The 57,239-nt window shown below is 67.6% G+C and carries 58 protein-coding genes and 2 tRNA genes; 20 read left to right on the top strand and 40 right to left on the bottom strand.

Annotated elements, in window-relative coordinates; all coding sequences use genetic code 11:
- The first annotated feature begins 12 nt into the window (after positions 1–12).
- The 10 genes from B2747_RS16360 to B2747_RS16405 all read left to right on the top strand — a co-directional run bounded on the left by B2747_RS16360 (position 13) and on the right by B2747_RS16405 (position 9,399).
- Positions 13–4,866, top strand: coding sequence for a hypothetical protein (locus B2747_RS16360; protein ID WP_291163352.1), 4,854 nt, complete (start codon positions 13–15; stop codon positions 4,864–4,866).
- Between the two features lie 75 nt (positions 4,867–4,941).
- Complete coding sequence (locus tag B2747_RS16365) at positions 4,942–5,529, top strand: hypothetical protein (RefSeq protein ID WP_291163354.1); 588 nt, start codon at positions 4,942–4,944, stop codon at positions 5,527–5,529.
- Complete coding sequence (locus B2747_RS16370; RefSeq protein WP_291163357.1) at positions 5,526–5,774, top strand: hypothetical protein; 249 nt, start codon at positions 5,526–5,528, stop codon at positions 5,772–5,774. The genes B2747_RS16365 and B2747_RS16370 overlap by 4 nt, the downstream gene beginning before the upstream one ends.
- 222 nt (positions 5,775–5,996) lie before the next feature.
- The gene (locus tag B2747_RS16375) at positions 5,997–6,578 is read left to right on the top strand and encodes a helix-turn-helix domain-containing protein (RefSeq protein WP_291163360.1); all 582 of its coding nucleotides are present in this window, start codon (positions 5,997–5,999) and stop codon (positions 6,576–6,578) included.
- Entirely contained in the window at positions 6,575–7,174 is a 600-nt protein-coding gene (locus B2747_RS16380) for a hypothetical protein (protein ID WP_291163363.1), read from the top strand. The genes B2747_RS16375 and B2747_RS16380 overlap by 4 nt, the downstream gene beginning before the upstream one ends.
- Positions 7,167–7,604 carry a hypothetical protein gene (locus B2747_RS16385; RefSeq protein WP_291163365.1) on the top strand — a complete coding sequence of 146 codons (438 nt, stop codon included), beginning with the start codon at positions 7,167–7,169 and terminating at the stop codon, positions 7,602–7,604. The genes B2747_RS16380 and B2747_RS16385 overlap by 8 nt, the downstream gene beginning before the upstream one ends.
- On the top strand, positions 7,601–7,846 hold the full coding sequence (locus B2747_RS16390) for a hypothetical protein (protein ID WP_291163367.1): 246 nt from the start codon (positions 7,601–7,603) through the stop codon (positions 7,844–7,846). Before B2747_RS16385 ends, B2747_RS16390 begins: the two co-directional genes overlap by 4 nt.
- A complete protein-coding gene (locus tag B2747_RS16395; protein WP_291163369.1) occupies positions 7,843–8,016 on the top strand; it encodes a hypothetical protein in 174 nt (57 codons plus the stop codon). The genes B2747_RS16390 and B2747_RS16395 overlap by 4 nt, the downstream gene beginning before the upstream one ends.
- The gene (locus B2747_RS16400; protein ID WP_291163372.1) at positions 7,989–8,789 is read left to right on the top strand and encodes a zinc-finger-containing protein; all 801 of its coding nucleotides are present in this window, start codon (positions 7,989–7,991) and stop codon (positions 8,787–8,789) included. The genes B2747_RS16395 and B2747_RS16400 overlap by 28 nt, the downstream gene beginning before the upstream one ends.
- 139 nt (positions 8,790–8,928) lie before the next feature.
- Positions 8,929–9,399: a single-stranded DNA-binding protein gene (locus B2747_RS16405; RefSeq protein WP_291163375.1), complete on the top strand. Its 471-nt coding sequence runs from the start codon at positions 8,929–8,931 to the stop codon at positions 9,397–9,399.
- 5 nt (positions 9,400–9,404) lie between these two features.
- On the opposite strand, the gene B2747_RS16410 is transcribed toward B2747_RS16405, so the two are convergent.
- Genes B2747_RS16410 through B2747_RS16420 form a run of 3 tightly spaced genes read right to left on the bottom strand, consistent with a single transcriptional unit; the run spans position 9,405 to position 10,548 of the window.
- On the bottom strand, positions 9,405–9,737 hold the full coding sequence (locus tag B2747_RS16410; RefSeq protein WP_291163378.1) for a hypothetical protein: 333 nt from the start codon (positions 9,735–9,737) through the stop codon (positions 9,405–9,407).
- Positions 9,709–9,936, bottom strand: coding sequence for a hypothetical protein (locus tag B2747_RS16415; protein WP_291163381.1), 228 nt, complete (start codon positions 9,934–9,936; stop codon positions 9,709–9,711). The genes B2747_RS16410 and B2747_RS16415 overlap by 29 nt, the downstream gene beginning before the upstream one ends.
- 24 nt (positions 9,937–9,960) lie before the next feature.
- Positions 9,961–10,548: a helix-turn-helix domain-containing protein gene (locus B2747_RS16420; protein WP_291163384.1), complete on the bottom strand. Its 588-nt coding sequence runs from the start codon at positions 10,546–10,548 to the stop codon at positions 9,961–9,963.
- Between the two features lie 42 nt (positions 10,549–10,590).
- On the opposite strand from B2747_RS16420, the gene B2747_RS16425 reads away from it, so the two are divergent.
- The 8 genes from B2747_RS16425 to B2747_RS16460 all read left to right on the top strand — a co-directional run bounded on the left by B2747_RS16425 (position 10,591) and on the right by B2747_RS16460 (position 16,397).
- Positions 10,591–10,836, top strand: a complete 246-nt coding sequence (locus B2747_RS16425; RefSeq protein ID WP_291163388.1) for a helix-turn-helix domain-containing protein — start codon at positions 10,591–10,593, stop codon at positions 10,834–10,836.
- 133 nt (positions 10,837–10,969) lie between these two features.
- Positions 10,970–11,269 (top strand): hypothetical protein, encoded by a 300-nt coding sequence (locus tag B2747_RS16430; protein ID WP_291163391.1) that lies wholly within the window; start codon positions 10,970–10,972, stop codon positions 11,267–11,269.
- A 186-nt stretch (positions 11,270–11,455) separates the two neighbouring features.
- Complete coding sequence (locus B2747_RS16435) at positions 11,456–12,550, top strand: YqaJ viral recombinase family protein (protein ID WP_291163394.1); 1,095 nt, start codon at positions 11,456–11,458, stop codon at positions 12,548–12,550.
- Positions 12,550–13,821 carry an AAA family ATPase gene (locus B2747_RS16440; RefSeq protein WP_291163397.1) on the top strand — a complete coding sequence of 424 codons (1,272 nt, stop codon included), beginning with the start codon at positions 12,550–12,552 and terminating at the stop codon, positions 13,819–13,821. The genes B2747_RS16435 and B2747_RS16440 overlap by 1 nt, the downstream gene beginning before the upstream one ends.
- Positions 13,818–14,162: a hypothetical protein gene (locus B2747_RS16445; protein ID WP_291163400.1), complete on the top strand. Its 345-nt coding sequence runs from the start codon at positions 13,818–13,820 to the stop codon at positions 14,160–14,162. The genes B2747_RS16440 and B2747_RS16445 overlap by 4 nt, the downstream gene beginning before the upstream one ends.
- Positions 14,159–14,995, top strand: a complete 837-nt coding sequence (locus B2747_RS16450; protein WP_291163402.1) for a recombinase RecT — start codon at positions 14,159–14,161, stop codon at positions 14,993–14,995. The genes B2747_RS16445 and B2747_RS16450 overlap by 4 nt, the downstream gene beginning before the upstream one ends.
- A gap of 35 nt (positions 14,996–15,030) precedes the next feature.
- Positions 15,031–15,207 (top strand): hypothetical protein, encoded by a 177-nt coding sequence (locus B2747_RS16455; protein WP_291163405.1) that lies wholly within the window; start codon positions 15,031–15,033, stop codon positions 15,205–15,207.
- Positions 15,207–16,397 carry a tyrosine-type recombinase/integrase gene (locus B2747_RS16460; protein ID WP_291163663.1) on the top strand — a complete coding sequence of 397 codons (1,191 nt, stop codon included), beginning with the start codon at positions 15,207–15,209 and terminating at the stop codon, positions 16,395–16,397. Before B2747_RS16455 ends, B2747_RS16460 begins: the two co-directional genes overlap by 1 nt.
- 5 nt (positions 16,398–16,402) lie before the next feature.
- On the opposite strand, the gene B2747_RS16465 is transcribed toward B2747_RS16460, so the two are convergent.
- From B2747_RS16465 to B2747_RS16485, 5 genes are all read right to left on the bottom strand, one after another.
- Positions 16,403–16,487, bottom strand: a tRNA-Leu gene (locus B2747_RS16465).
- A gap of 51 nt (positions 16,488–16,538) precedes the next feature.
- Positions 16,539–17,543 (bottom strand): HD-GYP domain-containing protein, encoded by a 1,005-nt coding sequence (locus B2747_RS16470; protein ID WP_343125916.1) that lies wholly within the window; start codon positions 17,541–17,543, stop codon positions 16,539–16,541.
- Positions 17,544–17,578: 35 nt separating this feature from the next.
- Positions 17,579–20,617 carry an MHYT domain-containing protein gene (locus B2747_RS16475; RefSeq protein ID WP_291163411.1) on the bottom strand — a complete coding sequence of 1,013 codons (3,039 nt, stop codon included), beginning with the start codon at positions 20,615–20,617 and terminating at the stop codon, positions 17,579–17,581.
- Between the two features lie 157 nt (positions 20,618–20,774).
- Positions 20,775–20,847 (bottom strand) — tRNA-Gly (locus B2747_RS16480).
- A 93-nt stretch (positions 20,848–20,940) separates the two neighbouring features.
- On the bottom strand, positions 20,941–22,755 hold the full coding sequence (locus B2747_RS16485; RefSeq protein WP_291163414.1) for a hypothetical protein: 1,815 nt from the start codon (positions 22,753–22,755) through the stop codon (positions 20,941–20,943).
- Between the two features lie 285 nt (positions 22,756–23,040).
- Here B2747_RS16485 and B2747_RS16490 point away from each other — a divergent pair, with 285 nt between their 5' ends.
- Complete coding sequence (locus B2747_RS16490; RefSeq protein ID WP_291163418.1) at positions 23,041–24,666, top strand: hypothetical protein; 1,626 nt, start codon at positions 23,041–23,043, stop codon at positions 24,664–24,666.
- Here the strand turns inward: B2747_RS16490 and recN are convergent.
- From recN to B2747_RS16575, 17 genes are all read right to left on the bottom strand, one after another.
- Positions 24,642–26,405 carry a DNA repair protein RecN gene (gene recN, locus B2747_RS16495; RefSeq protein ID WP_291163421.1) on the bottom strand — a complete coding sequence of 588 codons (1,764 nt, stop codon included), beginning with the start codon at positions 26,403–26,405 and terminating at the stop codon, positions 24,642–24,644. The two genes, B2747_RS16490 and recN, sit on opposite strands and share 25 nt — an antisense overlap.
- A 44-nt stretch (positions 26,406–26,449) precedes the next feature.
- Entirely contained in the window at positions 26,450–27,319 is an 870-nt protein-coding gene (locus tag B2747_RS16500; RefSeq protein WP_291163423.1) for an NAD(+)/NADH kinase, read from the bottom strand.
- Positions 27,319–29,211 carry a 1-deoxy-D-xylulose-5-phosphate synthase gene (gene dxs, locus B2747_RS16505; protein ID WP_291163426.1) on the bottom strand — a complete coding sequence of 631 codons (1,893 nt, stop codon included), beginning with the start codon at positions 29,209–29,211 and terminating at the stop codon, positions 27,319–27,321. The genes B2747_RS16500 and dxs overlap by 1 nt, the downstream gene beginning before the upstream one ends.
- 19 nt (positions 29,212–29,230) lie before the next feature.
- Positions 29,231–30,160: a polyprenyl synthetase family protein gene (locus B2747_RS16510; RefSeq protein ID WP_291163429.1), complete on the bottom strand. Its 930-nt coding sequence runs from the start codon at positions 30,158–30,160 to the stop codon at positions 29,231–29,233.
- 5 nt (positions 30,161–30,165) lie between these two features.
- Positions 30,166–30,387, bottom strand: a complete 222-nt coding sequence (gene xseB, locus B2747_RS16515; RefSeq protein ID WP_291163432.1) for an exodeoxyribonuclease VII small subunit — start codon at positions 30,385–30,387, stop codon at positions 30,166–30,168.
- Entirely contained in the window at positions 30,384–31,634 is a 1,251-nt protein-coding gene (xseA, locus tag B2747_RS16520; RefSeq protein WP_291163435.1) for an exodeoxyribonuclease VII large subunit, read from the bottom strand. Before xseA ends, xseB begins: the two co-directional genes overlap by 4 nt.
- A gap of 2 nt (positions 31,635–31,636) precedes the next feature.
- The gene (locus B2747_RS16525) at positions 31,637–32,548 is read right to left on the bottom strand and encodes a bifunctional 5,10-methylenetetrahydrofolate dehydrogenase/5,10-methenyltetrahydrofolate cyclohydrolase (protein WP_291163438.1); all 912 of its coding nucleotides are present in this window, start codon (positions 32,546–32,548) and stop codon (positions 31,637–31,639) included.
- Complete coding sequence (gene rny / locus B2747_RS16530; RefSeq protein WP_291163441.1) at positions 32,538–34,124, bottom strand: ribonuclease Y; 1,587 nt, start codon at positions 34,122–34,124, stop codon at positions 32,538–32,540. The genes B2747_RS16525 and rny overlap by 11 nt, the downstream gene beginning before the upstream one ends.
- Positions 34,125–34,349: 225 nt before the next feature.
- On the bottom strand, positions 34,350–34,658 hold the full coding sequence (locus tag B2747_RS16535) for a cell division protein ZapA (RefSeq protein ID WP_291163444.1): 309 nt from the start codon (positions 34,656–34,658) through the stop codon (positions 34,350–34,352).
- A complete protein-coding gene (locus tag B2747_RS16540; RefSeq protein WP_291163447.1) occupies positions 34,655–35,095 on the bottom strand; it encodes a hypothetical protein in 441 nt (146 codons plus the stop codon). The genes B2747_RS16535 and B2747_RS16540 overlap by 4 nt, the downstream gene beginning before the upstream one ends.
- A complete protein-coding gene (gene pheT / locus B2747_RS16545) occupies positions 35,085–37,529 on the bottom strand; it encodes a phenylalanine--tRNA ligase subunit beta (protein WP_291163449.1) in 2,445 nt (814 codons plus the stop codon). Before pheT ends, B2747_RS16540 begins: the two co-directional genes overlap by 11 nt.
- Positions 37,526–38,536: a phenylalanine--tRNA ligase subunit alpha gene (gene pheS / locus B2747_RS16550; protein ID WP_291163452.1), complete on the bottom strand. Its 1,011-nt coding sequence runs from the start codon at positions 38,534–38,536 to the stop codon at positions 37,526–37,528. The genes pheT and pheS overlap by 4 nt, the downstream gene beginning before the upstream one ends.
- Before the next feature lie 130 nt (positions 38,537–38,666).
- The gene (rplT, locus tag B2747_RS16555) at positions 38,667–39,038 is read right to left on the bottom strand and encodes a 50S ribosomal protein L20 (RefSeq protein ID WP_291163454.1); all 372 of its coding nucleotides are present in this window, start codon (positions 39,036–39,038) and stop codon (positions 38,667–38,669) included.
- Positions 39,039–39,050: 12 nt separating this feature from the next.
- A complete protein-coding gene (rpmI, locus tag B2747_RS16560) occupies positions 39,051–39,248 on the bottom strand; it encodes a 50S ribosomal protein L35 (RefSeq protein WP_012683366.1) in 198 nt (65 codons plus the stop codon).
- 78 nt (positions 39,249–39,326) lie between these two features.
- Positions 39,327–39,917 (bottom strand): translation initiation factor IF-3, encoded by a 591-nt coding sequence (gene infC, locus B2747_RS16565; RefSeq protein WP_343125917.1) that lies wholly within the window; start codon positions 39,915–39,917, stop codon positions 39,327–39,329.
- A gap of 227 nt (positions 39,918–40,144) precedes the next feature.
- Positions 40,145–41,020 carry an MBL fold metallo-hydrolase gene (locus B2747_RS16570; protein WP_291163457.1) on the bottom strand — a complete coding sequence of 292 codons (876 nt, stop codon included), beginning with the start codon at positions 41,018–41,020 and terminating at the stop codon, positions 40,145–40,147.
- Positions 41,017–42,027 carry a 3'-5' exonuclease gene (locus B2747_RS16575; protein WP_291163460.1) on the bottom strand — a complete coding sequence of 337 codons (1,011 nt, stop codon included), beginning with the start codon at positions 42,025–42,027 and terminating at the stop codon, positions 41,017–41,019. The genes B2747_RS16570 and B2747_RS16575 overlap by 4 nt, the downstream gene beginning before the upstream one ends.
- Before the next feature lie 93 nt (positions 42,028–42,120).
- On the opposite strand from B2747_RS16575, the gene B2747_RS16580 reads away from it, so the two are divergent.
- Positions 42,121–42,765 carry a redox-sensing transcriptional repressor Rex gene (locus B2747_RS16580; protein ID WP_291163462.1) on the top strand — a complete coding sequence of 215 codons (645 nt, stop codon included), beginning with the start codon at positions 42,121–42,123 and terminating at the stop codon, positions 42,763–42,765.
- Here B2747_RS16580 and rsmA read toward each other — a convergent pair.
- The 15 genes from rsmA to B2747_RS16655 all read right to left on the bottom strand — a co-directional run bounded on the left by rsmA (position 42,746) and on the right by B2747_RS16655 (position 57,152).
- Positions 42,746–43,561: a 16S rRNA (adenine(1518)-N(6)/adenine(1519)-N(6))-dimethyltransferase RsmA gene (gene rsmA, locus B2747_RS16585; protein WP_291163465.1), complete on the bottom strand. Its 816-nt coding sequence runs from the start codon at positions 43,559–43,561 to the stop codon at positions 42,746–42,748. The two genes, B2747_RS16580 and rsmA, sit on opposite strands and share 20 nt — an antisense overlap.
- A complete protein-coding gene (locus tag B2747_RS16590) occupies positions 43,558–45,192 on the bottom strand; it encodes a PP2C family protein-serine/threonine phosphatase (protein ID WP_291163468.1) in 1,635 nt (544 codons plus the stop codon). Before B2747_RS16590 ends, rsmA begins: the two co-directional genes overlap by 4 nt.
- Positions 45,189–45,680, bottom strand: a complete 492-nt coding sequence (locus B2747_RS16595) for an ATP-binding protein (protein ID WP_291163470.1) — start codon at positions 45,678–45,680, stop codon at positions 45,189–45,191. The genes B2747_RS16590 and B2747_RS16595 overlap by 4 nt, the downstream gene beginning before the upstream one ends.
- A gap of 17 nt (positions 45,681–45,697) precedes the next feature.
- Positions 45,698–46,030, bottom strand: coding sequence for an STAS domain-containing protein (locus B2747_RS16600; protein WP_291163473.1), 333 nt, complete (start codon positions 46,028–46,030; stop codon positions 45,698–45,700).
- Positions 46,031–46,042: 12 nt separating this feature from the next.
- Entirely contained in the window at positions 46,043–47,056 is a 1,014-nt protein-coding gene (gene pta / locus B2747_RS16605; RefSeq protein WP_291163476.1) for a phosphate acetyltransferase, read from the bottom strand.
- A complete protein-coding gene (gene coaD, locus B2747_RS16610; RefSeq protein WP_291163670.1) occupies positions 47,053–47,634 on the bottom strand; it encodes a pantetheine-phosphate adenylyltransferase in 582 nt (193 codons plus the stop codon). The genes pta and coaD overlap by 4 nt, the downstream gene beginning before the upstream one ends.
- Positions 47,634–48,155 (bottom strand): 16S rRNA (guanine(966)-N(2))-methyltransferase RsmD, encoded by a 522-nt coding sequence (gene rsmD / locus B2747_RS16615; RefSeq protein WP_291163478.1) that lies wholly within the window; start codon positions 48,153–48,155, stop codon positions 47,634–47,636. Before rsmD ends, coaD begins: the two co-directional genes overlap by 1 nt.
- Before the next feature lie 2 nt (positions 48,156–48,157).
- Positions 48,158–49,924 (bottom strand): single-stranded-DNA-specific exonuclease RecJ, encoded by a 1,767-nt coding sequence (gene recJ / locus B2747_RS16620; RefSeq protein WP_291163481.1) that lies wholly within the window; start codon positions 49,922–49,924, stop codon positions 48,158–48,160.
- Between the two features lie 48 nt (positions 49,925–49,972).
- Positions 49,973–51,949: a DNA primase gene (gene dnaG, locus B2747_RS16625; RefSeq protein WP_291163484.1), complete on the bottom strand. Its 1,977-nt coding sequence runs from the start codon at positions 51,947–51,949 to the stop codon at positions 49,973–49,975.
- A gap of 13 nt (positions 51,950–51,962) precedes the next feature.
- On the bottom strand, positions 51,963–54,416 hold the full coding sequence (locus B2747_RS16630) for an endonuclease MutS2 (protein ID WP_291163487.1): 2,454 nt from the start codon (positions 54,414–54,416) through the stop codon (positions 51,963–51,965).
- Between the two features lie 77 nt (positions 54,417–54,493).
- Complete coding sequence (locus B2747_RS16635) at positions 54,494–54,973, bottom strand: GatB/YqeY domain-containing protein (protein WP_291163490.1); 480 nt, start codon at positions 54,971–54,973, stop codon at positions 54,494–54,496.
- A complete protein-coding gene (rpsU, locus tag B2747_RS16640) occupies positions 54,970–55,158 on the bottom strand; it encodes a 30S ribosomal protein S21 (protein WP_291163493.1) in 189 nt (62 codons plus the stop codon). Before rpsU ends, B2747_RS16635 begins: the two co-directional genes overlap by 4 nt.
- Positions 55,159–55,297: 139 nt before the next feature.
- Positions 55,298–55,639: a histidine triad nucleotide-binding protein gene (locus tag B2747_RS16645; protein ID WP_291163496.1), complete on the bottom strand. Its 342-nt coding sequence runs from the start codon at positions 55,637–55,639 to the stop codon at positions 55,298–55,300.
- Positions 55,636–56,409, bottom strand: a complete 774-nt coding sequence (locus B2747_RS16650) for an RsmE family RNA methyltransferase (protein ID WP_291163499.1) — start codon at positions 56,407–56,409, stop codon at positions 55,636–55,638. Before B2747_RS16650 ends, B2747_RS16645 begins: the two co-directional genes overlap by 4 nt.
- On the bottom strand, positions 56,382–57,152 hold the full coding sequence (locus B2747_RS16655) for a 50S ribosomal protein L11 methyltransferase (RefSeq protein ID WP_291163502.1): 771 nt from the start codon (positions 57,150–57,152) through the stop codon (positions 56,382–56,384). The genes B2747_RS16650 and B2747_RS16655 overlap by 28 nt, the downstream gene beginning before the upstream one ends.
- Positions 57,153–57,239: the final 87 nt, after the last annotated feature.

A 57,239-nucleotide genomic window follows, 5' to 3' on the forward strand; every position in this document is an offset into this window, starting at 1 on the left:
ATGGCGCCCCCGGTGGCCGCTGAGTCGGCGCCCGCGCCGATGCCGACGCCTGAGCCGGTTCCCGTCCCCACGGCCGCCCCAGCAGTCGAGCCGGCCGTCACCCCAGCGGTCACACCGGCTGCCGCGCCGGATCCGCGCGCGGCGCTGCTTGACGAGCTGGCCACGGAACCTGAGCCGGAGGCGCTGCCCGAGGCGCTGCCGGCTGCGCTCGAGCCGGTGCCCGAGCCGGCCCCGCAGGCGGTGCCTCCGGCGGTACCACAGGCCGCGCCGGCACCCAGCCCGGCGCCCGTGGCCCGCCCCAGCGAGACACCGGGGCGCCCCATGCGCATGTCGGCCCGGACCGATAGCGGGCGCCTCGTGAACAACCTGGCCACCGTGTCCGATGCTGGGCTCATCGAGGAGCTCGAAACGCTGACGACGCGACTGTCCCGCGACCAGGGGCAGTCGGTGTACGACTACGTCGAGAATCAGTTCAGCGTCGACGCCGGCGCCAAGCTGGCCGTGGCCACGCGCGACGGCAAAGGCCCGTCGATGCAGGCCAAGGCGCAGCGCCGCGTGCAGCTCACACAGGGGGTGGTGGATCGCGTGGTGGCTGAGCTCGAGCGCCGCGGCATCGACCCGGCGGCCGAGCTGGTGCGCCGCGCCGAGGCCAGCAACACCCCGCTGGCCGAGGGTGCCACCGACTTTGACCCGGCGGCCTTCGAGGACGAGGCGTTTCCGACCTCCCTGCCGGCCTCCGTGCAGCCAGCGCGGACGGCGCAGATGGAGCGCGGGGTCGCGCCGCCCCTGGCGCCGGTCCCGTCCGCCACCGCGCGCCCCGCCAGTCGCCCCTCCGTCGAGGAGGTGGCCGCGCGCAACTTCCGGCGCCCGCTCGCCGACTTCGCCCCGACCGCCTACCGCGAGATGTCGCCCTATGCGGCCCTCGGCATGCTGGAAGGTCAGCACGTCGGGCCGCAGGGGGACACCACCTTCCTGGCCACGTCGCCCGAGATGGCGCTGGGCCAAGGGGCCAATCGCGGCGTGCTGGTCGAGCTGGACACGCAGGCGCTGCAGGGCCAGGTCAACACCAGCAAGCCGATGTGGGCGCCGAGCTACGAGTCCGGCGCCTTCGAGCTGGTTGCCCGCGACAACACCGACGCGCAGTACCAGCAGGCGATCCGCGCGGTCACGGTGCGCCCGGGCACGCCCATGCAGACCTGGGAGCGCCGCCGCCTGGACGGCCTCACCCGGGACGGCTGGTCCAAGACCGCCAACGCCGACGGGTCGGTCACGTACCGGCCGCCGGCCGCCACCACGGCGCCCAGGTCTCCCTCGGGCGACCCGGCGGCCGATCCGGTGGCCGCCGCACTGTCGACGCTCAACGACACCCTGACCGCCCTGCGGCAGGATCTGACCCAGGCGCGGGACGGGGCCGCGCCGGGCCCTGCCGCCCCGTCAGCGCCCGAACGACCGGCCGCCGAGGGTTCGGGCACCCCCACGGCCGCCACGGCCGCCAGCGCGGCGCCAGCGGCTGAGGCCGTGGATGATGGCGCCGACCTGGACGACGACGGCGCGTACTTGCCTGACGCCGAGCTGCTGGAGGTGGACGACGAGGCCGGCGCCGAGCCGCGCTATGCCTACACCGACCCCATGGCCGCCGCCATCGGCGAGGCCGCCCGGCGGATCAAGGAGACCATCAGCCGGCGCACGGCCGACACCGCCCCGCTCTTCGCGTCGCAGTTCCCCGAGGTCGAGGCGCGCCTGCGGAAGGGCGAGCAGGGCCTGCCCACGCTCTCGCTGCGCCAGCGGGTGCAGAAGGCGCTGGCCGGGATCACGGCCGGGCTGCGCCACTTCCCCGAACTCGACGCCACGCGCGACGCAGAGCACGCCCTGATCAATGAGGCGCTGCTGAGCGCCGAGCGCTCGGGGTCGGTCAGCCAGGCCAAGGCCGCCGACAGCTTGCTGCAGATCGTGCAGGGCCTGTCGGCATCTGAGGTGCAGCTCATGAGCCGCAAGCTCGCGCTCGATGACATCCTCAAGGACATCGATGCCGGGCTCTATGATCGCGGCAACCCGGTGCCGTTCTACGGCCGCGATGCCAACGACCGCGTGGTGCCGGTGGGCGAGGCCCGTGGCCGCGTGCTGCAGGACCAGGCGAAGGTCGAGCGGGTGGTGCGGGACAACGCCAAGGTGGCGGCCGCCATTGAGCGGCGCGCGACGTTCGCCAAGGCCCTCACCACGCAGCTCGTGGAGATTGGCAACCTCGATGCGTCGGTGTTGGACGATCCGCGCTACTACCACCGGCAGGTGCTCGCGGCGGCCGAGAAGCGGCTGCTCGTGCAGCAGGGCCAGTGGACAGGGGTCGGCGCGCCGCGTGATGCGCGCGTCAAGTCGCGCGGCTTCATGAAGCAGCGCACGGGTGGGGGTGACTTCAACCTCGCGTACATCGAGGCCGAATACGAATGGGTGGCGCAGGGCTACCAAAACCTGCTGCTGCACGAGGTGCTGCAGACGGTGAAGGCGTTCGACCGGACGCCCGAACTCAAGGCCGACGCGCACCGCTGGAATGTCGACCGCTTCTACGAGCAGGTGGACGCCGCCGGCGGTGAGGACCCGCTCGCGATCTATGCGCAGCGCATCGCGGCCGGCCGGCAGCGCATCGTGCGCGAGCTGCTGCACGACCGCGTGACGGTGCCGCCGGCCTTCGCGCGCATGGTGCAGGCGCTGCTGGAGGCCGAGGCCGCGGGCGAGCGCTTCGCGCACCCGCAGTGGTTCCCGTTCCTCTCGCAGCTGGTGCAGCAGGACAACGCGGCGGGCAAGGCGGCAGCCGGGATCTACAAGGCGATGGCCGAGCGCAAGCAGGCTATCAAGGACGCGCTGGGCGCCGACTACGTGAACCCGGCCGACCAGCAGGCGCTGCTGGCCATGGCGGGCGACGAGTTCGACATCTGGCAGCCCGAGAAGGGCAACGTGTTCTACTCGGCGCTCACGGTGAGCGAGAAGGAGTTGGCCGAGCTGCTGCGCGGCGGGCCGGTCGACGTGGCGCAGCTGCAGCGCCTCATGGTCATGGGCGGCAAGAAGCCCGGCCTCATCCTGCCGGCCGGGATCGTGAAGACGCTGAACAACCTCAAGCCGGCCGAGAGTCCGACCAACATCCTCGACGCGGCGCTCAAGACCGAGGTGCGCGCCTGGAAGGTGTGGACGCTGCTCAATCCGACGCGGGTGATCAAGTACAACCTGAACAACATCTCGTCGGACATCGAGGTGGCCATCATGCTGCCGGGCGTCGGCCCCAAGATCGCGCAGGCGGCGGCCGACCTCTGGCGCTACCAGCGGACGCGCGACCTGTCGGCGCCGGCCACGGCGGAGTTGCAGACATTGCTCGAGCGCGGCGTGATCGGGCAGACGCAGACCACGACCGAGATTCCCGACATCAAGACGTTCGAGGAGTTCCGGCACCTGGCCACGATGCCGCCCAATGCGTTTATGGCCATGGCGGCGGTGTACTGGGACCACGCGCGCGGCCTCACGACGTGGCGCGAGAACGTGCTGCGCCTGGCGGCCTATCGCTATTTCCTCGACCAGCTCAACCAGGGGCGGCGCGTGTACGGCGCGTCGAACCGGACGCGCGTCGATGCGCTGCAGTCGAACGAGGAGAAGGCCGCCCTGCTCTCGCGCGACATGCTCGGCGACTACGGCAACATCAGCAGCCTCGGGCAAACGGTGCGCGACCGGTTCCTGCCGTTCTACAGCTGGATGGAGGTCAACACCAAGCGCTTCGTCAACCTCGCGCGCAATGCGCGGCACGAGGAAGGGGGGTGGGTGGGCGGCGCCGGCACCCGAGTGGCTGGTGCGTTCGGGCTGGGCGCGCTGCAGATGGGCGTGCGCGCGGGAGCGCGTCTCGGCATGGCCGGCGTCCTGGCGTCCGCGTTCATGGCGGCCGTGGCGATCTACAACGCCACCATGTGGGGCGACGAGTGGGAGGAGCTGCGCAAGGCCGGCCGAGACGGGCACCTGATCCTCGGCAAGACCAGCGACGGCGACATTATCACGGTGCGCGTCGAAGGCGCCTTTGCCGACTTCCTCTCGTGGGTCGGCATGAAGGATCTGCCGCACGACATCGTGGAGCTGTGGAACGGGGAGGTGGGCTACGGCGACCTGCTCGGGGATGCGATTCTGGCCCCGGTGAAGAAGATCGCCGGCAGCTTGGAGCCGATGACGCAGGCGCTCTACAGCTTCCTCACCGGCAAGTCGCTGTTCCCGAACCCCTTGGAGCCGCGCACGCTGCGCGACCCCCTGGGCCGAGCGTATGGCGCGCTGTTCGATGCGTGGTCGCTGGGGCTCGTGTACCGGAACGTCATGCTGCCGCTCGGCGGCGTGCCGGCGGACCCGCGGCCGGCGTCGAGTGAGCTGGTGAACCTGATCGCGTACCGTACCGACGGCGGCCAGCTCGCCTACGACGCGGCACGCAGTATGACCTACACCTGGCTGGAGAAGGAGGGCCGCCACCGGCCGGGCGGCGCCAACACCAAGAAGTCGGCGGCCCTGTACTACTACCGCAAGGCCCTGCAGTACGGCGAGGACGACGCGGCGCGGGCGTGGTTCCAGCGCTACGTGGCACTGGGCGGCACCCGGGAGGCGGCGAAGCAGTCGCTCAAGCGCGCCGGCCCGCTGGCCGCCATTCCGCTGACCGAGCGGAACCGCTTTCTGGCGACCCTCGACGCGCAGGAGCGGGACGTGGTCAAGCGCGCCCACCAGTTCTATCACCGGCAGATGCTTGGCCCGAGCCAGCGCACGATGGAGCGCCCGGCGCCGGCCGCGTCTGCCAAGGAGCCGGTCCCGTTCTCGCTGTCGTGGTACCTCGAACAGGCGGGCGCGATGCGTTAACCTTACAGCTATTGACCATTTGGTGAATCGGTGTAGGTTGGTGAGCGGAGGTCTCACCAATCACTCGGGGGCACGATGGACGGAGAACAGCCGGCGAGCGCTGCGGGGGCAGCGCGGACGCCGGAGGACGGCGAAGAGCGGCGCGACATCGAGGCGGTTGCGCGATGCGTCTACGAAGCCATGCGGGTAGCGGCGTCGCCGTACGTCGAGACACCACGCTGGACCGAGGGCGGCAACAGCACTCGGCAGGACGAGGCCCGACGTGCGGCGGCGCGCATCGTGGCGCTGATGGGAGGCAATGCCGCGCTTGCCGACGCCCGCGCTACCATCGCGCGGTTGGAGGGGGAGCGGGATGCTCTCGCCTCACATCTCGCGCAGGTCAACGACGAACTGGCCGTAGACGGGGAGTACATCACCGTTGAAAAGGCGATTCTCGTTCGCGCCGAAGCGAACCGTGAGCGCACCCGCGCCGACGCGGCCGAGCGGCGGGTGGAGGCGGTGCTGAGTGAGGCGGCGGAAGAAGCGGCATACCGGGTGATGGTCAACGAATACGGTGGACGCGTGCTGTTCTCGCGGCTTTCGATTCGGCTTGCTCTAGAGGCCGCCCTCGCCGCCGCGTCGGGCGCGGCAGACGGCGCGGCCACCACGGAGGGCGGGCGGTGAGCAAGGCAATCTGGACTCTCACCGCCCCAGATGGCCGCGTGGTGGGCGCGAGTGCTGAACTGTGCGCGAACCGGAACAACGTGACGTGCGACTGCCCCTACGCCGCCATTCATCAGGCGATTGCTCGGACCTCAGGGCATAGATCCGCGTTGGAGCGATTGCAGACCGAGATCGACAACACCTGGAGCCCCACCGCCACCCGCTACGAGGCCGCCGGCTACGTGCTGGCGCGGGGGGAATATTGAGCCAGATGGAGATGATCTTCACAGAGCCCCAAACAGAGTCCCAAGAGGAGCATCGCGCGGCTCTGATAGCTAAGGCGGCATTGCGCGGCTTTCGCGTGGCAGAACCTTGGGAAGTCGAGTTCTTAAGCAGAGGCGATCTTTTCCGCGCTTCACGCAACGGCGTTGTGCATGGCCCGGTGTTTGTCCGGTCTGACGTGCTGGCGCGGGGGGAGGTGGTGTCGCATGCGTGAGCGTCCGATCCTCATGTCGGCGCCGATGGTCCGCGCGCTTCTGAACGGCACCAAGGCCAAGCGGAAGCTCTATGCACCGCGTGGAGTTTCGCCGGCTGATCCGGTGCACCTTGCGCGTCGGCTTGCCAATGGGCTCAGCACTGCCGAGGACGGACAGTGCTGGATCTGGCAGCGGACGAAGAACAACGCGGGCTACGGAACGCTCCGCGTGGAAGGCAGGACCATATACGCGCATCGATTGGCGTTCCTGCTTGCGGGCAACGACCTCGGGCCTGATCAGCATGTTCTTCACGCGTGCGACACTCCCGCCTGCATCAACCCGGATCACCTGAGCTCTGGATCTCGCTCTGCGAACATGCAGGACGCTGCCAGGAAGGGCCGACTGCGAGTTCCGAGGTTCGCGCTAATCGGCTCTGCGAATCCAGCATCTAAGCTAAGTGTGCTCGATGTAGCCGCGATCCGCGAACTTGCTAGAGATGGATGGTCGCAGTCGAAACTGGCAGAGGCGTTCAACGTGTCGCAATCGCAGATCAGCAACATCGTTCGAGGGCGTCAATGGAGAGCCGCGTCATGAAGGAACGGCCCATCCTGTTTTCTGGCCAGATGGTCAGAGCGATTCTTGATGGACGCAAGAGCATGACGCGGCGGGTGGTGAAGCCGCCGAAGCGCACTGACCTGCGACTGCGACCGAACGACATCGGCTGCACCGTTCGCGACGACGGTGCGATTTGGCACGACGCGTTCGGCTGGCTCCACTGCCCTTACGGCGTCCCCGGAGACCTGCTGTGGGTACGGGAGACCTTTGCTCCGTTCAGCACTGGTGGCGCAGTGTATCGCGCTGACAAACCGCGTTTTTCCCCCGACGCACACGAGGTTGTCGGCGGGAGTTGGCACCCGTCCATTTACATGCCGCGTTGGGCGTCGCGCCTCACGCTGCGCATCACCGACGTGCGCGTGGAGCGGTTGCAGGACATCAGTGCGGACGACTGTCGGGCCGAAGGGCATCCAACAGACTGGTCTCGCTCTCCCGCGCCAGAGGTGCACGACGATGCGGCGCGTGACTGGTACCGCGATCTATGGGATTCCATCAACGGCAGCGGCGCATGGGACGCCAACCCCTGGGTGTGGGTGGTGGCGTTTGAGCGGGTGGAGGTGCACGCGCATGGCTAAGGGCTTCAAGCTCACGCGGTCCGAGGACGCGCTGACCGTGACCATCGAGGGCGACGTGCGTAACCCGGAGCCCACGCACGCCATCATCAAGTTTCCTGGCGGGGTGGTGGAAGTCGCGCGGTGCTCGGACGGCTCATATTGGGCGCATCTGTCGCGCGACCCGCACGCCGAAAACGCGGACGACTTCGAGGTCGTCGCCTCGCGGGTGGAGTACGGCTATCCCGAGGCGCTGTTCCACGGCGTCGGCTCCATCCCGGCGCAAGATCGCGTGGACAAGCTGGCGGTGTGTATTGCGCGCAAGACCGCGCCGAAGCGCGAGGTGGCCGAGTGCTTTGACGACTGCCCGCCCGACCACTGCGCGTGCCACGACGGCGACGCGCGGACGGCGAACCGCACACACACCGCCGACGCGGCGCGGGGGGATGCATGACCCGCCGCCTGGTCACCGAAGCCGCCGCGTGGCGGGCCGTTGCACGGCGTGTGAATGCGGACCCCAAGAATCCGCCACGCAACCAGCTGTGGATGCTGCCGCTTCCAGGGGCGCTGCGTGAGGCGATGCACGCCCGCTACACCGATTTCGTCGGCCGCGACGGTGCATGGGAAGCCACATGGCCCGAGTGTGAGATGCTCGCGTGTCTGTGGCTCGCCCTGGAAGCCGAGGAGGCATCGTGAGCCGCCCACACCCGAACGCCGCCCGCTTTGCGCGCTACCTCGCCAAGCAGCTCGGCCTGACGCTGAGTGAGGCGCAGCGCCTCATCAAACACACGCACGGCGACCGCGCCCGCATCGAGCGCATTGTCGACAAGGAGGACTGGTGGAAGGATACGGCGTCGCCGAGCTGATCCCGCTGCGCACGGCCAGCCGGCGCCAGGCGGAAGTGCTGCCGGCCGATCCCACGGTGCATGTCCTCAGCCTCACGAGCGACACGCACGACCCGGCGTCGCTGGATGTCGGGTGGGGCGCGGTCCGTCGCATCGCTCTGTGGGATACGGCCGACGCGCAGCCCGACGCCGCCCGGGCGATTGCCGACGCCTTGGTCGAGGCGGTGGCGCAGCAGGCGCCGTTGCTCGTGCACTGTGAGATGGGCGTCTCGCGCAGTGTGGCGGTGGCGCAGGCAGCCAGCGCGGTCTTGCCCGTGGCGCATAGCAACCCGGCGCCTGGGCAGCGCGGCAATCCCGACGTGCGCCGGCAGGTGATTCAGGCGCTGCACGCGCGGACCGCCACCACGCCACGGTGTCCATACTGCGGCGCGGCGGCCGTGCTCATTCCGTCGCCCCGTCCCGACTGGGCGGCGAAGTGGGTGTGCAAGCCGTGTGATGCACGGGTCGGCTGTCACCCGGGCACCACCAAGGCGCTCGGGACCTTGGCCGATGCGGCGCTGCGTGACGCGCGCACCGCCGCCCATGACGTGTTTGACCAGCTGTGGAAGGAAGCCGGCCTCTCGCGCCGGCAGGCGTACCGATGGCTGCAGCAGGCGACCGCGCGGCCGGAATACGCCTGTCACATCGCGTGGATGGATGCGGCCGAGTGTCACCGGGTGCAGGCGCTGGCGTCTGCGCACTACCTGCGCCTCATGGCGCTGCCGCCCAAAGCCCGGCGGGTCTATGCGCCGTGAGCGGGTGCCCTGGTGGGTGTTCGCGGCGATCTGCGCCGCCTCCCTCAGCTACGCCTTCCTCCTCAGCTGCGGCGCGCCCCTGCGGCGTTGGTAGCCGCGCTCCCTTTTCTCTCTCGCGAGGTGTGTGATGAGTCGTTCGGTGAACAAGGCAATCCTGGTCGGCAACGTCGGCGGCGATCCCGAGGTGCGCGCGGTCGGCACGGGCGCGCGGGTCGCCACCTTCTCGCTGGCCACGGGGCGCACGTGGACCGATGCCCAAGGGGTCAAGCAGGAGAAGACCGAGTGGCACCGCTGTGTCGTGTGGAACAGTGCCCGCGGCGGCGGGCTCGCCGATGTGGTCGAGAAGTACGTGCGCAAGGGCGCCAAGCTGTACGTCGAGGGCAGCATCGAGTACCGCCAGTGGCAGGACAAAGACGGGCAGACGCGCTACACCACTGAAATCAAAGTCACCGAGCTGGTGATGCTGGGCGACGGCAGCAGCCAGGGCGGGAGCCCGCGACCGACCGGCCCCGCGAACAGCAGCAAGCCGCGGGCGAACAAGCCGGCCGACGACGACTTCAGCGACTTCCCGGGCGCCCTCGAGGACGAGGACGACGATTTGCCGTTCTAGAGGCCTCAGCAGGTCGGGTGCACGCCACCCGTGCACCCGTCCCAGTCGCCGTCGGGCTCTTGCTCGGGCGGCGTCAGATACTCGGACGTGTTCTCGTAGAGCGGGCGGTGCGGCGCCACGGTGGGCCGCACATAGCGCGGGTTGGTGAGGTGGCGGTAGAACAGGCCGGCGCCAATGAGCCACAGGACAACGAGCACGACCGGCCCCCAGCTCTCCGTTCGCGTGTACGTCATCTGCTGCTGCCGCGCAATTTCGCGCTGGAGAGCCGCGTACCCTGGCGTCCCAGGCTCAGGGCTGCGCGTGAGGCGTCTAGCCAGCTTGGCGATACGGCTGCTCATGCCGCACGCTCGCCAGCATGCGCCGCAGCGCCGTGTTGCGCTCTGCGAGTGGAATGCACTGGTTGAGCAGAATTACCGATTCGTCGTTGCGCTGCACACACCGGCCGTGCGCACCAGGCGGCAGCGGGTGAAGCACCACGACGGCGCCGCAGCGCTCGGCTTGCGCCAGCAACGATTGCCATTCGCGAACCACCGACACGCGTCCCGCTCCTCTCAGAAGGGTTCATGGCTGCGGCGGGTAGCGGGTCGCAATGTACGTGCGCGCCGCTGCGATCCCGGCCTGCACATGCAGGCGCAGCTCGTCGTCGGCAATGTTTGAGTACACCACATTCGGCGCAAGCACGAGCCCGCGCAGGAACGCCAGGTCTGCCTCGTTTGCACCGGCTTCGACCGCTTCGACGGTGAATCGCACCCACTCCAGCAGTGCCGATTGCGGGACAGCACGCGGCGAGCGGGGATGAGCTACCGCTGACGGACTGCTGACGCTCGACGCGGCAGCGGGCCCCTCAAATTCCTGCAACGAAACACCGTAAAGGGCGGCCAGCTCCTCAAGGCGGCGCGGGCTCAGCCAGTAGCCACGTTCCCAGCGGCGCATGGTCCCGCGCGTGACTCCGAGCCGCTCGGCGACGGCCTGCTGCTCAAGGCCCGCCGCAACCCGTGCCGTCTGCAGCCGACGCCCGCGCGCCTCGTTGAGCGTGCCGTAGGTAGAACTTGCCTCTTGCGTAGTTTTAGGCATAAGGTTAATCTGGTCGGCGTTGAGCTTGTGGTCGATACTGAGCGCGACGCGTGGGCCGGGAAGCTGTGGCGTCATGCTCAACATTAACCCCACCACTGAACACCCAACTTAGCACCTATGGCGTTGACCGCTACCGAACGAAAGGCGCGCCTGCGCGAGGCGGGCGTGTCACAGTCCACGGCGGCCGAGAAGGCCGGCGTGAAGCCGGCCATGGTGAGCATGGTCATCAACGGCAAAACGCGGTCGTACCGCGTGGAGCGCGTGCTGGCAGAGCTCATGGGGCTGGATCGAGAAGAGGCGTTTGAGCCGCACCTGCGCGAAGCCGAAGCGCGCACCCGCTTCGAGCAGCGCGGCGCCGCCTGAGCGGTGGTAGGACGCTGCGGCACGGGGGTGTCGCGCGGTAGGACCAAACTTCCGGATTGGGGGCACGATGCAACGGGACGCGGTGACGGTCCACGCAGGGCCGGTGTTCGAGCTGCGGCACTTGGATGGCGACATGCGCCACGGCATGCGGCAGGTCGTGCGGGAGCTGCGCCGGCTGCCGACGGAGCCATGGGAAGACCTCTCACGCGGCAAGACGCGGCCGTGGGCCGTGTTGCTGCGGCGCCTGATGGAGGCCGCGCTGGCCGGCGCCTCGCGGCAGCAGGCCGAGGGCTTTGTGCACACGCTGCAGGCGGTCATGGACCGCATTTGGGCAGTGTTTGGGGCCGTGCCGCCGGTGCGCCTCAAGCTGCTGCCGCCGGCGCTGCGGACGCCCGAGCTGCCCACGCGGGCGGCGGTGCGGGTCCCGGCATGACGCACGAGACCCCCGGACAGCACAACGCCCGCACCGGGGGCACCGAGTACGGGCGTTGAGAGATTGGCCGCCGGTGCGGGGGCACCGGCACACGAGGGAGCACACGCATTCGCTTCACCCCACCCGCTGCGCGGCACGAGGCCGCCCGGGAAACGTATTCACGACCCGCCATTGAGGCAAGACACGATGACCGCACCCACTGCTTCCCCGCTGTCCACCCTGGCCCAGCCGACGGTCGGCCTGACGGCCGCCCAACTGGCCGAGCGCCGCACCGGCCTCGGCGCCTCCGAAGTGGCGGCCGTGCTCGGGCTCGACCGCTACAAGTCGCCCCTCGACGTGTGGGCCGAGAAGACCGGCCGCGTTGTGCCCGAGTCGAGCGGCGACAGTGGCCCGGCGCTCATGGGCCAGCTGCTCGAGCCCATTGTGGCCACGTTGGCGCAGCGCGAATACCAGAAGCAGGATGTGGGCCTTGAGGTGCTGACGGTGAAGGAAGCCGTCAAGCGCCTGCCCTGGCTGGCCGTCAAGCGCCGCACGCCCTCGGGCAGCACGTTCATTGGCCGCGAGGACTGGCAGCGCGCGAGCCCCGACCGGTTTGTGCTCCGGCAGTCGGCCGCCGACTACGACATCCAGTCCTTCAGTGACCTGTTCCTGCTCGAGTGCAAGACGAAAAGCTGGAAGACCTTCCGGGACTTCGGGCTACCCGGCAGCGATCAGGTGCCCTACGCGATCCTCTGTCAGGCGATCTGGCAGGCCGATGTGCTCGAACTTGAGCGCGTGGATGTGGGCGTGCTGGTGGACGGCCGCGACTACCATCCGTTCACGGTGAAGGTGGAGCACGCGCTGGCGCTCGACCTCTACGAGCAGGTGCACGACTGGTGGCACCGGTACGTCGTGGCTGATGTGGAGCCGCCGGTCTCGCGTGGCTCGGACGTGCAGTATCTGCGCAGCAAGTTCGACCAGGTCCGCGACGAGCTGATGCCGAGTGACCCGGATGTCGAGCAGGCGGTGGCGCAGCTGGCGGACGCACGGCGCGCGGCGAAGGACGCCGAGGCGGCCGAGGAGCTGGCCAAGGCCCATGTGATGCGCCTGATGGGCGATTACAAGGCCGTGCACACGCCCTATGGCAAGGTGTCGTTCGGGCTGGTCAAGGGTGCGGCGCGCACCGACTGGAAGGCCGTGGCCGAGGCGGCCAACGCGCCGGCTGAGCTGGTGCAGTCGCACACGAAGATCGGCGCGCCGTCGCGTCAGTTCCGGTTCACGGCCGCCGCGGGGGACAACTGATGAAACTCGTGCGCCTCACCGCCGAAAACTTTCTCCGTCTCCAGGCCGTCGAGATCAAGCCCGACGGCGCCCTGGTGCAGATCTCCGGCCGCAACGGCGCCGGCAAGTCGAGCGTGCTGCGCGCTCTTGAAGCCGCGCTGGCTGGGAAGGAAGCGCTGCCCGCCGATCCCGTGCGCCACGGCGCCGACGAAGCCGTCATCGAAGTGGACCTGGGCGATTTCCTCGTCAAGCGCACCGTCAAGGCCGACGGGCGCACCACGCTCACCGTGTCCACGCCCGAGGGCGCAAAGTTCAGTAGCCCGCAAAAGATGCTCGACGGGCTGCTCTCGTCGCTTGCGTTCGATCCGCTGGCCTTCTCGCGCATGAAGCCACGCGAGCAGCGCGACACGCTGGCCAACCTCGTGGGCCTGTCCAAGCAGCTGGCCGAACTCGATGCGGTGCAGAAGACCGACTTCGACGAGCGCACCATGGTGAACCGCGATCTGCGCACGGCCAAGGCGCGATTCGAGGCGATGGAACGGGTGGAGCCGGTCGAGCCGGTGAACCCGTCCACGGCGCTGGCCGAGCTGCGCGCCGCGCGCGAGCACAATGCCCGGGTCGAGGCCGAGATGCGCCGCCGCGAACGCGAGAGGGAGCGGGCGGGCGGGCTGTGGGATCAGGCCCGCGCGAAGCGCCAGGAAGCCGCGCGGTTGCTGGATGAGGCCAAGGCGCTGGACGTCGAGGCGGACGCGATCGGCAAGGCGCTGCTGGCCTTGGCCGAGCCCGAGGCGCTGCGGGATGTGGCGGCAATCGAGCAGCGCTTGGAGCAGGCTGGCGCCGTGAATGCGCAGCACCACGCGTACGAGCAATACCAGGCGGAAGCCGCGGCCGTCGCCCAGCTCGAAGCGGCGTCGCAGGCTATCAGCGACCGCATGACGGCGCGCGAAGCCGAGCGCGCGGCCATGATTCAGTCTGTGGCCTTCCCGCTGCCCGGCATCGGCCTGACCGAGGATGGCGTGACGCTGCATGGCGTGCCGCTCGATCAGGCATCGACGGCCGAGCAGCTGCGCCTCAGTGCAGCCATCGGTATGGCGCTCAACCCGAAGCTGCGCCTGATGGTGATTCGGGACGGCTCACTGCTCGACGAGGACTCGCTGCAGCTGCTCACCGAGGCGGCAGCGGCCGAGGACTTTGTGCTACTCGTGGAAACGGTGGACACCACGGGACAGGTCGGCATCTACATCGAGGACGGCAATGTCCGCGCCGTGAACGGCAAGGCGGTGGCCGCATGAGCGTCACCCTGACCATCCCGGCCGACCTCAACCTGAGCGCCGAGGAGGCGCTGGAGGTGCTGCGTCAGCACGCGCAGCAGCAGCAATCGGCCACGAAAGACACGCTGTGGCAGGTGCTGTCGGCGCTGATGACCAAGCTGCGGTCCCGCGAGTATCTGTTCAGCCAGTACGAGACCGAGCTGACGGCCGTCGAGCAGGCGTGTGCGGCGCACCGTGCCGAGATGACACGCCTGCGGAAGGTCGAGGTGTACGCCATTGCCGAGGGGAACCGGCTGCGGCAGGAACGCATCGAGAAGGGGATCGAGCAGGGCGGCGCGGGGCGCCCGGCGGGGCGGCCATGACCGCGCCCCAGACGGAGGAGCCGCCGGTCACGGGGCCGGTGCACGAGGGCGATCCAGCCCCCCAGGAGCAGACGACGGAGAGCGTCGAGGAGACGAACGACCGCCGCATTCTGCAGATCATGCAGGTGGTGGGCGGTGACAAGTCGCGCGCCGAGAAGGTCATGCGCCTCGCGGCCGGGGCCGTCAAGAAGGTGCCGGCGCTCGGGAAGTGTAAGGCCACGAGCCTGTGGCTGGCGGTACTCGATGTGGCCGGCCTCAACCTGCCCTTTGGCGGACGCGGCGCGTACCTCGTGCCGTACAAGGGCGAGGTGCAGGTCATCATCGCGCCGCACGGTCTGATCGAGCTCGCCTATCGGCACCCGCTGGTCAAGAGCGTGCAGGCCCGTGTCGTGCGCGACGGCGAGCCCTTCGACATCCAGTTCGCGCCGGACCCGACCATCCTGCACAAGCCGCTGATCGGCGGCAAGGCCGGCGACAAGATCGGCGCCTACATGATCGTGGAGCTGACCACCGGGGGCCGGGTGGTGGAGTGGATGACCAAGGCCGAGGTCGAGGAAGTCCGGGCGGTGTCCAAGTCGTTTGCCGAGGGGAAAGGGCCGTGGATCGACTGGGAAGACGAGATGTGGCGCAAGTCGGCGCTCAAGCGGGGCATGAAGTACGTGCCGCAGAGCGAGGAGTTGATGCGCGCCCTCGATCTGGACGACGAGGAGAGCGACCTGGCCATCAAGGCGGCACCCGCGCCGATGCAACTGACGGCCGGCCGGGGCGGCGTGGACGCACTGAGCGAGCAACTGGCGAAGCGGCGCCAGCAGGCCGCGGCGGCGGTCGCGTGAACCGCGCGCCCGTGGGGGCCGACATGCGGTCCGACATGCAGCCGTACACCCACGCCGAGGTGGTGGCGCTGTTCCGGGTGGCACGGCAGACCGTGTACCGCATGGGCGCGGTGATGGCCTGCCGCCTGCCCGGTCGGCCCGTGCGCTACGTGCGGGCCAAGATCGACGCCATCCTGCGGGGCGAGACCGTCCCGCGCCGTGGGGCGGCGTGATGGTCTACCGCAAAGCCGGGGGCAAGACGTGGTACACGCGGGTGGTGACCACCACCGGCGCGCAACGCGTGCTGTCCACCGGCACCACCCTCAAGACCGAGGCGCTGGCGGTGGAGCGCTGGCACCAGGGCGTGCGGCGGCGCCTCGATGTCCACGGCGTGCTCGAGGCCATCGTGGAGAGCCGCGTGTCTCTGGTGCAGGCGTACCGCCTCGGAGAGGTCGGGGTGGTCGCGCACTTTCAGCAGCAGGCCGAGCAGGCCGCCGCCGAGGCCCGCCAGGCAGCAGCCGACGCGGCCAACATCGATCTGCGCCCACACCTCGACGCGTTCCTCACGTGGCGGGGCCAGCGCACGCGCGGGCAGTCGGTCATCCCGATCTACCGCCAGCAGCTGACGCGGCTGTTCCCCGAGCCAGAGTGGCGTCGCGACTGGTTCACGGCGCAGCTCGTGGCCGCGCGCCTCGATGCGCTGACGGGCGTGCAGGACGCGACCCGGAACCGCTACCGCGCGGCCGTGTCGGCGTTCGCCAAGTATCTGGTGCGCCGCGGCCTCGTGGCCCACAACCCGGCCCGCGATATCGGCGGCTACGAGGAGAACGAGGCCGAGGTGATTTGGTGGAGCGAGGCCGACGCCCGGCGCCTGATCGCGGCACTGCCCGAGCTATTCCGGGGCCGTGAAGCCCTGATGGCCGGCACCGGCATGGACTGGACCGACTGCCAGCGCCTTCGCGTGCGGGACGTGGACCTGGCGGCGCGCACAGTGCGCTGTCACGGCAGCAAGACGGCGCACCGGAACCGCGTGGTGCGCATCACCGAGGCGTGGACCCTGCCCTACATCCGGGCCGCCGTCGCCCACGCGCTGCCCGAGGCGCTGGTGTGCCCGCCGCACAGCAGCAAGGTGGCCAACCGCGTGCACCGCGAGACGCTCGAAGCCCTCGACATCACCCCGGTGGCCCGGCTGCATGCCTGGCGCCACCACTACGCCGTGACCCTGCTCCGCCGCGGCGAGTTGCCGCAGGTGGTGGCGCATCAGTGCGGCCATGGCACCGTCAAACTGGTCCTCGACCGCTACGGCAAGTTCCTGCCCAATGCGGCCGACTATCTGCCCGACGCGGCGGTAGCGGACCCTGCTACCGATCCCGCTACCCTCCCCCAATCCGGCCCCCGGCCGAGGAGGACCCATCATGCCTAAGTCAGTACCCGGAGCGGGGTTCGAACCCGCACGCCTTTTTTGGGCACAAGATTTTAAGTCTCGCGCGTCTACCGATTTCGCCATCCGGGTGAGGAGGGGTTGGGGCCTTCCGGCGCCAGCACCCAGCCCGAAGACACAAAGCTAACCGGCGAGCGGTCGATCAGCCCAGGTTTCCCGAATCCCCAGCACCTCGGGTAGACAGCGCACAAAGGCGTCCACGAGTTCCGGATCGAAGTGGCGGCCGCGTTCACGCCGCAGAAAATCCACCGCGTCCTCCACAGACCACGCCGGTTTGTAGGGCCGTGCGCTGGTCAGGGCATCGAACACATCGGCCACGGCCACGATGCGCGCGGCGTGCGGGATGGCCTCTCCCGCCACGCCGTGCGGATAGCCCTCGCCATCCCATCGCTCGTGATGACTGAGGGCAATGGTGGAGGCGAGCCGGAGGAGTCCGGCCGCGTGTTCTCCAAGAATGCGAGCCCCGATGAGCGTGTGCTGCTGCATGATGCGGCGCTCCTCCGGGGTGAGCGGTCCTGGCTTCTGCAGAATGGCGTCAGGGACGCCGATCTTGCCGACATCATGCATGGGGGCCGCCAGCAACAATTCATTGGCGGCATCGCTCGCGTAGCCAGCGGCGAGTGCGAGCGTCCTCGCGTAGTGACTCATGCGCACCACATGCAGGCCCGTCTCGGTGTCCTTGAACTCGGCCGCCGTTCCGAGGCAGTGCACGATTTGCACACGGGTGCGCAGGACCTCCTCGCTCTGCACCAGTGTGAGGTGCGTGCGAACCCTGGCCCGGACAATGTGCGGGTTGAAGGGCTTGGTGATGAAGTCCACCGCGCCAAGCTCCAGCCCCTTCTCCTCACTTGCGGCGTCTGCCAGCGCACTGACGAAGATGACGGGGATGACCGAGGTGGCGGGATCGGCCTTGAGTTGCTTGAGCACATCGAAGCCGGAGAGGCCCGGCATCATGATGTCGAGCAGTACCAGGTCGGGAGGATCGCTACGCACGAGTTCCAGGGCCCGCGCCCCATCGCGGGCGAAGAGCAGTCGATAGCGGTCGTTGAGCGTGTGCCGCAGCACCTGCAGGTTGGTGGCTTCGTCATCCACGAGCAGGAGTGTCGCCCGTTCGTCCGATTGCTGCATGGGCGTGGGACGCTCCGCGGCCACGGTCAGACCGCTCACGAGACGCTGGCCGCCGCGTCGGCTGTCGCGCCGGCTACCAAGCACTCAGCCAGGCACGCATCGAGGCCTTGCACCGCCCTCGGGAAATCGAAGCCGTCCACCGCATCGCGGAGTCTGGTTGCCGCAGACCGCGCACCACGTGCAGCAAACGCCACGCACACCCGATCGAGCAGGTCATCGTCGAGCTCACCGCGCTGCAGCAACACGCGAAGCCGATCCGCCAACTGCGCCAGCTCCGCGTCGCTCTGCGCCACACCTGGAGCGCCCGCGTCCGGTGCCAGCGGCGACGAGGCCAACTCACCCTCTTCAGTTCGCGCGCGCTCCGTACCGGACAACATCGGAATCTCCGCTTCAACGGCGTCCATCGCCCTATGCAAAGCCCGCATGGATGGACCATCCGCGGCGGTCAGCAGCTCGCGCCACTGTTCTTCCAGGTGAGAGGCCGTGCGTGCCAATTGCGCCAGACCAAGGTTGCCGGCTGCGCCGCGCACGGTGTGCAGCGCGGTCACCACCGCGGCGACCTCAGTGGTCGCGGCCACGTTCCACAGCACGGCGTGCTGCATGGGCACACTCTCCATGAACGTGGCGATGGCGCGCACCACGCGCTCGCGCGTGCCCCACAAACTGATGGCCGTGTCCCAATCGATCACGGGGGCTCCCACCCCCTGCACGGGCAAGACGTCGAGCGGCTGGACGCCGTCGCCGAGCGCCAGCACGCGCGCCATCTCCTCGCGCAGTGCACGCACGTCGATTGGCTTGACAGCGAATCCATCCATGCCGGCCTGCAGCACGGCACGGCGATCCTCGTCGAGCACACTGGCCGTCAGTGCGATGATGGGCGTGGCCTTTCGCTCCGTACCGCGCTCGTACTGCCGTATGAGCCGCGTCGTCTCGAGGCCGTCCATGCCGGGCATGTGCACGTCCATGAGCACGAGGTCGAACGACTCCGCCTGGAACCGCTGCAGCGCGTGTGCGCCATCGGGGACCCGCACGACCTGATGCCCATCGCGAGTGAGCACGGCATCCAGCAGCTCCAGATTCTGCGCGACGTCGTCTGCTGCCAGGATGACCAGCGGGGGAAGCGCGGGTCCGCCAATCGCCGCAGGTGATGTCTCAGGTGCCACGCCCTCGAGCAGCGGAATTCGCACCGTGAAGCAACTGCCCACGCCGGCCGTGCTGGTCACCTCGATACTGCCGCCCATGAGCTCCACCAACTGCCGCGAGATGGTGGTGCCAAGCCCGGTCCCGCCGAATCGCCGGCTGATGGACGCATCAGCCTGCGTGAACGGCGCGAAGATCGTGGCCACCTGCTCCGGGCTCATGCCAATGCCACTGTCTTCAACCGCCACCACCACGCCGTCTGCGCCATCGACGGCGCCGCGCGCAAACCGCACGGTTACGCCACCACGCTCGGTGAACTTGATGGCATTGCCAACGAGATTGGTCAGTACCTGGAGCAGTCGCAATGGATCGCCGCGGAAGTACTCCGGCAGGTCGGACGCATAGTGGGTGACCAGCGACAACCCCTTGTGCTGGGCCCCAAGACGCAACGAAGACTCGATCTGGGCGGCGAGCCCCTTGAGGGAGAAGTCGATCGATTCGAGCTGCAGTCCGTCCTTCTCGAGCCTGGTGGTGTCGAGAATGTCGTTGATGAGGGCGAGCAGCGAACGTGAGGATTGGCGAATGGTGCGCAGATGCGCCCGCTGGGTGCGCGAGAGCTCACCCTGCAGCAGCAACTCCGTGAAGCCGATGATGGAATTCATCGGCGTCCGGATTTCGTGACTCATGTTCGCCAGAAAGGTGCTCTTGGCCGCCGCCGCGCGCTCCGCACGCTCTGCCGTTTCGCGCAGCGAAGCCTCGAGCGCGTGCCGCTCACTGATATCAGTCACAAAGCCGACATACAGCCGCTCACCCGGCAGGTCCATGCGACCCACCGCAAGACGCAGCGGGATGTAGGTCCCATCGCGCCTGAGCCCCATGACTTCCCGTGACTGACCAACCCGCTCGGTGTCGTCGTGCGGCGGTACGCCGTCACCCAGACGGGTGGCGCAGGCATTCCCGCAATCGGGCAGCAGCATGGTGATGTTCTGCAGGCGCAATGCATCGGCGCTCCATCCGAACATGCGCTCAACCGACTGATTGACCGAGACAATGCGACTGCGGTCATCAATGGTGATGATGCCGTCGACGGCTGTCTCCAGCGTAGCGCGCAGCCGGGACTCACTCTCCTCGACGCGCCGATACAGTTCGCGCGATCGGATCAGGTCATTGGTGGCGTAGACCAGCAGCGTGCCGATGATCGTGAATCCCGCCAACAGCAGGGAAGCCACTTCGGTTGTGACCGGGAAGCTTTGGCTGGGAGCAATCGGTGTGCCGGAGACGCGCATGGCCGACATGCCGGTGTAGTGCATGCCGGCAATGGCCAGACCCATGACCAGTCCGCTCACGGCGAAGCGCTGCCGCGGTGAAAGCGCCGTGCCGCGCAGCCCGTACCGAATCCAGAGGGCCAGGGTGGCCAGCGCGGCCGCCACGACAATGGAGAGTCCGAAGATGACCGGATCGTAGGTCATCGCCAGCGACATCTCCATCGCCGTCATGCCGGAGTAGTGCATGGTGCCAATGCCCAACCCTACCAGCAATCCGCTGCCCAGTAGCGCCTTCCGCGACACTTCGGGGCGCGCAAGCAAGCGCAGGGCCGGCCACGACGCGGCGCAGGCCGGCAGGAAGGAGGCCAGTGTCAGGGACACGTCATAGTGCACTTCGGCCGGCACCACGTAGGCCAGCATGCCGATGAAGTGCATCGTCCAGATGCCGCCGGCCAGTGCCAGCGCACCGCTGGCGGTTGCCACATGCCGGTACAGCACCGTTTCGGCGTATCGCGAAATCTGCGCCGACTTGAGCGCCATCGTCGCCGAGAAAACGGCAATGACGAGCGAGAGCAGCACGAGTTCAGGCCGGTACTCACCGCGCAGGACCGTTGCAGCGGCTTCGGCGTGTTGATGCATGAGCTGTGAAAACAGGAGGCGGCGGTGCACGACCCGATCGGAGCGACCGTCGGGGACCGATGCCTCCCCACATTGTGAAGCATCTCACATTGGACGATGCGCAATGGATGTACGTCACCCTCCGCCACCAACACAAAACGCCGGACCCATGGGGCCCGGCGCCTGTGTGATGAACCGTGCATTTCAGAGCGGGAAACGGGACTCGAACCCGCGACCCCAACCTTGGCAAGGTTGTGCTCTACCAACTGAGCTATTCCCGCGTCAACAACCGACCGCGGAATTGTACACCGCATCGGGGTCGCAGACAAGCGCTGCACCCCGACAGGGGTGCAAGGCGGCTGGTGTCACACACGTCACCCCTTGAGCCCCAGCGCGTGCGCGCCGTACCAGAGGGTGTGTGCGAGCAGCCCCGCCAGCGCGGCGTCGCCGCCATTCGCCACGGCCCGCCCCTCCTCGTCCACCCACTCCGCCGCAATGCCCCCGTCAAGGGGAGCGCGGCGTAGCCAGGTCAACACCGACTCGGCGTCCGGACCGAGGAGACGCGCGACCTGCGGCACCAGGGGGCGTGGCGCACCTGCCGGCTCACCAGACTCACCCGGCACACCAAGCGCGCGCACGGTGCGGCGAAACAGCGAATCCTCGCGGTCGAAGGCCTCGTACACGGGAAGCCAGAGCACAGAGGCCACAGCGTCATCACGGGCTCCCTGCCCACCCGCGAGGTCCACCGAGGTGGCCAGTCGCGCCTTCTCGCCACGGTCCATGGCAAAGTGTCGCCGCAGCGCCGCGCGCACGGCCGCCGGGTCCTCGACGCCGGCCGCACTCTCCTCGTCGAGCGTGCGACGGAACACGTCCAGCGCCATGGCCACGGCTGCATTGCCGTGCAGCGTGAAGGGATACTCCGGCGAGTTACCCGAGGGCGTGACTTCGGTGGCGTACAGCGGCACCCGTTCGTCACGACGGGCCGCGATGTCCTCGGCCGCCAGATACAACGTGTCGGCGACGATGGGATCCTCGACGATCTGCTCATCACCGGTGTCGCGGATGTATCGATCGGTTGCGATGGCAAAGGCTGCGGCGCCTTCCAAGGCAAACCCGGGTTGGAACAGCGTGCCATCGAGGTAGTGGACGCCCTGCCCCGGCGCGTAGCCGTGCAATTCACACGCCCGCACGAGCAGCTCGCGCGCCAGCGCGCCATCCGCCAGTTGCACGGCCGGCAAGGTCCACATGAGGGATTCCCAGTCCCGCACGGTGCAGCCGAGACCATGCCAGGGCGCGCGGGTGCGCACGAGGTAATAGTGCGCATCGTCGAGTGCCCGTCCTACACCGTAGAAGTAGGCAAAAAGCAGATTGCGATGGATGAGGCGATCCATCCACTCCGAACCGGTAGTCTGCTCCATGGCCATGAGGGCTTCACGCGTCGCGGTGAGCAGTGCGCGCCATCCCCTTCGGCGCAACACTCCAACGGTTGCCTGTGCGCCGTCACGTTCCGGCCCTACGGCGAGATAGAACGCCACCTGCGCTGCCGCGCCGCTTGCCACGCGCAGCTGACGGCGAATGGCAAAGGGTTGTGGAGCCTGGCTGGTTTCGCCGGTACACTGCAGCGTGGCCGGGCCATCGGCGGCAATGGCCACGGCGACGAGCCCCGGGACAGCCGCCCCCTCGAGGAGCAGCACCTCGTCGTCCGTTCGCGTGACGCGGTGCGCGTCATCGAACGGCCGCGCCGTGCGAACCCGCTGCTGTCGGTGACCGAGCGTGCCTTCGAGTGCCACTTCCACGTCCACATCCTGTGGCCCGCGATTCTCGACGGCCACGGTGTATACCGCACCCGCCATGTCGGCATCACGGCCATACGGCGCGAAGATGGTGCCCCGCAGCACCAGCGTGCCGATGGTGCAGGTAAACGTGGGCAGCCAGCCTGCGGCACGCTCCCAGGCAATGCCTTCGGCCGCCAATGCCTGCACTTCGCCTGCCACCCGCAACACCGGGCGCAGCAGTGGGGTACCGGCACCGGACGCGAAGTCGGCGTGCCCCGCGACCTCGATGGCCGCCCGTGCGCCACGGTGCATCACACCGAGCGCATGAATGGCGCCATCGGTCGGGTTGATGCAGGGGATGGTCAGCCAGTGATTTCCCGTGAGTTGCCACGGGATCGAGGGGATGTTCGCCATCGCGTGCAGGAGTCGCGGTAAGTAGAGTCCATCACTGGGGTTGCGTCACCAGCATTCGTTGACGCTTCCCCCTGAGCGAGCTAATCTAGCCGGTTCGCTCAGCCCCTGTCCGTCTCTTCAGCTGCTGTGTCCGTGGCCTCAGTCCTTCGTCCCGCTCCGATGTTGCGCACGCCGTGCGTTCCACCGCGCTCCTGGTCTCGCGTCGCGCGATCGGCGACGCTGTCGGCCACTCTGTCGGCGGCACTGTCAGCCACGACTCTGGCCGCGGTCTGCGCAGCATCGCTCGTGGCGCTTGTTCCTGCGGCCGCCGCGGCGCAGGCAGTGACCGGCGTGGGAGAAGACGCCATCCCGGTACCGCGTGGCAGTCTGCGCATCGGCACCGGCGGCCTGTGGAACGATTATCGCGAGGCCTGGTCGCGCGAGTCCCCTGGTGGAGCGTATGGTAGAGGACCGCTGCTTGGTGCCTTGAACACCGACCGCCTTGGCACCGGCATACTGGCCACGTTGAGCGATGCGGAGCTGGCGCTGCGCACCCTCACCGGTCAGAGCACGTTTCAGTTGTCCATGGGCCCGCTTGAGGCGCGCGGCCAGGTGCGGCAGAGCATCGCCCCCATCACCCTCGACTATGGCGTCACACGCCGCTTCTCAGTGCGGCTCGTCGTGCCGTACGTCGAATCGCGCGACGCGACGCAGTTCGTGTTGAACCGCACCGGCCTCGGGGCCAATGTGGGCGCCAATCCCGCGTTCGGCACCACGGGGGCTGCGGCGCGGGCCATCAACGGCTCCTTGGTCACGCAGATTGCCACGGCCCGCACACAGTTGGCGGCAGAAATCACGCGCTGCGCCGATGTCGCGGCTACGGGCTGCGATGCCATTCGCGCCGATCCGGCGCGTGCACAGGCCTTGCTGGGCCGCGCGCAGGACATCCGCAGTGCCCTGTTGACCGTGTATGGCGATGCGTCGCGTGGGGGCGCGCCCGTGGTGCCGATCACCGGCAGTGCGCTGCACACGACCATCGTCGGCACGATGACGTCGCTGCGTGACGACTTCACGGCCTTCGGTGTGTCCGCACTGACGGCCACGGGACCATCACCGGCGGCGCTGATTTACGGTCCCGCGGGCATCACCAACATTGCCAGCGACACGGCGTTTGGCGTGGGCTACGAGCGTCTGGGTGATACGCGGCGCGCGGGCATCGGCGACATCGACCTCACTGCCACGTGGCTGCTGTGGGACACGTTCCGCGCCGATCAGGTCGCCCGCCTGCTCGCGCCTCGTCGGGGCATACGGAGCGCCATCAGTGCCGGATGGCGCTTCGGGACGGCGGGTGCAGATCGCACGGAAGACGCCTTCGATGTACCCATTGGCGAAGGCGCGAATGCACTGCTGCTGCGCAGCACCACCGACCTCCTCCTGAACAACTGGGCATGGATGAGCGCCACTCTCCGCGTGGTGCGGCCCCTCGAAGACGAGATCGTGGCCATTGTCCCCCCGCGTGACATCGCGAATACGTTCAGCGGGCCAATCAGCGTCGGGGCCACGACGCGCTCGCTTGGACAGCGCATGGATATCGAGCTCATGCCCCGCGTGGCGGTTGGTTCGTTCTTCGGACTGGCCGCCGGCGTCATCCATCGGCGCTGGAGCAACGATCAGTACTCCGCCACGCCGATTGGCGAGACGCCAAGCAATCCCGCCATCACGTCGTGGACCGTGCCGTCCCGCAGTCTGACGTCGGGCACGGTTGGCGTGACCTTCTCTTCGCTGGCAAGCTACGCGCGCCGGCGCTCGCGCATCCCCGCCGAAGTCATTTACACGCACCAGTTCCCGCTGTCGGGATCAGGCGGCTTTGTACCGGCCGTCTCCAGTGACCGCCTCGAGCTGCGCGTTTACACGGGCTTTCCGCGCCGCTGAGGACCCTTGCGCGTCCGGGACGCGGACGAAGACACGGACGCGCCTTCTGCGTCGGCCGCCGGAATTGGTTCCACATCTTCACCGCGCTCGATGAGTTCCCGCGCATGGGCGCGACTCACCTCGCGATCGGCATCGCCTCCCAACATGCGCGCCACTTCCGTGATGCGCGCATCGCCGGTCACGACAGTGGTGTCGGCCGTGGTGACGGTACCCACCGCGCTCTTGTGCACCACCACATGGTGATGCGCACGCGCCGCGATCTGCGCGAGATGCGATATGGCCAGCACCTGATGATGTGACGCCACCCGGCGCATGAGCGCCCCCACCTGCCAGGCCACGGCGCCACCCACGCCGGCATCCACTTCGTCGAACACCAACGTCGGTACGGCCTGTAGTCGCGCCAGCACCGTGCTCATGGCCAGCAACACACGCGCCAGTTCACCGCCGGAGGCGATGCGCCCGAGTGGCCGCAGTTCGGCGCCGGCATTGAGCGCCGCCACAAACTGCACGGCCTCAGCACCGCGAGGCCCGATCTCGGACAGTCGTTCGAATACCACATCCACGCGTCCGTCAGGCATGCCGAGCTCCGGCAACAGTCCCGACACGGCCTGCGCGTAGTGACGTGCCCCGCCCTGGCGAAGTCGCGTCAGTTCGGCGGCCACCTCCACCAGTGCCCCCTCTGCGGCCGCGCGTGCGTCGGCGATGGCTGCGAGGTCGAGCTCACCACTATCCACAAGTTCCAGTTCGGCCCGCGCGTTGGCCGCTGTGGTGAGCACCTCCGGCAACGAGGGACCATACTTGCGCATCAGACCGAGCAGCGCATCACGACGGCGCTCGAGCGCCCTGAGCCGCTCCGGATCAGCCTCAATCCCTTCAGCGTAGGTTTCGAGCTCTCGCGCCAGTTCTTCCAGCGAATACACGGCCGCGTCAAAGCCGGACTGCAACGCACCCGTGTCCGCATCAATGCGCGCGAGTGACGAAAGGGCGCGTCGCACGCCCGCCAATCGCGACAGCGCGGCACGCTCGTCGCCGGCAATGGCCTGCGCGGCCTGTGCCGCGAGCCCCTGCAGTTCCTCTGCATGCGACAGCCGACGGATCTCGGCCTCCAGCGTGTCATCCTCTCCCACGACCGGATTGACGTCGTCCACTTCGCGCACGACGAAGCGCAAGTAGTCGGCCCGCCGGGCGGCCTCCTGGCGGCGGGCCTCGAGCTCACGCTCACGACGCCGCAACGAGTCGAGCGTGTTGTACGCCTCGGCGACCCGACGCCGCACATCATCGGCCTGTACGTAGGCATCGAGCAGGTCACGCTGATGCTCGGCATCGAGCAACTGCCGGGCATCATGCTGCCCGTGAACCGTGACGAGATGTGCGCCGATCTGCGCGAGTACGGCGGCGGTCACCGGCGAGCCGTTGATCCAGGCCCGCGAGCGACCCTGCGCGGCCACTTCCCGCTTGAGGACGAGCAAGTCGTCGTCACACTCGATGCCCAGCGTGTCGAGCTGCGAACGCAGACCCGGCTGTGCACCGATATCAAACACCCCTTCCACCGTGGCGCGTTCGGCTCCCTGCCGCACGCGGTCAGCCGCTGCACGTTCGCCCAGCAGCATGCCAAGGGCGCCGATGATGAGGGACTTGCCTGCACCGGTTTCACCGGTGAGGACATTGAGGCCAGGAGCGAGCGGCAACACGACCGTATCGATGACGGCCACATTGCGAATGCGCAGTTCGACGAGCATGCCGAGTGACTCCCCTCTTGGCGAATCCGCAGCGCGGAAGACGATCAGGCCGTGTCGCCGTCGCGCTCGGTGAGACCACCCCAACCCAGCTTGCGGCGCAGACGCGAATAGAACGTGGTACCGGGGAAGCGCACGATCTGTACCGGGTTGCGGGACCGACGCACCACCAGCGATTCCCCACCAGTGAAGGTAGTGCCCACCTGGCCGTCGATTGTCACCAAAAGTTCTTCAGGCCCATCATCTGCACGCACCTTGACCTCCACCTGCGGCGGCAGCACCAGCGGCCGCATGGCGAGCGTGTGTGGAGACACCGGCGTCAGCACGATGCTCTCGAATGTGGGCACCACGATGGGTCCACCCGCTGAGAGCGAGTATCCGGTGGAACCGGTCGGCGTGGAGATGATGAGTCCATCGGCCGAGTAGGAGCCGATGAGTTCCTCGTCGACGATGACCGAGAAGCGCACCACACGTGCGAAGCCGCCCTTGTGCAGCACCACGTCGTTGAGCGCACGCCAACTGCACTTCTCGTCACCAGTCTGATCAATGGCACAGGACTCGAGGGTCATGCGTGGCTCGGAGATGTACTCGCCCCGCGCAAAGCGACGCACGCCGTCCTCGAATTCGCTGCCGCTGCAACTGGTGAGGAAGCCCAACCGACCGAGGTTGATCCCGAGAATCGGGACCGAATGCCCCTCCAGCAGTCGCGCCCCTCGCAGCAGGGTGCCATCCCCACCGAGCGTGATGAGCGCATCTACCGACGAGGCGTTGCCGAGGCGCTCGCCCTCTTCGGCGACCTCCCACAAATCGTCTTCGAACGCGAGCGTGAGCCCGAGCGAGGGAGCGATGTCCAGCAGCGTGCCGAGAATGGCCGGCAGGCCGACATAACCGCGATGGCCGACGACGCCGACCCGCATCAGCCGGCGAAGGCTTCCTGATCCCGCAACGCGCGTACCCGATCGGCGATGCCGGCCGGGTCGAGGCCAAGCATGGCCAGCTGCTTCTTGCGCGGCGCGGCGTAGATGATGCGATCGGGTACGCCATGCACCGCAGTGCGCACCTGTGGCGCCAGCCGTTGCACGATGGCCGACATATACGCACCGAAGCCGTTCGTCACCACGCCTTCCTCCACCATGAGCACCTGCGAGTGCTCCGCGAGGATGGCATCGAGGGTGGCGGCATCGTAGGGCTTGATGTAGCGGCAATTGACGACCGTGACATCGAGGCCTTCGCTGGCGAGCTGCGTGGCGGCGGCCATGGACGGCTCGACCATGGTGCCGACCGAAAGAATGGCGACGTCGCGGCCGCGGCGCAGCACTTCCCAGGTGGCGTAGGGCACTGCAGGCACATCGGCAAACGCCGGCGGCTCGTCCGGTGTGACATCACGCGGATAGCGGAAGCAGAACGGCCCGTCCTCATGCTCGACGGCCGCCCGCAACAGTCCGAGCAACTCGGTACCGTTGCGCGGTGCCGTCACGGTCATGTTGGGCACCGTGAGCATGTAGGGGATGTCGTAGAGCCCCATGTGCGTCTCGCCATCTTCTCCGACGAGTCCGGCGCGGTCCATGGCAAACACCACTGGCAGCTTCTGCAACGCCGCGTCGTGAATGATGTTGTCATAGCCGCGCTGCAGGAACGTGGAGTAGATGGTGACGATGGGGCGCACGCCGCGCGTGGCGAGGCCCGCCGCAAACGTCACACCGTGTCCCTCGGCGATCCCCACATCGAAGAACCGCTCAGGAAAGGCTTTGGCGAAGGCCGCCGTGCCCGTCCCACCGGGCATGGCCGCCGTGATCACGGCCACGTCTTTGCGTTCCGCACCGAGTTCCGCGAGGCCCTTGCCGTACACGGCGGTGTAGGCCGGATTGCCCGATGTGGCGTTGAGCACCTTGCCCGTCGCGGGATCGTGCCCCGGCGGCAAGGCGTGCCACTTCTCCCCGTGATCACCGGCAGGGAAGCCACGGCCCTTCTGCGTGATGACGTGCACGAGTCGCGGCGTATTCATGCCACGCACGGCCGAGAACGTATCGAGCAGCGCATCGATGTCGTGGCCGTCAATGGGTCCGAAGTAGCGGAAGCCCAGTTCCTCGAACAGTACGCCGGGCGTCAGGAACGACTTGACGCTCTCTTCCCACTTGCGCAGCAAAGTGCCGGCCGACTGGAACGGACCGGGGGCCTGGTCGACAATCTCGCCGATGCGCGAACGCAGCCGGTTGTACAGCGGATTGCGCTGGATGCTGGTGAGATACTTGTGCATCGCACCGACATTGGGCGCGATGGACATCTCGTTGTCGTTGAGCACGACGATGATGTCACGATCGCTGTGACCGGCGTTGTTGAGCCCCTCGTATGCGAGCCCAGAACCCAGCGAGCCATCACCGATGACCGCCGCGACCTTGAACTGCTCACCCATGACGTCGCGACCTGCGGCCATGCCAAGCGCCGCAGAAATCGCGGTGGCGGCGTGGCCCGCGCCGAAGGTGTCGTACTCACTCTCGGTGCGCTTGAGGAAGCCGGAAAGCCCGCCTTCCTGCCGCAGCGTCTCCAGCTGGTCGTTACGGCCCGTCAGCAACTTGTGCGGATAGCCCTGATGTCCGACATCCCACACGATCTGGTCGTTGGGCGTGTCAAACACGGCGTGCAGGGCGATGGTGAGCTCCACCACGCCAAGACCGGCTCCGATGTGCCCGCCCGTTCGGGAGCAGACGTCGATAAGCCGCTCGCGCATTTCCTGCGCCAGCAGGCGCAGGTCGTCGCGCGAGAGGCGTCGCACGTCAGCGGGTGAAGCGATGCCAGGGAGTAGGGACATGGGAAGAGATGCTGAAGGGTCAGGACCGGCGTTCAACGATGTAGCGCGCGAGGAACTCGAGGGTGGGTGTCAGCAACCCCTCGTCCTGCAAAGCCGCGCAGGCATCGTCGACCAACGCCACGGCCCGTTCGACCGCGCCGTCCACGCCTAGCAACGCGGGATAGGTGCTCTTGTGCAGATCGATATCGCGGCCGGCCGTCTTGCCGAGTTCGTCGGTCGTCGCCGTGATGTCGAGTACGTCGTCGGCGATTTGGAACGCGAGGCCGATGGAGGCGCCGTAGCGCGCCAGGGCGTCAATGCGCGATGCGCCGGCGTGGGCGGCGCGCGCACCCACTGTCACCGACGCCATGATGAGGGCGCCGGTCTTGAGGCGATGCACACGCTCGAGGTCTTCGAGTGACATGCGGCGACCTTCGGCCTCCAGATCAAGCAACTGGCCGCCGATCATGCCGCCACCACCGGATGCGCGCATGAGGTCGCGCACGATGTCGCCGCACACCTCAGGCGAGAGCCCGAGCTGCATGGCACCGTGCCAGGCGCTGCGTGCGGCCAACGGCACCATGGCAAGACCGGCGGCCGTAGCCACGGGGACACCATATACGCGGTGCACGGTGGGACGGCCGCGGCGCACATCATCGTCGTCCATGCACGGCAAGTCGTCGTGCACCAGTGAGTAGGCATGCACCACTTCGACCGACGCCGCGAGGTCGAGCGCATCACCGGTGCCGCCGCAGGCGCGGTAGGCCTCCAGCAGCAGGATGGCGCGCAGCCGCTTGCCCTCACCCAGTAGCGCGTAGCGAATGGCCTCGGCCGTAAGCGGCGCGAGGTCGCCCAGCCAGCGTGCACAGAATCCGTCGAGTGTGCGCTGCACGGCACTGCGCGTGGCCGTGAAAGCCTGCACGGTGTCCTGTGGCACACCGTCGAGTCGCGGAGCGGTGGTGGATTCCATGGCGCTCAGCGCTCGAACTCCACGAGATCGAAGGAGCCGTCGGCGGCTTCCGCCAACTGCTGCACCCGCGCGTCTACCGTTTTGAGAGCCGCCGAGGCGGAACGCAGATGGGTGATGCCTTCTTCGAACAATCGGAGCGACCGGTCCAAGTCCAGCTCGTTGCGCTCCAGCTCGCGGACAATGTCCTCGAGACGCGCCAACGACTGCTCGAACGGGATGTCACTCATGTAAGCTCCTCGGACTTCATGGGGCCTTCGACCTCCGGCGACAGGTTCGGTCGTGCACGATGCCCAGTCACGACGGCGTCCACGAGGCCGTCCCGCACCCAGAGCTCGAAGGCTTCTCCACGAACAAACTCCGCACTCCTGCTCAAAGTAGCACCGCCAGCCGTCCGCGCCACCACAAATCCTCTCGCGAGCGTTTCCAGCGGCGACAGGGCCTGCAGCTGGGACGCGAGGGCGCTGAGCCGCGCCTCACGCCGCTCCACGTTGCGTCGCGCCGCCAGTGCCAGGCGCTGACGCACCTGGCGGAGCGCCGCCACCGCCCGATCCTCACGACGCTGCGCCGCCGACACCAACCGTTTGGCCAACGCGTCCACGCGAGCCAGGGTTTCTCGGCGAGACGGGACCGCCAGTTCGGCAGCCGCAGAGGGTGTTGCGGCACGCACGTCGGCCACCAAATCGCAGAGACTGATGTCTGTTTCGTGGCCAACGGCTGACACGGTGGGCAGCGGGCACTGGGCCAGCGCGCGCGCCACCCGTTCGTCGTTGAAGGCCCACAGGTCCTCACGCGAGCCGCCACCCCGCCCCATGATGACGAGGTCCGCCTCGCCCCAGCGCGCCACCTGTTCGAGTGCCTGAATGAGGGACTCGGGCGCACCCTCGCCCTGCACCTTGGCCGGCACCACCACCAACTCCACGTCGGCGCTTCGCCCACGGGTGACGGTGATGATGTCATGCAGCGCCGCACCATCGGGGCTGGTGATGACCGCGATCCGACGAGGAAAGGCAGGCAGTGGCCGTTTGCGCGAGGGGTCAAGCAGCCCATCACGCTCAAGCCGCAAACGCGCCTGCTCCAAGGCCTTGCGCCACAGCCCATCACCTGCTGCCTCAAGTGCCCGCACCGAAAACTGCAGGTCGCCCCGCACCGGCCACACCGTCATCTGACCAAGTGCCATGACCGCCATGCCCTCATCGGGCGGCGCCGGAATGCGCTTGGCGGCCGAGCTCCAGATGACGCAGTTCACCTGCGCCTCGGCATCGCGCAGCGAGAAGTACCAATGGCCGTTGCGATGCGCCTTGAAGTTGGTGACTTCCCCGCGCACCCAAAGTGGCGGGAACGCGCCCTCGATGAGATCCTTGGCCGCTGACGTGAGCGTGTGCACGGAAATCGCGCTCTCCGGCGCACTGCCCGGATTGTCCGCCACGTCGGTATGCACCGACGGCCCGGAGCCGCTGGTGCGACGCGAGGCCATAGTCAGCGGGTACCCGCCAGTCCGGCAGACCCCATGAGGGTCCGTTCGGCCGCCCGCACCGTGTTGCGCAGCAGCATGGCGATGGTCATCGGCCCCACACCGCCAGGCACAGGCGTGATCTTCGACGCGACTTCAACGGCGCTGTCAAAGTGCACGTCGCCACAGAGGCGCGTTCCCTTGGCCCTGGTGGGGTCAGGCTTGGTATTCATGCCCACGTCGATTACCACCGCCCCGGGCTTGATCATGTCGCCCGTGATCATCTCGGCGCGCCCGATGGCCGCGATGAGGATGTCGGCGCGGCGGGTGTGGTAGGCGAGATCGCGCGTGCGGCTGTGGCAGACCGTGACCGTGGCATCACCACCGGCCCGCCCCTGCACCAACAGCGCCGCCATCGGCTTGCCGACGATGTTGCTGCGGCCCACCACTACCGCTTCGGCACCGCGCGTCTCCACGCCACTGCGCAGCAGCAACTCGATGACTCCGGCCGGCGTGCAGGACACGAAGCCGTCGGTATGCCCAATGAGCAGCTTGCCGACATTCTCCGGGTGAAACCCATCGACGTCCTTGTCGGGCCGGATATGCCGAATGACGGTGTCCGGATCAATGTGTTTGGGCAGCGGCATCTGCACGAGAATGCCATGCACCGTGGGGTCGGCATTGAGCTGCTCGACGAGCGCAAGCAGCTCGGCCTGCGAGGTGCTCGCCGGCAGGCGGATGGTGCCGCCAACCATGCCTGCCGCCTTGGAGGCCTTTTCCTTGGCGCCGACGTACGTGGCACTGGCCGCATCGTCGCCGACCAGCACGACGGTCAATCCAGGCACCACGCCCTGGGCGCTGAGACGCAGTACGTCGGCCGCCACTTCGCCACGAATCGCTTCCGCGATTGCTTTTCCATCGATCAGTTCAGCGCGCAAAGTCCACCGCCCGGCTTTCGCGAATGACCACGACCTTGATCTGGCCGGGGTACTGCAACTCCGATTCGATCCGTCGTGCGATCTCGTCCGACATGGCCGTCATGCGCACATCGTCGACCTGCTCCGGCGTGACCACCACCCGCACTTCCCGACCCGCCTGGATGGCAAACACGCGCTCCACGCCCCGATAGCTCGACGCGATCTTCTCGAGTCCTTCGAGACGTTTCACGTAGGTTTCGAACGCCTCGCGGCGCGCACCGGGGCGCGATCCGGAAATGCCATCGGCGGCCTGCACCAGCACCGACACTTCACTCTCGTGCGGCACGTCGTCGTGATGCGCGGCAATGCAATTGACCACCAGCGGGTTCTCGCCGTACTTGGTGGCCACCTCCACCCCCAACTGCACGTGCGTGCCCTCGTGCTCGTGGGTGAGCACCTTGCCGATGTCGTGCAGCAGCGCGCCACGCTTGGCCAGCGCCACGTCGAGACCCAACTCCGCCGCCATCATGCCGGCCAGCCACGCCACTTCCTTGCTGTGCGCGAGAATGTTCTGGCCGTAACTGGTCCGCCAGCGCATGCGGCCGATGAGTTTGATGAGTTCCGGGTGCAATCCGGTGACTCCCACATCGTAAGCCGCCTGCTCACCGGTTTCGATGATGGCGACATCCACTTCCTTGCGCGCCTTGGCCACCACTTCTTCGATGCGGCCCGGATGGATGCGCCCGTCGCTGACCAGCTTTTCCAGTGCCAGACGCGCCGTCTCGCGGCGCACCGGATCGAAGCACGACACCACCACGGTATCCGGCGTGTCGTCGATGATGACGTCGACGCCGGTGGCCAGTTCGAAGGCACGAATGTTCCGCCCTTCGCGTCCGATGATGCGGCCCTTCATTTCGTCGTTGGGCAGCGCCACCGCCGACACCGTCGACTCCGCGGTCGTTTCAGCGGCCACCCGCTGCACGGCCAGCGCCACGATCTTCTTGGCTTCGCGTTCCGCATTCCGCTTGGCCGACTCGCGGATCTCGCGCAGCCGGCTTGCGGCATCGGCCATGGCTTCGTCTTCCAGACGACGCACCAGCTCTGCCTTGGCGGCCTCGGCGCTCATCCCCGCCAATTGTTCGAGGCGGCGCCGCTCGTCAGACACCAGGCGTTCGAGCTCGGCCTCCCGTGCCAGGTTGCCCTGCGCCTTGTCCTCCAGTTCACGGGCCCGACGCACCAGGTCCTGTTCACGACCCTCAAGCGACTCACGGGCGCGATCGATCTGCGACTCGCGCTCGGACAGTCGCTTCTCGTCGCGCTCCACATCGCTGCGACGCTTGCGCACTTCCTGCTCGAGCGACTCGCGCAACTGGAGGATTTCTTCCTTGCCTTCCACCACGGCGGTTTTGCGCACCGTGTCGGCTTCGCGCCTGGCCTCCTCGAGAATGCGGGCGGCGGTCTCCTCAGCTGTTGCCTTGGCCCGCTGCTGCGCCGCCACCTCGGCCTGGCGCCCCAAACCCCGCCCCCACACAAACGTGAGGACGGCCACGACTGCACCTGCGACGCCGATCAGCGCCGCGAGGGGAATCTCGCCCATGGGGATCTATGCTCCACCGCGTCGGGAACGCGGGTTGGATCGTAAACAACCGGATCTATCGCTCGCACAGCCCGTTACGTGACATCTGCGCAAGATGCGCACGACACCGCGGCCACGGCACAATCCATGCCCTGGCCGAACAGACAGCTGCTCATGTCAACGTACGGTGCGTCCGGTGCCCCCGCAACATCCAGCGGGACGAGTCGACGGGACGAATTGCGACGGCTAGCCGCCAAGCTCCTCGCCGCGCTTCGCGGGCGGAAGCAGCGGGCGAATATCCGCCGCCAACTGCCGCATGTCGTCTGTGAGCGCCTCCAGCGCGCCCCGTTCGCGAAACAGGTCGTCGGTGATCTGCAGTGCAGCCAGAATGGCCGCCTTCTGGGTCTCCACCGTGGAACTACCCGACATCACCGCCCGAATGGTCCGGTCCACGTGTTCGGCCACTGCCTTCGTATGTTCGGCCGAGGCCTCGGTGCGCAGGGTGTATTCGTCCCCCATGATGCGCACCTTCACCACCGTGCGTCCGTCGATCATCGCTCCACCCCCAGGCTGACCTGCTGCCGGAGGAAGCGCATGCGCTCCGTGAGTTGCCCGGCCTTTTCGCGCGCTTCGCCGAGACGCTGCCGGAGCAGCTGATTTTCTTCGGCCAGCGCCTGGTCCTGCGCTTCCGGGGTGGCGCGCGACAGCGCGTCGGCAAGCGCTGTCTGCGCGCGCTGGAGATCCTGACGGGCGCTGGCCAACTGGGCCTGCAGGGTCCGGGTTTCCATCACGGCAGCGTCGCGGCCACCCTGAAGGTCCTCCACCTGCTGACGCACTTCATCGAGCTTGCCACTCATGCCGGCAAGGATCTGCTCCAACTCGCGGGCACGCGCCTCCGCGGAGAGTGCCCGCCGGCGGTATCCCGCCAGCTGGTCACTCAGGTTGCGAACCAGCGTGTCGAGTTCGCGAAACGCGGACGAATCAGAGCGCACGAGGACGGATACCCAGTTCCTGGTCGAGGAGGTCCAGCAGTCGGGCCCTGCGCCCGTCGATTTCCTTGTCCCTGAGCGTGCGCTCCGGATGGCGCCATGTCAAACGCCAGGCCAGGCTGCGGTGCCCGGCCGGCACGCCCGCGCCGCGGAACTCGTCGAACAGGGCGACCTGCTCGAGCAATTCTCCGCCAGCTCGGCGCAGGGCCTGCTCTACGCTTTCAGCGGTGACGCCGTCAGGCACCAGCAACGCCAGGTCGATCTCGGCGGCCGGCGTGGTGGGCAGCGGCACGTAGCGGACTGCCCACGTGGCCCCCGATTCCCGCTCGGCGGGTGCGTGGGCATTGCGACCAGCCGCGGCGATGTCATCCGACGACATCACGCCAAGCGTGATTTCCACGCCAAACGCCTCACTGGCCCACACCGGCTTGTCGAGCGTGAGCTGATGGACGGCGCCCACGTCACGGTTGTCGGCGCGAACGGTCCACAACAGACCGGCGACATCATTGGCCGTGCGGGGCACGGTGCGCACAGACGCCCCGGGGAACGCCGCCGCGGCCATGCGTTCGGCCAGATCCCGTGCGTCCCACGCATCGTACGCCGGCGGCTCAGGTTCGGTGAAGTGCGGAGGCCGACGTGCGCCCATGAGCAGCGCCCCCACGCGTGTTTCCTCGAGCGGCAGTCGACCGGCACGTGGCGTGAACACGTTGCCGATTTCGAAGAGCCGCAGGTTGCCCTGCATGCGCGAGAGGTTGTATTCGGCGCGGCGAGCCAGCGTGTCGAGCACACTGGCACGCAGATAGGGCTCGTCTTCCGCGAGCGGATTGCGCACGCGCGGCGTGTCCGCACCACCCGTTGCCGTGAAGGGCATGGGGCGCGCCTCTGCGAGGCCCTGCCCCACGAGCAGATCCCGAACGCGCCGCGACGCCAGGTGCACGGGATGATCGGGTGCAGAACCCGGCCGGAACGCACGCAGCTCATCGGGCAGCGCATCAAAACCCACCAGACGCGCCACTTCCTCGATGAGATCCACTTCGAGCAACAGGTCGTGTCGCCACGAGGGCGCCATGACCTGCCAGGCCTCGCCGTGTGCGTGCACGCTGCACCCCAGGGCCTGCAGGTGCTGCGCGATGACCGCGTCATCGATGGGGGCACCGAGCAGGCGCGCCAGACGCGCCGGGCGGAGCGTCACCGCAGGCCGAGCCTGTGGTGACGTACCCACGTCCAGTACCTCCACCACCTCACCAGCAGCGACCTGCACGATGAGTGCAGCGGCGGCACGTGCAACACGCAGTGTGTCGCCGGCATCCACGCCGCGCTCGAAACGATAGCTGGCATCAGTGTTGAGTCCGAGCGCCTTGCGCACACGACGCACGAAGCGCGCATCGAAGTGTGCGACCTCGAGCAGTACGTCGGTGGTGGCGTCCGTCACTTCGCTGTCGAGTCCGCCCATGACGCCAGCCAGGCCAACCGGACGTTCGGCGTCGCAGATGACGGTGGTGCCAACCGGGAGCGCACGTGACACGCCATCAAGCGTGACCAACGTTTCCCCCTCACGTGTCTGGCGCACATGGATGTGGCGACCACCCAGCTTGGCCAGATCGAAGGCATGCACCGGCTGACCGAAGCCATGCAGCACATAGTTCGTGGCATCAACCACGTTGCTGATGCTGCGAAGCCCCACGCTTTCAAGTCGCGCCTTGAGCCAGTCGGGGCTTGGGCCGGCGGTCACGCCGCGAATGACGACCGCCACGTAGCGCGAACAGTCGCCGGGTTCCTCCAGGGTCACTGAGGCGTGTGCGCCCCGCGCTTCGCTGGCCCCGTGAATGGCAGGCACCTCGCTGAGCGGCTGCGTGAGTTCGGCCGGCAACTCGCGCAGCGTGCCCCCGAGAATCGCGGCGACCTCACGCGCGACCCCGCGATGCGACAGCAGGTCGGGACGGTTGGGCAACACATCGAGATCGAGTCGCGCATCGGCGACCTGCAGCACTTCGAGCAGGGGTGTACCGGGCGCCACGGCGGTATCGAGCGTCAGAATGCCGTCGTGTTCCTCGCCGAGTCCCAGTTCACGCGCCGAACACAGCATGCCATTGGATGTCTCGCCGCGGATCTTGCGCTTTTCGATCTTGAGTCCGCCAGGCATGACGGTGCCGGTGCGCGCAAACGGGTACTTGTGGCCCGCCACCACGTTCGGCGCGCCACACACCACGTCGAGCAAGGTGCCACTGCCGTCATCGACCTTGGTCACCCAGAGGCGATCGGAGTTGGGATGCCGTCCCGCCTCCACCACCTGCGCCACCACAAAGCCGCTCAGGTGCGCACCGAGCGATTCGATGCCGTCGAGTGTGACGCAGTGACGACTGAGGGCCTCGCCCACTTCGTCGGCGCTCCGCGCATGCGGAACGAACTGCTTGAGCCATTCGTGCGAAACGATCATCGAGCAAACTGCTCCAGGAAGCGAACGTCTGAGTCGTAGAGAACGCGAATGTCGTTGATGCCGTATCGCGACATGGCGATGCGCGCGGGGCCCATGCCGAAGGCCCAGCCGGTGTAGCGCTCACTGTCGAGCCCCGCCGACTCGATCACGTTGGGATGCACCATGCCACAGCCAAGGATCTCCACCCAGCGCAGCCCCTTGCCGTCGCCGAGATCCACCTCGACATCCATCTGGGCCCCGGGTTCGACGAACGGGAAGTACGAGGGGCCGAAGCGCACGCGCCGGGTGGCGCCGTAGAAGCGGCGCGCGAATTCCGCCAGCGTGGCCTTGAGATCCACGAAGCTCACGCCCTCGTCGATGGCGAGGCCTTCGAGCTGCATGAACGCCGGTGCGTGTGTGGCATCGAAGAAGTCACGGCGATACACCTGCCCCGGCGCCAGCACACGAATGGGCGGCGCGTAGCGCTGCATGGTGCGCACCTGCACGGGCGAGGTGTGCGTGCGCAGCAGCGTGTCTTCACCGAGATAGAGCGTGTCGTGCAACTCCATGGCCGGATGATCGGCCGGGAAGTTGAGCGCGCCGAAGTTGTACCACTCCGTTTCCGCTTCGGGCCCGAGCGCCACGGTGAAGCCGAGTTCGCGGAAGATGTCGCAGATTTCGTCGATCACGAGCGTGACCGGATGCACCGCTCCACGCCAACTGCGACGGCCCGGCATCGTGAGATCAACCTGCTCCGTTCCGCTGGCAGCGGCGAGGCGCGCGGCGAAGGCGTCCAATGCGTCCTGGATGGCCGTCTTGAGCGAATTGAAGGCCGAGCCGGCAGCGCGCCGATCTTCAGCCGGCAGCGCGCGCAGGGCGCCCTGCAGCGCGTTGAGTCGGTCGTCCTTGAGCGCGTTGAGCTGGCCCTTGGCGACATCGAGTCGCGTGGCCGGGTCGAGGCTGTCGAGCAGAGCGCGGCAGTCGCGGGCAAGCGCCTCGGCCTGCGCGAGATAGTCGGAGAGGATCACGAGGGCAAAGCCAGAGGATCGAAGACGGGTGCAGAAAGGGCCGGCATCTGACGACGCCGGCCCTGCAACTTAACTGCGCCGGTGCGCGCCGCGGTGAGTGCGACGCGCCGGCTGGCCCGAAGGCCGCAACTCAGGCCGCTGCCTTGGCCTCGAGCGCCTTGCGCGCCTGTTCGGCAATGGCCGCAAAGGCCTCGGGCTCGTTCACCGCGAGGTCGGAGAGGACCTTGCGATCGACTTCGAGACCGGCCGCATGCAGGCCGTTGATGAACGCGCTGTACGACATGTCGTGCAGGCGGGCGGCGGCGTTGATACGCACGATCCAGAGGCGACGGAAATCGCGCTTCTTGTTCTTGCGATCGCGGTAGGCATAGCGCCAGCCACGCTCCACGGTTTCCTTGGCCGCCTTCCAGAGCTTGGACCGGCCACCAAAGGCACCCTTGGCGTGCTTGAGGATCTGCTTCTTGCGCTTGAGACGAACGACGTTGGACTTGACGCGTGGCATAGTCGGTTATCCTCAGGCCACGAGAAGACGCTTGATACGCTTCGCTTCGCCGTTGGTCTCCACGATCGTGGGACGGCGCAGGTCGCGCTTCTTCTTGCCCGACATCTTGGTCAGGATGTGGCTCTTGTACGCCTTCAGGCGCCGCACCTTCCCCGAGCCCGTCACGGAGAAGCGCTTCTTGGCGCCACTGTGGGTCTTCATCTTCGGCATGATATGCTCACGTCAGCGGTCTACCGCCCGATGGTCGGACGGCCCTGCATCAGCCCGCGCCTGATCACCCTGTGGTGATCACTTCGGCGCGAGAATCATCGTCATCGACTTGCCTTCCATGGCCGGCGCGCTTTCGATCTTGGAGAGATCGGCCAGTTCCTGAGCCACCCGATCGACCACCAGCTTCCCGAGTTCGGGATGGGCGATCTGCCGGCCGCGGAACATCAGCGTGACCTTGACCTTGTTGCCTTCCTCGAGGAATCGGCGGGCATGCCGCGTCTTCGTCTCGAAGTCGTGATCGTCGATCCCAGGGCGGTACTTGACCTCCTTGAGATGGATCACGTGCTGCTTCTTCTTCGCGAGTCGTGCCTGCTTGGCCTGTTCGAACTTGAACTTGCCGAAGTCCATGATGCGGACCACGGGGGGCCGAGCAGCCGCCGCCACCTCCACGAGATCGAGCCCGAGGTCCTGCGCCATGGCCAAGGCCGCATCGACTTCGAGAATGCCCAGCTGACTGCCGTCGGCACCGATCACGCGCACGGGGCTGATCCGGATTTGCCGGTTCACCCGAGGCGGACGCTTCGTCGAATCCTGAATAGTGCGTACTCCGGTAGAAGAAACAGAAAACGCGAACCCCGGTTGCGGAGTTCGCGTCGTGATCGCCCACACGACCGGCGTGCGTGCACACGGGTCGAGGCGATGGCGATGAACTCCAGCAGCACACCTCGCGACTGCGCGTCGATCGAGGGCCGAAGGGTGGGAGGGGCATCGATGCCACTCCACTTCTCAGTTGTTGAGGGCCCGCGGCCAAAAGCCACGGAATCCCAGTCAGGGAAAGCTAGACGCCTGAGCCCGGAGGTCAACCCCCGCGCCCCGGCCCGTCAGGATTGTCCGGACTACCCGGCGAGGTGATAGGCCTTGCCGTCGAAGGCCACCCGTCCAAATCCCGTGTGGGCGTCGTGCTCGAAGCAGAGCAGCCAGTCTTCCCTGAGCGCGTCAGCCAACAGCGCGCGCTTGGACTCCAACGTGACCAGCGGCTCCACGTCGTAGCCCATGATCCATGGCAGCGGCAGATGGTGCACGGTTGGCACCAGGTCGCCCACAAAACACAGTGTTTCGCCGGCGGAACGCAGTATCACACTCTGGTGATGCGGCGTGTGGCCCGGCGTGGGTCGCACCGTCACCCCCGGAAGAATCTCTCGTTCCCCCTGCACCAGGTCGAGACGTCCGCTGGCCGCCACCGGCGCCCAGTTGGGCGGAAAGTACGACGCGGTGGTGCGCTCGTTCGGATGCTCGGCATAGGCAAGCTCGCCAGCCTGCACCACATAGCGGGCATTGGGAAACGTGGGAAGCACTTCGCCCTGCGGCGTGCGCCAGGTGTTGCCTCCGGCGTGATCAAAATGCAGATGGGTGTTGATCACCCACCGCACATCGCCGACGTCATGGCCCAGGGACCGGAGGCCGTCTTCCAACGCCGTGCGCCCCTCGGCCCCGGCATTCTCGATGCCATAGATGTCGTGGAACTTGTCCGTTTCCTTGTTTCCCGAGCCGGTGTCGAGCAGCACCAACCCATCCTCATGCTCGATGAGCAGACAGCGCATACCCAGCGGAATGCGATTGCGCTCATCGGCTCCAATGCGGCGCGACCAGAGCGTCTTGGGCACGACGCCAAACATGGCGCCGCCATCGAGCTGCTGCCCGCCGGCCTGAATGGCGTGCACGCGCACGCGCCCCACCTGGCGGGTTTCGACTGCAGGCTGCGGAACACTCACGCGGAAGAATCCTCAGAGGACGGAAGGGGAAAGGCACGCCGACGCCGATCGGCAGCGGTGCGGCGACGACGCGCGGTGGGGCCCTCGACGTGGCGCTCGAGCGCCGGCCAGTCGGTCAACCCCTCACGCTCGGCGAGCACCAGCATGCGCTGCAGCGCGCGCGCCGTCGCTACGGCGTCGCCTTCTGCCCGGTGACGCGCCTCGATATCGATGCCGAAGTGCCGCGTCACGTGATCGAGCGAGCGGCGCGACAACTCCGGCACGAGGGCGCGCGCCATGCGCACCGTGCAAAGCCGCGGCCCATGCAGTTCACGTCCCGTGCTGCGCCGCAGTTCTTCGCTCACGAAGCGCCAATCGAAGGACGCGTTGTGCGCCACGAACACCGCACCCTGCAGCCTGGCCTGCACCTCGTCGGCCACCTGCCGGAACACCGGCTGGTCGCGCACCATCTCCCAGGTGATCTGCGTCAACGAGGTGATGTAGGGCGGAATGGGGCGTTCCGGATTGATGAGCTGGCTGAACACCTCCACGACCTCGCCCCCCCGCACCGTGGCAATGGCAATCTCGGTGATGCGGTCCCCACCGCTGGGCCGGGTCCCTGTCGTTTCCACGTCCACCACCGCCCAGGTGATGTCGTGCAGAGCGGGCCCCGCCTGGGTCTCTGCACGCCGCGTCTGGGCCCTGCCTGGTCCGAGCCCCTGCTCCGACCTGCCGGCCGGCACATGTGTTGCCGGACCGGTGCCCGGCAAGGTCTCCGAGAGGATGCCATGTGCGGCGGGTGTACCGGCGGCCGCGGCCAGGGCCCAGTGCCCACTGGCCAAGCGGACAAACTCGGGGTGGGAACCCAGCAGGGCCTGGGCCATGCGTTCCGCCGCATCCGTCTGCAGGCGCTGGACCTGGCAGACGTCGCGCATGAGCGTGAGCGGGTCGAGCGGCCCATTCGCCAGGCAGCGGGCAGCACGGGCCGAGAGCGTGGTGGGGCGTGGGGTGACATGAGTGCCGAACACCTGGGCAAGATAGCGGCCGGACCGGAAAGGGTGCTGGAATTGGGGAAGGCATGCCCCTAAGTTTGTGAAGAATTTCACAAGCCTCCGCATCCCGTGAAGCGTATCGCCGAATCCACCGTCCGCCGGCTCTCGATGTACCTCCGCTACCTGGAGGACCTCGACACCCGCGGTCAGCAAACCGCCTCGAGCGACGAACTGGCTCACCTCTGCGGGACCACCCCCGCGCAGGTGCGCAAGGACCTGTCATTCTTCGGGTCGTTCGGCAAACGCGGGCTGGGCTACCCGGTGCACGAACTCACGGCGCACCTGCGCGAGATTCTGGGGCTCGAGCGCGAGTGGAAGGTGATCATCGTGGGCGCCGGAAAGATCGGCGCGGCGCTGGCCAACTATCGCGGATTCCGCCAGCGCGGCTTCACCATCGTGGGCGTGTACGACAACGACCCCAACAAGGTTGGTCAGCCCTGGGGTGAAGCCATCGTGCGGCCCATGGATGAGTTGGCGCGCGACGTGGCCCGGGAAGACGCCTCCATTGCCGTGCTGGCCATTCCCTCAGAGGACGCGCAGGCGGTGGTGGACCTCGTGGTGAATGCCGGCGTGCGGGCCATCCTCAACTTCGCGCCGGCGCAGATCACGGTACCGCCGCATGTGTCGCTCAAGTCGGTGAACATGGCAATGGAGCTCGAAGGCCTGTCCTTCGCCCTCACCAACGGCACCGACCTCAGTCAGGGCGCGGCCTGAGCGCCAACGCGCGCACCACGCGCGCAAAATCGGCGGGCGCGAGCGTTTCGGGACGCGCCTCCGCCGCAATGCCACACTCGGTGCAGAGTGCCTGCGCCGACTCGGCATCCAGATGCGCCACCGTGCGCAACACGCGCACCATCTGCTTGCGTCGCAGGCCGAACGCCGCCAACACGAAGCGGCGAAAGCGCTCCTCGAATTCCGGTTCGATATCCGGTGTGGCGCGTGGCACCAATCGCACGACCGCGCTGTCCACGGCGGGCGGTGGATTGAACGCACCCGGTGGAACGCGACGCAGCAACTCCACATGCACCACGGCCTGCAGATTGACGCTCAAGGCCCCGTAGGTCTTGTCGCCCGGTGGCGCCGCCATGCGCTCCGCCACTTCCTTCTGCACGAGGTACACGGCCACCTCGGGACGCGGCAACGCGAGCGCGTGAAAGATGATGGGTGTGGTGATGTAGTACGGCACGTTGCCGGCGAGCACAAAGGGCCCGTTCGCCAGCGGTGCGAGTGGCTGATCGAGCACATCCCCCTCGACGATCTCCACGCTGTCGCGGCCCTCGTATCGCATACGCAAATGCTGCACGAGATCACGATCCACTTCCACCGCCACCACTTTCGCCGCGCGCTGCACGAGCAGATCGGTCAGCGCACCACGCCCTGGTCCGATTTCCACGACGGTGCGCTGCGACACATCGCCCAACGCGTCGGCAATATCGGCCAACACGCGGGTGTCGCGCAGAAAGTGCTGCCCGAAGCGCTTGCGCGCCTTCGGCAGATCCCGGGGCTTCATGGGCGATCCACCACGACCACCGTCCAGTCATCACGCAGCGGCGCACGTCCCACGTGGGCTTCTACCTGCGCGAACACCGATTCGAGCAGCTCATCCGGTGTTGCCGTAGGCGGGGCGGCCGCCAGCAGATCGAGCACGGCCTGTTCACCCAGACGGCGCCCCTGCTGATCGCGCGCATCCGACACGCCATCAGTGAAAAACACCAGGCGATCGTCGGGCCGCCAACGCACCACACACTCCTCCACCGGATCCTCGGTAAAGCCAATGGACGGTGCAACGGCGCCGAGGCGTGTGAGTTCCCCATCACGGCCGAGTCGGAACGCGTGAGGATGTCCAGCATTGGCGTAGCGCAGCTCACCGGCCCGACTGTCGATGACCGCATAACACATGGCGATCGACATCTCCGTGGACGTGAGCTCATCACGCAGCGATCGCTGCACGGCGTCCACCGCGATGCTTGGGTCAAACGCCGCCTGCACATGAATGGCCGCCGCGCTGAGTGCGAGCGCCATCACCAACGCCGACTGATAGCCATGACCGGAGACGTCGCCAATCAGCACCCCGGTGCGGTCGCGATCGAGGCGGGCCAGCAGGAAGAAGTCACCACCGACGCTTTCCGCCGGCACCACGCGCGCGGCGGCCCGTGCTTCAGGCTGCACGACCGTGGGGCTGGGCAAGAGCTTGAGCTGCAGCTCGTGCGCCAGTTGCATCTCTCGCTGGAACTGCTGACGCTCGACGGCCGCTCGCACCAGTGTGGCATTGTGCATGGCGGTTCCCACTTGCGTGCTGACCGCCGCCACCAGCTTGCGATCACCGGCCGTGAATGGCGTACCGTTGTGACGGCCCGCGAGGACCAGCACGCCGAGCGGCACAGCCACGCCGTCTGCGCCGCGCCGTGAGGGCACCGGAAAGGTGCCCGTGATTCCGAGGCCGGTACTGGGGCGCGTAATGGCCACGGCCATGAGCGCGGCGCCCCGCCCCGCCAGAATGGGGTCCGCCGCCGGTGCTGCCCCCGCGTCGACCGTGCACGCGCCACCAGAGCGATAGGCACGCACCGCGATGTGTTCCTGCGCCTCGAGCGACACCGGTGTGTAGTCGAGGTCGCCGAGGCCAAGCGTGGCAATGGGTGTGAGCGTGTGCGCGTGACGATTGGTCTGCAGGAACACCGCACGCCGCGCGCCGACCGTGGCCGCCAACTCACCAAGCAAGGTGTCGGCCACACTCTCCACCGACGTGGTGCCGCCAAGCAGCTCACCAATGGCATAGAGAAGATTGATCTCCTCATAGCGCTCGACGAGCTCGGTCGTAGCCCCATCGCGTTCGTGTGCCAGGCGATGAATGAGCGGGAACAGTCGACCGAGGAATTGATCGGTCTCCGGCGCGTCGCCGGGTTCGACCATCAGCCAGCCAACGCTTTCGCCGGTGTTCACGAGATGCGCCTGCAGCCCCTGGCCGCGGGCCCAGGCCGACACGTCCCACGCGCCCACCCCGGCTTCGGTGCGTTCGGCAAACTCCGCACTCGTGCCGCCAAGCAACACGGGGTGCGGAGGGGTATCGCGTCGTTCCCAGAGGGCCGCCTGTCGCCCAGTGGCCTCGTGAAACGCGGCCAGAAGGGCTGCGACCTCACTCATGTGCGATACAGAACCAGACGCAGCCGATGCTCGCCGGTCTCGGGGCGCTTGTCATTCTCCACACGATCCATCAGCGACCGCATGAGAAAGACGCCGCGCCCATCTTCCCGCTCGAACCAGTCGTCGTCGTCGGGCGACTGCTGCACGGCGGCAAGGTCGAAACCGCAGCCCTGATCGCAGACTTCGACCAGCAATTGCTCCACACTGACCTGCACCGCCACATGCACCGTCAGCGTGTCCTTGCACGCGTTGCCGCGGAGGATGGCGTTGGCCAGCGCCTCGGTAACCGCCACGGGCACATTGAGACTGCAGTGCCGCTGAGAGAATCCGGCGGCGCGACACAGTCCCACGATATCGTGCACGACCGGCTCGATGCCCTGCACGTCCGACGCGAGACGCCACTGGCGCACCGTCACACTGAGCATCTCACCCTTGGGCGAGCTACCGCTGCGATCGGCAGGCACGGAGCGAACGGCGCGGGAGGCCACGGTCTGCTGCTGGGAGTTCAGCGGGCCGCCACCGCGTCAGCGCGCGTGGCAAAGAGCGGGAACAGCGCATCGAGGCGGGTGAGCTCGAAGAGGGTCCGCAGCTCGTCGCTGAGGCCGACCAGACGCAGATCGCCGCCCGCGTCCCGGAGACGTCGGCTGAGGGAAACCAGCGCGCCGAGCCCGGAGCTGTCGATGTAGCTGGCATCGGTGAAGTCCACGACGACGGTGCGCGCCCCCTGCTCCATGGCGTCCAGCACCATCTGCTTGAACTCCTGGCGGTTGGTGACGACCAGTTGGCCCTGGACCGTCACGATCGTCACGTCGTTGCTGTGTTCAAGCGAGAAGCTCATGCGGAACTCGGGCTACGGGGTCAGCGGCGCTGCCGGCTCCCCCGCCTGGAGAGCCGTAATTGCCGCCACATGTACAATGTCGTCAGCGGTCGCCCCCCGTGACAAGTCGCTGCAGGGCCGGGCCAGGCCTTGGAGGATGGGGCCGATGGCCGTCGCATGGGCCAGGCGCTGGGTGAGCTTGTAGGCAATGTTGCCCGCGTCCAGCGAGGGAAAGACCAGGACATTCGCCGTCCCGGCGGCGGCTTCCCCGGCGGCCTTGCGCCGGGCGATCTCCGGGATGAGGGCCGCATCCGCCTGCAACTCGCCAGAGACCACGAGGTCGGGCGCGGCCTCACGCACCAGGGCCAGGGCCTCCCGCACGCGGCTCACCGAGGGCCCGTCCGCGCTACCCATCGAGCTGTAGGACAGGAACGCAACCCGTGGCACATCGCCGACAATGCGCCGCCGCGCCTCAGCCGCGGCCAGAGCGATATCAGCCAGTTGCCGCGCGGTCGGGTCGGGCACGACCGCACAGTCGGTGTAGGTGAGCACCTCGGGTACTTCGCTGCGAAAGGGCGGCACGAGCAGATAGAACGACGACGACACGGTGCGCACACCCGGCGCCGTACCAATGGTCCAGATGGCCGCACGGAGGACATCGGCCGTGGTGTGCACCGCGCCGGCCACACAGCCGTCTGCGTGCCCGAGCGCCACCAAGCTGTCGGCGAAATAGAGCGGATCACGCGCAAGCCGCTCGGCATCCTCGCGTGTGAGTCCCTTGGTGCCACGACGCGCCAGCAAGTGCGCCACGACCTCCTCGGTGATCGGATCATGCAGCGGATCGAGGATCTCGCCGGATGAAGGCACCACGCCCGTGGGTGCATCGCCGCGCCGCACCAGCACCGGCTGGACCGAACCGCGTTTGGCCAGACGCAGTACCGCCTGTACCGTGCGTGGATCGGTGGCCTCAGGAAACAGGATACGCCGCGGCCGACGGCCCGCGCGCTCATGCAACGACTCGAGAAACGCCTCCGACGCGGCCGTCACGATGCCTGTTCCGGCGCGGACGTGGGAAGTGGCGCCAACTCACCGGCCGCCCGCATGGCGGCGTAGCGTGCCATGAGGGCCTCGCCCACCAGGGGGTGCACGAGCCCGGAGACATCCCCGTTGAAGCGCGCGACTTCACGCACCATGCTGGAGCTGATGTAGGTGGTATCGAGCGACGGCGTCATGAACACGGTTTCGAGTTCAGGACGCAGGTGACGATTCATGAGCGCGATCTGGAACTCGTACTCGAAATCACTCACGGCGCGCAGCCCCCGCACGTTGACGCGGGCGCCGGTATCCCGCGCGAAGTCCACGAGCAGGCCGCGAAAGCTGCGCACCTCGATGCGCGGATCGTTGCCGGTAACCTCGCGGATGAAGCGCATGCGCTCCTCCACCGTGAACAACGGCTGCTTGTTCACATTGTGCGCCACGGCCACGATGAGCCGATCCGCAAACGTGAGGGTGCGCTTGATGAGGTCCTCGTGTCCGTGCGTGACCGGATCGAAGGAGCCGGCGTAGAGAGCCACCAGCGGCCGACGATCGGTCGAGGTGGTGGGGAGTGGGCCGGTGTCAGTCATCACGACGGAACACGAAAAAAGGTGAGCGCAGTGCTGCCATAGTTTCGGGTTTCCCCAATGGCCGGCAGCGTAACGGACGCGGCGTGTTCAATACCGAGAATGGCGGCAAATGGTTGCGCAATCCACTGGGCCGCCAGTGCCTCGGCGACGCCCGACGCATACGGCGGATCGGCAAAGGCGACGTCATACGCGCCTTCGCCAAGCTTCTGGACAAAACGCAGCGCCTCATCACGCACGATGCGCGCGCCCTCGTGTCCCCCCAGTGCGGCGAGGTTCTGTTCCAGCACACGCAGCACACGCGGCGACTGCTCCACGAACTCGCAGGACGCCGCGCCACGCGACAGCGCTTCCAGACCCAGCGCGCCGCTGCCGGCACAGAGGTCGAGCACCCGCGCTTCGGGCAGCACCGGATGCACGATACTCATCCAGGCCTCCCGCACGCGATCTCCGGTGGGGCGAACGGTTTCTCCGGGCGGCGCCGTGATGCGGCGGCCCTTCCAACGACCGGCAATGATGCGCATGCTCAGCGCTCCATGGGACGAATGTCCGCCACACGCAACTGCAAGCGCGAGTTGCCACGGTACTCGTCACGTTCGATGCGGAACGCCAACTCATGCTCCCGGTCCAGTGGCAACTGCGACGCCTTGTCCGCCAGCCCCCAGCCAATGCCATCGAGTGTACCCGATGGCACATCGAACGAGAGTCGCAGACCATCGCTGCCAACACGACGTGGCGCCGACGCCAGCCGCGTCCCGCGGGCCCGGAACATCGGCGCGGGATTGCCCACACCGAACGGTTCAAAGTGTCGCACGTACTTCTCGAGTTGTTCGTCCACCGCGTCAAGATTGAGGTCGAGGTCGACACGAAGCTCAGGCACGAGGTCTTCAGCGGAGAGACGCTGGCGCGCCACCTCGTCGAACTGCGCGGCGAACGCCGGCAGATGCGCTGCGTCCATGGTGAGGCCCGCCGCGGCGCGGTGCCCGCCAAATCGCTGGAAGTGTACGCGACAGTCGGACAGCGCCGCGTGCAGGTCAAAGGCGGAGATGGATCGTCCCGAGCCCTTGCCGATACCCTGGTCCACCGCCACCAGCACCGCCGGCCGCGCCGTCTGCTCCACCACCCGCGAGGCCACGATGCCGATCACACCGGCATGCCAGCCTTCGGCCCAGAGCACGTGGGCATAGCGATCGCGCGCCGCTGGGTGATCGAGTTGACGCAGGGCGTCATCGAGCACGCTGCGATCGAGGGCCTGACGGGCCTGATTGAGTTCCTCGAGCTCACGCGCAATGTGCAGCGCTTCGTCTTCCTGCTCGGCGAGCAGCAGCCTGAGCCCCAGCTTGGCATCCGCAATCCGTCCGGCCGCATTGAGACGGGGCGCCAGTACAAATCCCACCCGACCCGCCGTGAGCGGCTTGCCGTCGAGGCCCGACGAGCGCATGAGCGCGCGCAAGCCGGGATGCGTGGTGTCCGCGAGCACGCGAAGACCGTAGCGCACCAGGACGCGATTCTCGCCGCGCAGCGGCGCCACATCGGCAATCGTGGCCAGCGCCACCAGGTCCAACTGACGCTGCGCCAGCGCCGGCGAGGCGCCGAGCGCGTCACACAGCGCGAGCGCCAGCTTGTAGGCCACACCAACTGCGGCGAGATCCTTGTCCTCGTGCGTGCAGTCGGGATGCCGCGGATTGCAGATGGCGTAGGCGGCCGGCAGCGGCCCACCAGGCAGGTGATGGTCGGTGATGATGACATCGATGCCGGCGCCAACGAGCGTGGCCACGGGCTCAATGGCCGACGTGCCGCAGTCGCAGGTCACCACCAGCGTGGCCCCTGCGCGCAGCGCGGCCTCCACACCAGCGGTGCCCAGGTCGTAGCCATCGGTGAGTCGATTGGGAACAAAAGGTACCACCTTCGCGGCACCAAGCCCGCGCAACACCCGCGTCAGCAACGCGGTGGAGGCCATCCCGTCGACGTCGTAGTCGCCGTGCACAAAAATGGTTTCGCCGGCGCGAATGGCCTCGGCGAGACGCGACACGGCCCGAGGCAAATCATGCAGCGTGTCTGCCGGGGCGAGCATGTCGAGACGAGGCCGGAGAAACCGCTTGGCCGACTCCGGCTCGCCGTGACCACGCGCCGCGAGCAGATGACAGACGGCCTCCGGCAGGAGCAGTGCGTCCTGCAGCGCCGCCACGTTGCTGGATTGCGGCGCCGGCACCACCGACCAGCGCGGAGTGGGCCGCGGTGAGGCGGAGGCCACCCGTTGGCCGCTACGAGAGGAAGAGAAAGACGTGGTCACGAGGGCAATCTACCAAGCGGTACGGCCAGACGCGCCTGCGGCACGTGTTCACCCCTTGCCGCGGCCACGCCCTCGCGTGGAACGCATGGGCTGGATGCCACGGATCTCGGCCTGAAGCTGCAGGTACTCGCGCAGGTAGCCGTTCTTGGCCTCGACTTCCGTCTCCTGCTGCATGGCCTGGCGCACGTCATCCATCCTTGCCTCGAGGACCCGAACATCGAGCTTCTTGATGCTGAAGCCGATGTCCGCCGACTCGATATCCAGCGGCGCGCCTTCGGTCATTACCCGCAGTGCGGCGAAGGCCTCCGGGCTGAGTCGATCGGCTATGCGTTCGAGCTCTTCGTCCAGCGGGGCGTGCAGCAACACATCGAACAGCTCCCGGTAGCGCGCGTCACGGAAACTTTCAGGCGGGTGCCGTTCCGCCACGCGCTCGGCGACGCCGCGATCCACCAGCATGGCGCGCACCAGCGCCCGCTCCACCGGTTCGTCGCGACTCGGGCGCGGCGGAATTGCCGTGGCCTGCCACTCCGGCCCCTGAGCCTTGCCGCGCCGTCCGCCCTTCCACGGCGGCTTTGCCTCGCCTGGCGGTGGAGGCAACGGAGCCGGTGCGGCTTCAGTCTCGGTGTCGAGATACTCCGGCGGTGGCCCGTCGAAGGGCGGCGGGCTTTCGCCATCGTCGGAGCGCATGAGCCCCGTTGGAGGCGCGGACCGCGCACCACCCGACGTCATCCGGCGATCACGATCGGGCAACGCGTCCGCTTCCGCTGCCAGCGTCGCCTTGTCCAACTGCGTGACGGCGGAAAGTCGCGCGAGATACAAGTCGCGTGTCAGCGGCGCCTTGGCCGCGCGAATGGTGGGCAGCAACTTGTCGATGGCGTTGCGCCGTTGCCGCAGATCGGCAAACCAGCCTCGCCGCTCAAGCAACTGCACCTGACGATCGAACAGGTCGATGGCCTGCCCCAACTGCGTCTCCATGGCCGTGCGTCCCTGTTGACGCACGAAGGAGTCCGGGTCTTCACCATCCGGCAGCGACACCACACGCACCGTGGCCTTGACGCGCAGCAGCTCCAAACCTGATCGGAACGTGGCCTTCTGGCCCGCTTCGTCGCTGTCGTACAGCAAGAACACTTCCGAGGCATAGCGCATCAGCAACTGGGCCTGCTCTTCGGTCAGCGCGGTGCCCAGCGGAGCCACAACCTCCTCGATACCGGCGAGCGCCAGCCGTATGGCATCGAGATACCCCTCGACGACGATGGCCCGGCCCGCGCGTCGCATGCTCTGCTTGGCCGTGTGCAGCCCGTACAGCGTGCGCCGCTTCTGGAAGACGGTGGACTCGGGGCTGTTGAGATACTTGGGCGTATCGTCGCCCATGGCGCGCCCGCCAAACCCCACCGGCCGTCCCAACTCGTCGTGAATCGGAAACATGACGCGGCCACGAAATCGCAGGCGCGGTTCGCCTTCGCCTTCGCGCTGCACAAGCAGTCCCGCCTCGAGCTGGCGTGCATCATCGGCGCCCAGTGCGTGCAGGTAGCGTCGCAGGGCCTGCGCGTCACGCGGCGCAAAGCCAAGACCGAAGCGCTGCCATGCTGTCTCGTCGAGACCACGCGACTGCAGATACTCGCGTGCGGCACGACCTCCGGCTTCGTCCCGCAACTGCTGCTGAAACCACTCGGACGCTGCCGCGAGCACTTCGTAGTTGGGCGCGTTGGGATCCGGCGCCTGGGCACGGCGCGGCGCATCCACCACTTCGATGCCCACCTTGTCGCCGATGTACTTGACGGCCGAGGGCCAGTCGAGCCCGAGGCGCTTGCGCACGAAGGTGAACACGTCGCCGCTTTCGTGACAGACGAAGCAGTGATAGCTGCCGTGCGACGGTGAGACCGAAAAGTTGGGATTCTTGCCACCATGAAACGGACAGGCGCCACGCCACGTGCCGCCCGAGCGACGCAACGGGACGAACTCGCCGACAATCTCCACGATGTCGGCAGCCTCCCGTACGCGTTCGACCGTTTCGTCGGGGATCACGTTTGGCGCGCCGTCACGCGAGCTCGGCCACAGTCACGCCTGCCCCACCCTCGTTCCACGCACCGAGTCGATAGCCGGTCACGCGTGTGTCCTTCTTGAGCATCTCCCCCACGCGCTGCCGCAGCGCGCCCGTGCCCTTGCCATGAATGATGCGCAGCTCGCGCAGGTCATTTCGCACGGCCGCGTCGAGCGCCTGCAACACCTGGTCATCCACCTCATCGATACGCAGACCGCGCACATCCACCTCACGCACCGGCTCCACCTCGGCGATGTCACCGGAAAGCGCGATCTTCACCATGGGCGGCGGCGCGGCCTTGCTGTGCGTGAGTTGACGCAGTGGCACCGTGAGCGTGAGTGAGCCCACCATGACGCGCGCATCCTGCCCGCGCACCGACACGACACGACCGACCTTGTCGCCGAGCGTACCCACCAGCACGTTGTCGCCTTCACCAATGGGACGCGGCGCGGCAACGGCAGGCGTGGCAACCGGGCCAGCCTGTCGACGTTGTGCCTTGGCGCGGTCACGTTCGCCGCGCTGCTCGACCACCAGCGCTTCCTGCCCCTGACGCGCGGCTTCCTGCTCAATCGTGCGCCGTGCGGCCCGCGCGGCGTCATCAAGCGAGGAAGCGCCCTGCTCGGATGCCGTGGACGGAACGGCCTGCGCCGCGGACTTCACCGCCGCAATGGCCTCTTCCAACTGGGCGCGGGCTTCGAGCAGGAACTGCCTTGCCTGCTTGCGCGCGTTGCGCTCCGCTTCACGTTCGCGCTCGCGCACCTTGAGTTCGCGGTCAGCCACGGACGCCATGCGCGAGCGGGTACGCTCCTGCTCCCGTTCGAGTTGCTGTTCCCGGTCGGTCAGCACGGCCTCCCGTGCCTCGACGTCGGCCAGCAGCACGGCGAGATCCCGTTCGCCCTGCGGCAGTTTGTCCTCTGCCCGCTGAATGACCGCTTCCGGCAATTGCAGGCGCCGCGCGATGCTGAGACCGTAGCTGCGCCCCGGCACCCCCTTGAGCAGGCGGTACGTGGGCGCCAACTGCACCGCATCGAATTGCAGCGACGCATTCACCACACCGGGCACGTCGGTCGCGAGCAGCTTGAGTTGCCCGAGGTGCGTGGTGGCCAGGGTGAGCGTGCCGCGCGCGGTGAGCGTTTCCAGAATGGCACCACCCAACGCCGCGCCTTCCGAGGGATCGGTACCCGAACCCAGTTCGTCCACGAGCACCAGTGACGCCGGGGTGGCCGACTCGAGGATTTCCCCGAGATTCTTGAGATGCGCGCTGAAGGTGGAGAGACTGGCTTCGATGCTCTGCTCGTCGCCGACATCGGCAAAGACGTCATCGAACACGGGCAGACAGCTGTTGCTGCCCACCGGCGCCGGCACACCGGCCTGCGCCATCATGCACAGCAATCCAATGGCCTTGAGCAGGACGGTCTTGCCGCCGGTGTTGGGGCCTGACACGAGCAGCGTGCGTTCCTCGCGCTCCATGGTCAGATCAAATGCCACGACGGGCACACCGCTGGCGAGCAGCAGCGGATGTCGTCCGTTCACGATGCGCAGCCCATCGGCCGGTGTGCAGAACTCGAGTGGCGCGCAGTTGGCGCTCAGGCTGTAACGTGCGCGGGCGTAGAGCGCGTCGAGGGCCACGAGCGCGTGCCAGGCCTGCAACATGGCTTCGTGATACGGATGCAATTCCTCCGTGAGCTCACGCAGCACCTTCTCGACTTCGCGTTGCTCCTCGAGTTCCAGTTCGCGCACCCGATTGCCGAATTCCACGGCGGCCGGCGGCTCCACGAAAATGGTGGCACCCGTGCCGCTGCTGTCGTGCACGATGCCGCCCACATAGCCGCGCGCCTCGCGGCGCATGGGCATGACCCAGCGTCCGTTGCGCATGGTGACCGAGAGATCACTGACCTGGTGATGCGGCTCGAGCTTGCCCATTTCGCGCTCGAGCAGGCGTACCAGCTCGCCTTCGGCCTGACGCAATTCGCGCCGCGCTCGGCGCAACGTTGGCGACGCGTCATCGCGCACGGTACCGTCATCGGCGATGGCGCGCTCAATGGCCTCCTCACGCGCGCGCAGATCGACCAGTTGCGAGGCGTAGGCCGCGAGGTAGGCCATGGTAATGGCCGGCCTGCGCGGATCGCGCAGTGCCTCACGGGTGCGGCGGGAGGAGCGCAGCAGTGTGGCGCCCTGCAACAACTCGTGAGCTGTCCAGGTGAGGCCGGGGATGCGCAGGCGCTTGAGCGCCTCACCGAGATCGGGGATGTTTTCGGTCGGCCACCCGAGTTCGGAAAGAATGAGCGAACGCAGTGCCGCGACGCGGGCGTGTTCGGCTTCAATCCACTCCCGATCCGTGCGCGGCGCCAACGCGCGCACGGCGGCGGCGCCGGGTGCGGACGAGGCGTGGCCCGCCACATGGGCGAGAAGCCGGGAGTACTCGAGAATGCCGAGGGCGTGCGCGTTCATGGGTGCTGCACTTCAACCTGGAGGCGGGCACGCGATGAGCCAGCCAGGGTGGCCGGCCAATGCCGGCGCAGGGCGGATCAGCCCCGGGCGGCCAGCACGTCGCGTGCGATGGCGTTGATGATACTGCCGTCGACGCGGCCCTTGAAGAGCGGCATGACGCGACCCATGATGGCACCGATGTTGGCCGCTCCGCCCTGCACCGCCGCCTCAACGGCCGCTCGCACCTCGGCGGGATCGACCTGCGCGGGCATGTAGGCCTCAAGCGCTGCGGCCTCGGTCTGCTCCTTCTCGAGCAGTTCGCTGCGGCCGGCCTTCGCGTACAATTCGGCGGATTCCTTGCGCTTCTTGATGCCCTTGCGGATCACATCAAGGACATCGTCGTCGGTGACCTCCCGACGCAGCTCCAGCGCGCGATTCTTGACCTCGGCAATGACCATGCCGAGCAGCATCACGTGGTCCTTCCGCTGGTCCCGTCGGGCGGCCGCCTGATCGCCCTGCAATCGCGCCAGCAGCGGAGCTCCCTGAGGGGCGCTGCCGGCGTCCACGGGACTGCTCACCCCTGCCGGGTGCGACGGTTCTTACGGACAGCCGCGTTCATCTTGCGCTTGCGGCGCTCCGACGGCTTCTCGTAGTGACGATGCTTGCGCAGGTCGGACAGGATACCGGCCTTCTCGCACTTCTTCTTGAAGCGCTTGAGCGCACGCTCGAAATTCTCGTCCTCGTGGATGATGACTTCCGACAAACTCGACCTCGGAGGTGTTCGCGCCGTGACGCGAATGGAGTGATGGAACCGCGAAAAAGCCCAATGTGGCAGGGTAGCCTTTAATGCTAGACAAGACAGCCACTTGGGTCAAGGACCGTGACGCCGGCCAGCGTCTGCTTCAGCCCGGCGGCCAGCTCATGGCTCGCCCACCCAGGACGTGCCAATGCAGGTGACCCACCGTCTGTCCCCCGTCCCCGCCCACGTTGGTGACCACCCGGTAGCCGGACTCCGCCACGCCTTCCTGGCGGGCGACCTCGGCCGCCAGCGCCAGCACGGCGCCCAGTTCAGCGGTGTCGGCGGCAACGGCCAGGGAGTCGACGTGCCGGCGTGGAACGACCAGCACGTGCACCGGTGCCTGGGGATGCAGGTCGCGGAACGCCAGGGCCACATCGTTCTGGGCCACGACCTGAGCCGGAATGGTGCCGGCCACGATGCGACAGAAAATGCAGGCGTCGTTCATGCGAGAGAGCCTCCCGTCGGCGTAGCCGACAAACAGGTACGGGCGATGCCGAGGGACACGAGGGCGGCCGTTTCGAAACGCAGAATGGTCGAGCCCAGGCTGACCGAGCGGAAGCCTGCGTCGTGCAACAACGCCAGCTCGTCGGGCTCAACCCCACCTTCCGGACCCACCGCGATAACCACCGGTTCCAGCAAGGGCGCGGCGCCTTCGCCAATGAGCGGGACGCCGGCCGGATCGAGCACCAGGCGATGCCCTGGCGGGGCGGCGAGCACCGCGCGATCGAGTGGCGCCTCCGGAAAGGCCTGGGGCAGCCACGCGCCTTCGGACTGCGCGAGGGCACCTTCCATGCGGGCCCGCACCTTGGCCTGGAAGCTCACGCCCTCTCCGCGCGGCGACACGGAGCGGGAACGTCGCCACATGACCGGACGCCACGAGGTCACGCCGAGTTCCGTGGCCTTCTCCGCCAGCCAGAGCATGCGATCCCTGTCGGCGATGGGCACCAGCAGATGCACGGCCGGCAGCGGCGCGTGCTGCGCCACACGCTGCACCTCGACGTGCACCTGCGACTTGGACAGACGGACCACCTGTCCTTCGCCCACCGCGCCCTGCCCGTCCCGTAGCCCGACTTGCGCGCCGGACTCGAGTCGGAGCACCCGCATATGGCGGGCTGCCTGTTCGTCGAGCACCACGGTGGTGCCGTCGGCAAACGGCTCGGGCGTGATGAACTGCGGCAGCCCGGCGGCTAGGCCTTCGCGATGGCGACCGACCACCAGATGTCCTCCGCATCTTCTGCCAGCACGGTCCACCCGTGTGCCGCCAGCACCTGCAGCATGGTTTCCCGCTCTTCCTGGAGTATGCCGCTCAGAATGGCCGATCCATCGTCGGTGAGCGCCATGCCGATGATGGGCAGGAGTTCGATGAGCACCGACGAGATGATGTTGGCGAGGACAAGCCGCACCGGCGCCACGAGGGGCAGAATGGCCGCCGCGTCCGCCTCGAAGACGTGCACGCGGTCGGCCACACCATTGCGTCGCACGTTGGATTCGGCATCGGGAATGGCCTCGCCATCGAGCTCCACGGCATACACGCGGGCAGCGCCCAGCTTGGCTGCCGCAATGGCGAGAATGGCGCTGCCGGCCCCCAGATCAGCCACCGTGTCTCCGGCCCGCAGTCGCGCCGGCAACAGCCGTACGACACCGCGTGTGGTGGCGTGCTCGCCAGTGCCAAAGGCCATGCCGGGTTCGATGACGATGGTGCGCGCCGGATCGCGGCCCTCGGCCAGCCACGGCGGCGTGACGGTCAGCGCACCGAGTTCGTGCGAGGTAATGCGCGACTTCCACGCCTCCGACCAATCCACATCGGGCACGAGCGAGGTTTCGATGACCACCATCGGGTCGGCCGCCGTGATCGTCGCGTGCACAGCCTCGAGATCGGTACCGGGCGGGAAGTGCGTGACCAGCGACGTCCCGTCTTCGTGCACCCCCTGCGCGCCAACGGCAAACAGGGCAGCCATGCAAGCCTCACGCGGCGCCCCCTCGAACGCGGACGGACGCACGCGCACGCTGGTCCATCGGGCGGATGTGGCGGGTGTATCCCGCGG

This window comes from Gemmatimonas sp. UBA7669 (assembly GCF_002483225.1).
Taxonomy (GTDB): Bacteria; Gemmatimonadota; Gemmatimonadetes; order Gemmatimonadales; family Gemmatimonadaceae; genus Gemmatimonas.

Coding starts and splice junctions, on each gene's coding strand:
- B2747_RS16365 (WP_291163354.1), top strand. CDS start 4,942: ATGGACGGAGAACAGCCGGCGAGCGCTGCGGGGGCAGCGCGGACGCCG.
- B2747_RS16375 (WP_291163360.1), top strand. CDS start 5,997: ATGCGTGAGCGTCCGATCCTCATGTCGGCGCCGATGGTCCGCGCGCTT.
- B2747_RS16380 (WP_291163363.1), top strand. CDS start 6,575: ATGAAGGAACGGCCCATCCTGTTTTCTGGCCAGATGGTCAGAGCGATT.
- B2747_RS16385 (WP_291163365.1), top strand. CDS start 7,167: ATGGCTAAGGGCTTCAAGCTCACGCGGTCCGAGGACGCGCTGACCGTG.
- B2747_RS16390 (WP_291163367.1), top strand. CDS start 7,601: ATGACCCGCCGCCTGGTCACCGAAGCCGCCGCGTGGCGGGCCGTTGCA.
- B2747_RS16410 (WP_291163378.1), bottom strand. CDS start 9,737: ATGAGCAGCCGTATCGCCAAGCTGGCTAGACGCCTCACGCGCAGCCCT.
- B2747_RS16420 (WP_291163384.1), bottom strand. CDS start 10,548: ATGACGCCACAGCTTCCCGGCCCACGCGTCGCGCTCAGTATCGACCAC.
- B2747_RS16425 (WP_291163388.1), top strand. CDS start 10,591: ATGGCGTTGACCGCTACCGAACGAAAGGCGCGCCTGCGCGAGGCGGGC.
- B2747_RS16430 (WP_291163391.1), top strand. CDS start 10,970: ATGCGCCACGGCATGCGGCAGGTCGTGCGGGAGCTGCGCCGGCTGCCG.
- B2747_RS16435 (WP_291163394.1), top strand. CDS start 11,456: ATGACCGCACCCACTGCTTCCCCGCTGTCCACCCTGGCCCAGCCGACG.
- B2747_RS16440 (WP_291163397.1), top strand. CDS start 12,550: ATGAAACTCGTGCGCCTCACCGCCGAAAACTTTCTCCGTCTCCAGGCC.
- B2747_RS16445 (WP_291163400.1), top strand. CDS start 13,818: ATGAGCGTCACCCTGACCATCCCGGCCGACCTCAACCTGAGCGCCGAG.
- B2747_RS16450 (WP_291163402.1), top strand. CDS start 14,159: ATGACCGCGCCCCAGACGGAGGAGCCGCCGGTCACGGGGCCGGTGCAC.
- B2747_RS16455 (WP_291163405.1), top strand. CDS start 15,031: ATGCAGCCGTACACCCACGCCGAGGTGGTGGCGCTGTTCCGGGTGGCA.
- B2747_RS16460 (WP_291163663.1), top strand. CDS start 15,207: ATGGTCTACCGCAAAGCCGGGGGCAAGACGTGGTACACGCGGGTGGTG.
- B2747_RS16470 (WP_343125916.1), bottom strand. CDS start 17,543: ATGCAGCAATCGGACGAACGGGCGACACTCCTGCTCGTGGATGACGAA.
- B2747_RS16485 (WP_291163414.1), bottom strand. CDS start 22,755: ATGGCGAACATCCCCTCGATCCCGTGGCAACTCACGGGAAATCACTGG.
- recN (WP_291163421.1), bottom strand. CDS start 26,405: ATGCTCGTCGAACTGCGCATTCGCAATGTGGCCGTCATCGATACGGTC.
- B2747_RS16500 (WP_291163423.1), bottom strand. CDS start 27,319: ATGCGGGTCGGCGTCGTCGGCCATCGCGGTTATGTCGGCCTGCCGGCC.
- dxs (WP_291163426.1), bottom strand. CDS start 29,211: ATGTCCCTACTCCCTGGCATCGCTTCACCCGCTGACGTGCGACGCCTC.
- B2747_RS16510 (WP_291163429.1), bottom strand. CDS start 30,160: ATGGAATCCACCACCGCTCCGCGACTCGACGGTGTGCCACAGGACACC.
- xseB (WP_291163432.1), bottom strand. CDS start 30,387: ATGAGTGACATCCCGTTCGAGCAGTCGTTGGCGCGTCTCGAGGACATT.
- xseA (WP_291163435.1), bottom strand. CDS start 31,634: ATGGCCTCGCGTCGCACCAGCGGCTCCGGGCCGTCGGTGCATACCGAC.
- rny (WP_291163441.1), bottom strand. CDS start 34,124: ATGGGCGAGATTCCCCTCGCGGCGCTGATCGGCGTCGCAGGTGCAGTC.
- B2747_RS16535 (WP_291163444.1), bottom strand. CDS start 34,658: ATGATCGACGGACGCACGGTGGTGAAGGTGCGCATCATGGGGGACGAA.
- pheT (WP_291163449.1), bottom strand. CDS start 37,529: ATGATCGTTTCGCACGAATGGCTCAAGCAGTTCGTTCCGCATGCGCGG.
- rplT (WP_291163454.1), bottom strand. CDS start 39,038: ATGCCACGCGTCAAGTCCAACGTCGTTCGTCTCAAGCGCAAGAAGCAG.
- rpmI (WP_012683366.1), bottom strand. CDS start 39,248: ATGCCGAAGATGAAGACCCACAGTGGCGCCAAGAAGCGCTTCTCCGTG.
- rsmA (WP_291163465.1), bottom strand. CDS start 43,561: ATGAAGCCCCGGGATCTGCCGAAGGCGCGCAAGCGCTTCGGGCAGCAC.
- B2747_RS16590 (WP_291163468.1), bottom strand. CDS start 45,192: ATGAGTGAGGTCGCAGCCCTTCTGGCCGCGTTTCACGAGGCCACTGGG.
- B2747_RS16600 (WP_291163473.1), bottom strand. CDS start 46,030: ATGAGCTTCTCGCTTGAACACAGCAACGACGTGACGATCGTGACGGTC.
- coaD (WP_291163670.1), bottom strand. CDS start 47,634: ATGACTGACACCGGCCCACTCCCCACCACCTCGACCGATCGTCGGCCG.
- rsmD (WP_291163478.1), bottom strand. CDS start 48,155: ATGCGCATCATTGCCGGTCGTTGGAAGGGCCGCCGCATCACGGCGCCG.
- B2747_RS16630 (WP_291163487.1), bottom strand. CDS start 54,416: ATGAACGCGCACGCCCTCGGCATTCTCGAGTACTCCCGGCTTCTCGCC.
- B2747_RS16645 (WP_291163496.1), bottom strand. CDS start 55,639: ATGAACGACGCCTGCATTTTCTGTCGCATCGTGGCCGGCACCATTCCG.
- B2747_RS16655 (WP_291163502.1), bottom strand. CDS start 57,152: ATGGCTGCCCTGTTTGCCGTTGGCGCGCAGGGGGTGCACGAAGACGGG.